The 57,513-nt window shown below is 45.4% G+C and carries 47 protein-coding genes and 1 pseudogene; 26 read left to right on the top strand and 22 right to left on the bottom strand.

All coding sequences use genetic code 11. The features are described 5' to 3' along the window. Both QUA34_RS21840 and QUA34_RS21835 read left to right on the top strand, forming a co-directional pair. The coding region (locus QUA34_RS21840; protein ID WP_333389216.1) for a GAF domain-containing sensor histidine kinase at positions 1-935 on the top strand (935 nt) is incomplete at its 5' end. Between the two features lie 170 nt (positions 936-1,105). Then, positions 1,106-2,638 carry an ATP-binding protein gene (locus tag QUA34_RS21835; RefSeq protein ID WP_333389215.1) on the top strand — a complete coding sequence of 511 codons (1,533 nt, stop codon included), beginning with the start codon at positions 1,106-1,108 and terminating at the stop codon, positions 2,636-2,638. A 270-nt stretch (positions 2,639-2,908) separates the two neighbouring features. On the opposite strand, the gene QUA34_RS30250 is transcribed toward QUA34_RS21835, so the two are convergent. The 3 genes from QUA34_RS30250 to QUA34_RS21820 form a co-directional block, all read right to left on the bottom strand. Next, positions 2,909-3,013, bottom strand: coding sequence for a transposase (locus QUA34_RS30250; protein WP_445242835.1), 105 nt, complete (start codon positions 3,011-3,013; stop codon positions 2,909-2,911). A gap of 354 nt (positions 3,014-3,367) precedes the next feature. Continuing rightward, positions 3,368-4,060 (bottom strand): hypothetical protein, encoded by a 693-nt coding sequence (locus QUA34_RS21825; RefSeq protein WP_333389214.1) that lies wholly within the window; start codon positions 4,058-4,060, stop codon positions 3,368-3,370. A 28-nt stretch (positions 4,061-4,088) separates the two neighbouring features. Further along, positions 4,089-5,477, bottom strand: a complete 1,389-nt coding sequence (locus QUA34_RS21820) for a GAF domain-containing sensor histidine kinase (protein WP_333323469.1) — start codon at positions 5,475-5,477, stop codon at positions 4,089-4,091. 121 nt (positions 5,478-5,598) lie between these two features. On the opposite strand from QUA34_RS21820, the gene QUA34_RS21815 reads away from it, so the two are divergent. Then, positions 5,599-5,766 carry a hypothetical protein gene (locus QUA34_RS21815; RefSeq protein ID WP_333323467.1) on the top strand — a complete coding sequence of 56 codons (168 nt, stop codon included), beginning with the start codon at positions 5,599-5,601 and terminating at the stop codon, positions 5,764-5,766. Between the two features lie 106 nt (positions 5,767-5,872). Continuing rightward, on the top strand, positions 5,873-6,196 hold the full coding sequence (locus QUA34_RS21810) for a DUF3155 domain-containing protein (RefSeq protein ID WP_006635576.1): 324 nt from the start codon (positions 5,873-5,875) through the stop codon (positions 6,194-6,196). Between the two features lie 364 nt (positions 6,197-6,560). Here the strand turns inward: QUA34_RS21810 and QUA34_RS21805 are convergent, their stop codons facing one another. From QUA34_RS21805 to QUA34_RS21795, 3 genes are all read right to left on the bottom strand, one after another. Next, on the bottom strand, positions 6,561-7,094 hold the full coding sequence (locus tag QUA34_RS21805; RefSeq protein WP_333083596.1) for a cofactor assembly of complex C subunit B: 534 nt from the start codon (positions 7,092-7,094) through the stop codon (positions 6,561-6,563). A gap of 319 nt (positions 7,095-7,413) precedes the next feature. After that, positions 7,414-7,806, bottom strand: coding sequence for a PadR family transcriptional regulator (locus QUA34_RS21800; RefSeq protein ID WP_333083597.1), 393 nt, complete (start codon positions 7,804-7,806; stop codon positions 7,414-7,416). A 343-nt stretch (positions 7,807-8,149) separates the two neighbouring features. After that, positions 8,150-8,353 carry a DUF751 family protein gene (locus tag QUA34_RS21795; RefSeq protein WP_333083642.1) on the bottom strand — a complete coding sequence of 68 codons (204 nt, stop codon included), beginning with the start codon at positions 8,351-8,353 and terminating at the stop codon, positions 8,150-8,152. 284 nt (positions 8,354-8,637) lie between these two features. Between QUA34_RS21795 and QUA34_RS21790 the strand changes: the two genes are divergently transcribed. Further along, complete coding sequence (locus QUA34_RS21790) at positions 8,638-9,513, top strand: DNA adenine methylase (protein ID WP_333389213.1); 876 nt, start codon at positions 8,638-8,640, stop codon at positions 9,511-9,513. A gap of 226 nt (positions 9,514-9,739) precedes the next feature. Here QUA34_RS21790 and QUA34_RS21785 read toward each other — a convergent pair whose 3' ends face one another. Next, the gene (locus tag QUA34_RS21785) at positions 9,740-10,222 is read right to left on the bottom strand and encodes a PD-(D/E)XK nuclease superfamily protein (protein ID WP_333083600.1); all 483 of its coding nucleotides are present in this window, start codon (positions 10,220-10,222) and stop codon (positions 9,740-9,742) included. A gap of 27 nt (positions 10,223-10,249) precedes the next feature. After that, positions 10,250-11,185 carry a metallophosphoesterase gene (locus QUA34_RS21780; RefSeq protein WP_333323461.1) on the bottom strand — a complete coding sequence of 312 codons (936 nt, stop codon included), beginning with the start codon at positions 11,183-11,185 and terminating at the stop codon, positions 10,250-10,252. A gap of 103 nt (positions 11,186-11,288) precedes the next feature. Between QUA34_RS21780 and QUA34_RS21775 the strand changes: the two genes are divergently transcribed. Together QUA34_RS21775 and QUA34_RS21770 are read left to right on the top strand one after the other, a co-directional pair. Continuing rightward, a complete protein-coding gene (locus tag QUA34_RS21775) occupies positions 11,289-12,320 on the top strand; it encodes a hypothetical protein (RefSeq protein ID WP_333323459.1) in 1,032 nt (343 codons plus the stop codon). Between the two features lie 183 nt (positions 12,321-12,503). Further along, positions 12,504-13,265 carry a Uma2 family endonuclease gene (locus tag QUA34_RS21770; RefSeq protein WP_333389212.1) on the top strand — a complete coding sequence of 254 codons (762 nt, stop codon included), beginning with the start codon at positions 12,504-12,506 and terminating at the stop codon, positions 13,263-13,265. 96 nt (positions 13,266-13,361) lie between these two features. Here QUA34_RS21770 and mrdA read toward each other — a convergent pair whose 3' ends face one another. After that, positions 13,362-15,176, bottom strand: coding sequence for a penicillin-binding protein 2 (gene mrdA / locus QUA34_RS21765; RefSeq protein ID WP_333389211.1), 1,815 nt, complete (start codon positions 15,174-15,176; stop codon positions 13,362-13,364). Between the two features lie 224 nt (positions 15,177-15,400). On the opposite strand from mrdA, the gene QUA34_RS21760 reads away from it, so the two are divergent. Beyond that, entirely contained in the window at positions 15,401-15,760 is a 360-nt protein-coding gene (locus QUA34_RS21760; RefSeq protein ID WP_333052282.1) for a phage holin family protein, read from the top strand. Positions 15,761-16,055: 295 nt separating this feature from the next. Here the strand turns inward: QUA34_RS21760 and QUA34_RS21755 are convergent, their stop codons facing one another. After that, positions 16,056-16,733, bottom strand: coding sequence for an N-acetylmannosamine-6-phosphate 2-epimerase (locus QUA34_RS21755; protein ID WP_333389210.1), 678 nt, complete (start codon positions 16,731-16,733; stop codon positions 16,056-16,058). Positions 16,734-16,879: 146 nt separating this feature from the next. Continuing rightward, positions 16,880-19,429 carry an ATP-binding protein gene (locus QUA34_RS21750; protein ID WP_333389209.1) on the bottom strand — a complete coding sequence of 850 codons (2,550 nt, stop codon included), beginning with the start codon at positions 19,427-19,429 and terminating at the stop codon, positions 16,880-16,882. 249 nt (positions 19,430-19,678) lie between these two features. Between QUA34_RS21750 and QUA34_RS21745 the strand changes: the two genes are divergently transcribed. The 6 genes from QUA34_RS21745 (at position 19,679) to QUA34_RS21720 (ending at position 29,284) form a co-directional block, all read left to right on the top strand. Beyond that, positions 19,679-20,965 (top strand): chemotaxis protein, encoded by a 1,287-nt coding sequence (locus QUA34_RS21745; RefSeq protein ID WP_333389208.1) that lies wholly within the window; start codon positions 19,679-19,681, stop codon positions 20,963-20,965. Positions 20,966-21,167: 202 nt separating this feature from the next. Beyond that, a complete protein-coding gene (locus QUA34_RS21740; protein WP_333323447.1) occupies positions 21,168-23,090 on the top strand; it encodes a response regulator in 1,923 nt (640 codons plus the stop codon). A gap of 263 nt (positions 23,091-23,353) precedes the next feature. Next, a complete protein-coding gene (locus QUA34_RS21735; RefSeq protein ID WP_333389207.1) occupies positions 23,354-26,824 on the top strand; it encodes a PAS domain S-box protein in 3,471 nt (1,156 codons plus the stop codon). A 275-nt stretch (positions 26,825-27,099) separates the two neighbouring features. Next, a complete protein-coding gene (locus QUA34_RS21730) occupies positions 27,100-27,486 on the top strand; it encodes a response regulator (RefSeq protein ID WP_333323443.1) in 387 nt (128 codons plus the stop codon). A gap of 1,064 nt (positions 27,487-28,550) precedes the next feature. Then, positions 28,551-28,859: a DUF1830 domain-containing protein gene (locus QUA34_RS21725; protein WP_333323441.1), complete on the top strand. Its 309-nt coding sequence runs from the start codon at positions 28,551-28,553 to the stop codon at positions 28,857-28,859. Positions 28,860-28,933: 74 nt separating this feature from the next. Continuing rightward, positions 28,934-29,284, top strand: coding sequence for a late competence development ComFB family protein (locus QUA34_RS21720; RefSeq protein WP_333323439.1), 351 nt, complete (start codon positions 28,934-28,936; stop codon positions 29,282-29,284). An 82-nt stretch (positions 29,285-29,366) separates the two neighbouring features. Here QUA34_RS21720 and QUA34_RS21715 read toward each other — a convergent pair whose 3' ends face one another. Both QUA34_RS21715 and QUA34_RS21710 read right to left on the bottom strand, forming a co-directional pair. Continuing rightward, on the bottom strand, positions 29,367-29,720 hold the full coding sequence (locus QUA34_RS21715) for a DUF6464 family protein (RefSeq protein WP_333323437.1): 354 nt from the start codon (positions 29,718-29,720) through the stop codon (positions 29,367-29,369). A gap of 430 nt (positions 29,721-30,150) precedes the next feature. Then, positions 30,151-30,882 (bottom strand): sucrose-phosphate phosphatase, encoded by a 732-nt coding sequence (locus QUA34_RS21710; protein WP_333389206.1) that lies wholly within the window; start codon positions 30,880-30,882, stop codon positions 30,151-30,153. 171 nt (positions 30,883-31,053) lie between these two features. Between QUA34_RS21710 and QUA34_RS21705 the strand changes: the two genes are divergently transcribed. Then, entirely contained in the window at positions 31,054-33,411 is a 2,358-nt protein-coding gene (locus QUA34_RS21705; RefSeq protein WP_333389205.1) for an iron uptake porin, read from the top strand. Positions 33,412-33,698: 287 nt separating this feature from the next. Here the strand turns inward: QUA34_RS21705 and QUA34_RS21700 are convergent, their stop codons facing one another. Continuing rightward, entirely contained in the window at positions 33,699-37,043 is a 3,345-nt protein-coding gene (locus tag QUA34_RS21700; protein WP_333389204.1) for a PAS domain S-box protein, read from the bottom strand. A gap of 407 nt (positions 37,044-37,450) precedes the next feature. Continuing rightward, on the bottom strand, positions 37,451-38,110 hold the full coding sequence (locus QUA34_RS21695) for an HAD family hydrolase (RefSeq protein ID WP_333323430.1): 660 nt from the start codon (positions 38,108-38,110) through the stop codon (positions 37,451-37,453). Between the two features lie 111 nt (positions 38,111-38,221). On the opposite strand from QUA34_RS21695, the pseudogene QUA34_RS21690 reads away from it, so the two are divergent. Both QUA34_RS21690 and QUA34_RS21685 read left to right on the top strand, forming a co-directional pair. Further along, positions 38,222-39,001 (top strand): annotated as a pseudogene (locus QUA34_RS21690) (Uma2 family endonuclease). A gap of 218 nt (positions 39,002-39,219) precedes the next feature. Continuing rightward, entirely contained in the window at positions 39,220-41,028 is a 1,809-nt protein-coding gene (locus QUA34_RS21685) for an aspartate kinase (protein ID WP_333389203.1), read from the top strand. Between the two features lie 118 nt (positions 41,029-41,146). On the opposite strand, the gene QUA34_RS21680 is transcribed toward QUA34_RS21685, so the two are convergent. Both QUA34_RS21680 and dcm read right to left on the bottom strand, forming a co-directional pair. After that, a complete protein-coding gene (locus tag QUA34_RS21680; protein WP_333323424.1) occupies positions 41,147-41,587 on the bottom strand; it encodes a DUF29 family protein in 441 nt (146 codons plus the stop codon). A gap of 88 nt (positions 41,588-41,675) precedes the next feature. Beyond that, a complete protein-coding gene (gene dcm, locus QUA34_RS21675) occupies positions 41,676-42,728 on the bottom strand; it encodes a DNA (cytosine-5-)-methyltransferase (protein WP_333389202.1) in 1,053 nt (350 codons plus the stop codon). 332 nt (positions 42,729-43,060) lie between these two features. Between dcm and QUA34_RS21670 the strand changes: the two genes are divergently transcribed. After that, positions 43,061-43,444 carry a DUF4346 domain-containing protein gene (locus tag QUA34_RS21670; RefSeq protein ID WP_333323420.1) on the top strand — a complete coding sequence of 128 codons (384 nt, stop codon included), beginning with the start codon at positions 43,061-43,063 and terminating at the stop codon, positions 43,442-43,444. 59 nt (positions 43,445-43,503) lie between these two features. Here QUA34_RS21670 and psb32 read toward each other — a convergent pair whose 3' ends face one another. After that, the gene (gene psb32 / locus QUA34_RS21665; RefSeq protein WP_333083628.1) at positions 43,504-44,226 is read right to left on the bottom strand and encodes a photosystem II repair protein Psb32; all 723 of its coding nucleotides are present in this window, start codon (positions 44,224-44,226) and stop codon (positions 43,504-43,506) included. Positions 44,227-44,358: 132 nt separating this feature from the next. On the opposite strand from psb32, the gene QUA34_RS21660 reads away from it, so the two are divergent. Next, entirely contained in the window at positions 44,359-44,589 is a 231-nt protein-coding gene (locus tag QUA34_RS21660) for a hypothetical protein (protein ID WP_333083630.1), read from the top strand. Between the two features lie 159 nt (positions 44,590-44,748). Here QUA34_RS21660 and QUA34_RS21655 read toward each other — a convergent pair whose 3' ends face one another. Continuing rightward, positions 44,749-45,294, bottom strand: coding sequence for an NADPH-dependent FMN reductase (locus QUA34_RS21655; RefSeq protein ID WP_333083645.1), 546 nt, complete (start codon positions 45,292-45,294; stop codon positions 44,749-44,751). Between the two features lie 510 nt (positions 45,295-45,804). Between QUA34_RS21655 and ftsH the strand changes: the two genes are divergently transcribed. Then, a complete protein-coding gene (gene ftsH / locus QUA34_RS21650; protein ID WP_333389201.1) occupies positions 45,805-47,739 on the top strand; it encodes an ATP-dependent zinc metalloprotease FtsH in 1,935 nt (644 codons plus the stop codon). Between the two features lie 292 nt (positions 47,740-48,031). Here ftsH and QUA34_RS21645 read toward each other — a convergent pair whose 3' ends face one another. Then, positions 48,032-48,586, bottom strand: coding sequence for a M23 family metallopeptidase (locus QUA34_RS21645; protein ID WP_333389217.1), 555 nt, complete (start codon positions 48,584-48,586; stop codon positions 48,032-48,034). Positions 48,587-48,852: 266 nt separating this feature from the next. Further along, on the bottom strand, positions 48,853-49,032 hold the full coding sequence (locus tag QUA34_RS21640; RefSeq protein ID WP_333389200.1) for a hypothetical protein: 180 nt from the start codon (positions 49,030-49,032) through the stop codon (positions 48,853-48,855). 31 nt (positions 49,033-49,063) lie between these two features. Between QUA34_RS21640 and QUA34_RS21635 the strand changes: the two genes are divergently transcribed. The 6 genes from QUA34_RS21635 (at position 49,064) to QUA34_RS21610 (ending at position 55,741) form a co-directional block, all read left to right on the top strand. Further along, positions 49,064-49,447, top strand: a complete 384-nt coding sequence (locus QUA34_RS21635; RefSeq protein WP_333389199.1) for a hypothetical protein — start codon at positions 49,064-49,066, stop codon at positions 49,445-49,447. Positions 49,448-49,589: 142 nt separating this feature from the next. Beyond that, on the top strand, positions 49,590-49,988 hold the full coding sequence (locus QUA34_RS21630) for a DUF4087 domain-containing protein (RefSeq protein ID WP_333389198.1): 399 nt from the start codon (positions 49,590-49,592) through the stop codon (positions 49,986-49,988). A 37-nt stretch (positions 49,989-50,025) separates the two neighbouring features. After that, on the top strand, positions 50,026-51,474 hold the full coding sequence (locus QUA34_RS21625; protein WP_333389197.1) for a RecQ family ATP-dependent DNA helicase: 1,449 nt from the start codon (positions 50,026-50,028) through the stop codon (positions 51,472-51,474). 195 nt (positions 51,475-51,669) lie between these two features. Further along, a complete protein-coding gene (locus tag QUA34_RS21620) occupies positions 51,670-52,635 on the top strand; it encodes an RluA family pseudouridine synthase (protein ID WP_333389196.1) in 966 nt (321 codons plus the stop codon). A gap of 179 nt (positions 52,636-52,814) precedes the next feature. After that, complete coding sequence (locus QUA34_RS21615; protein ID WP_333389195.1) at positions 52,815-53,993, top strand: hypothetical protein; 1,179 nt, start codon at positions 52,815-52,817, stop codon at positions 53,991-53,993. After that, positions 53,963-55,741 (top strand): formylglycine-generating enzyme family protein, encoded by a 1,779-nt coding sequence (locus tag QUA34_RS21610; RefSeq protein ID WP_333389194.1) that lies wholly within the window; start codon positions 53,963-53,965, stop codon positions 55,739-55,741. Before QUA34_RS21615 ends, QUA34_RS21610 begins: the two co-directional genes overlap by 31 nt. Before the next feature lie 62 nt (positions 55,742-55,803). On the opposite strand, the gene QUA34_RS21605 is transcribed toward QUA34_RS21610, so the two are convergent. Beyond that, positions 55,804-57,414 (bottom strand): AAA domain-containing protein, encoded by a 1,611-nt coding sequence (locus QUA34_RS21605; protein ID WP_333389193.1) that lies wholly within the window; start codon positions 57,412-57,414, stop codon positions 55,804-55,806. Positions 57,415-57,513 lie beyond the last annotated feature (99 nt).

Here is a 57,513-nt window from a genome sequence, read left to right as displayed (position 1 = left end):
TTACTACCGATCGCCTAGAATTGTTAAAACTTTTATCTGCCCAAATTGCTATTTCCATTGAGAATGCTCAACTTTACAAAACTTTACAGGAGTTTAATCAAAACTTAGAGCAATTAGTGAGCGATCGTACTCAACAATTATCGAACACCCTAGAGGCTTTAAAAGCCACCCAAACTCAGCTAGTCGAATCTGAAAAAATGGCATCTCTAGGAGGATTAGTTGCTGGTGTTGCCCATGAAATTAATACTCCCATCGGAGTGGGCGTCACTGTTGCTTCAGCTTTGGCAGAAAATACCACAGAATTTGCATCTATTTATAAAAGTGGCAAAATGAAGCGCTCGGATTTAGAAGAGTTTGTCGATATTGCTAGTCAAAGCAGTAAAGCACTTCTAATTAACCTAGATCGGGCGGCAGCCTTGATTCAAAGCTTTAAGCAAGTAGCAGTAGATCGCTCTAGCGAAGAACGACGTACTTTCCAGATCAGACCTTATCTTGATGAAATTTTATTACAATTAAAACCAAAGTTGAAAAATAGCCAACATTCGCTTAAAATTAAGGGAGATAGCAAAATAGCTATAGATTCTTATCCAGGAGCATTGTCCCAAGTTGTGACAAACTTGCTAATCAATTCTCTGATTCATGCCTACGAACCAGGGATTTCTGGGGAACTAATCTTTGATTGGGAGCAAGAAGGTAATCGGCTAAGGTTTGAATACGCCGATGAAGGTAAAGGTATTCCCCCAGAAAACTTAAGTAAAATTTTTGAGCCATTCTTTACCACTAAGCGTGGTCAAGGTGGCAGTGGGTTAGGGTTACATATTGTCTATAATTTAGTCACCCAAAAACTAAAAGGTGAAATTGAATGTATCAGTGAGGTGGGAAGAGGAACCAAGTTTATTATTAAATTACCCATGCAAATTGATTCACCAATGTAGATTTCCAATTCCGATTTCCTGGCCAAGATAACTAAGTAAGTTTACCTCCTTAAAAGTAAAATAAGGATGACTGAAAAGGTTGCTGTGTAACTCTTCTCCCTTCTGCCTTTTTCTTAACAGGTTTTCTAACTTCAAACCTAAACATTAGTAAAAAATAAAGGTGTACAGCAATGAAAAGTGATTTTGACGATTTGTTAACTCAACCATCTCCAGAAACAGTATACTTTGCCGAAGTAATCGACTCGGATGACGAGATATTGTTTGCAGATGAAACCACAGAAGAAAAACTGAGTGAAAGCTGGAAAATTTTAGTTGTAGATGATGAGTCTCAAGTTCACACCGCTACCGAAATTTCACTAAGGAAGTTTGTCTTTGAAAATAAATCTTTAACCTTCATTAATGCTTACTCCGCTCGTGAAGCTAAACAGCTAATCCAAGAAAATCCTGATGTTGCCATCATCTTACTTGATGTAATTATGGAAACAGATGATGCTGGCTTAAACTTTGTTAAATATGTCCGCGAAGTCTTAGGCAACCAGTTAGTGCGAATTATTTTACGCACGGGTCAACCCGGACAAGTACCTGAAAAAAGCATTATTATCAATTACGATATTAATGACTATAAAACTAAAACTGAATTAACGACATCAAAGCTATACACTACGATGCTAACAGCTTTGAGAAGTTTTTCTCTAAGTCATAAATTGCAGTCTGAAATAGAGCGACGCGAACAAGTAGAGAAAGCACTCCGTCTCAGTGAAGAAAAAGAGCACCAAAAATCTGTTGCCTTAGAGCATTTTGTCAAAGAACTCCAAGAAACACAACTCCAGCTAGTTCAAAGTGAAAAAATGTCTAGTCTCGGTCAATTAGTTGCAGGTGTCGCTCATGAAATCAACAATCCGGTTAACTTTATTTACGGCAATCTATCCCACGCGAACGACTATATTAAAGAACTCATTAATATGTTGAATCTTTACCAAAAGTATTACCCGCAACCAGAAGCAGAAATTATCCATGAAATAGAAGATGCAGAGTTGCCATTTATCATAGATGATTTACCAAAATTGCTTTCTTCCATGCAGTTAGGGATCGAACGCATTCGCAATATTGTTCACTCTCTACGCAATTTTTCGCGGTTGGATGAAACTGAAATTAAATCAGTAGATATCCACGAAGGCATTAATAGCACTTTGCTGATCTTACAGCACCGACTAAAGGCTAAGTCTGATCGGCCTGCTATTAATGTGATAAAAGACTATGGTGCATTGCCACTTGTGAACTGTTATGCCGGTCAGCTCAATCAGGTGTTTATGAACCTTTTAGCGAATGCTATAGATGCTTTAGAAGAGCGGCTAAGTAGAGAAGATGGTGCAGTTTTTCACCCCCAGATTTTGATTCGGACTGAAGTTGTACCCGGCAATTCGCATGACAATATTAGCTCGGCTTCCCACATCCTGGTAACAATTTCTGATAATGGTGTGGGCATGACAGAAACAGTTCGTGCTAAACTTTTCACTCCCTTTTTTACTACTAAACCCATAGGAAAAGGTACAGGCATGGGATTGTCCATCAGCCGAAAAATTCTGATAGAAAAACACTGCGGTCAATTGGAGTGTATTTCTACGCCAGAGCAGGGAACGCAATTTATTATTGATCTGCCGACTATCTGTAGAGCCACTAAGATCGCTGTAGCGAATGCCTAGAAAACTTATCTGGCTGAATTGATTGATCATATAGCAATCCTTGCAGGAGTCGTAAACTTTTTACCCCACCCCAACCCTCCCCTTATCAAGGGGAGGGAGTAAGAAATTCACAAATGATTTAGGATTGCTATATATCGGTTTTCAGTTGCATGAGAATAGGGTAATTGCTAATTCCTCATTCATCGGAATTCTGACAGAATTTTTTCCTGCAGCAAGTCCCCCCTTTGCTGGGGTGGGGACTTGCTGCGGCTTTAGCCACATTCTTCTAACTTAATTGTGTTGGTTTGCAATATATTTTTTAACAATCTCTTCCGAGGCGTTACCAACTGTGCCGTAAAAATACAGTATATTCCATGTATATTTAGTACGCTGCATTCCGTAGAGAAGCAGAAAAAATGAAAATTTATGGGATCGAGTTTCGTAAAAAAATAGTCAAAGCTGATGAAACCGGTGATACATCAATTAGGGCGGTGTTGAATTGTTGAGCGCGTAAATACAAGATTAACACATCCTGATAGCTCGTTTGACAGGAAAAACTTTTTGTTATTCTACATCAGGTAACAAGTTGCTCAGACATTCCCTTCGATTATTAATTCACTATCTAAAATTGGCTAATCTTCCGATGCCATATCAAAATCAAATAAATTATTTTGGTTCTATGCGCTCGCCGGCGTTGCTTAGTTATACCCTAATTTATAAACGCCTTTTTTTGTAAAATAATCTGGGCGCTCAACGTTCTTCCCTATGCCGTAAATGCCGCCCGATTTCTTGATGACATACGTGCCAAAAATACAGTGCTAAATTCAGAAGAGCTAATAATTTAGTGCCATCTTCTAACATCGCGTGTACTCCTAGACTTTGAGACTCAAAAATATCCTCAAACCGTGAGATAGCAAACAAGACGAATGCTACGACTAATGGCAGGTAAGGAGTGGTTTTGATGTCTCTCCAAAACTTAACTCCGTAAAAAAAAACAGCACTACCATAACAGAAATAAATTAATTTGCTAGATATTCCCAACCCAGAAAGCATCAAAGTCATCCGAAACCTGTCATCTAGGAAAAAGACTCCGAGTAGTAAAGCACTAAAAAATAAGAACATCCCCGATCTACTCCGCGGCTCTTTTTGGCGCAGCACTCCGAAAGTAAATGCACAAATTGCGACTGGGGTGCACCAGAGGACTTCGGAAACTCCGGTGAGAATTCCTTCGTAAGGGAACCAGAAATTAAAAGGGTCGCTAAACAGGCGTTCAACTCCGTCTCCCTGGTTGTTGAGTTTTGCGTATACGCTCAGCCCGCCCAAAATCAGAACAGTCAGAATGTTAAAAGCAGCTAAAAACCGTACACGAAAAAAGTGTTTTTTGAAAATTTCTAAAGAATTTGAAAACTTGGGAATTTTATCGAATAAAGGTAGATGCTTCATAAAAAATGTCTCTAAGCAATAGAGTTCGTTACTTATCCACTGGTAGCCAAACCACAAATGTAGTGCCGCGATCGGTTGGATATAATAAATTAGTTTCTGCAGAGGGCAGCCATTCTGGATTGAGTGGGGAAAATACTTCTATTTCTCCTTGCATTTGGCGGACTAAATCGCGGGCGATCGCCAAACCCAATCCTGTACCCGGAATTTCTGTCTGCGCTTTTTCTCCCCGGTAGTGCCGCTCAAATAAATGCTCTAAATCCTGGGGAGGAATGCCGGAACCTGTGTCGCTGACGGCAACTGCTATGGCAGGCAATTGGCTGTATCCTGCCCGATCGCCATCCGCTGCTTTGTACCGGACTTTAATATAAATTTGGCGGCCGGCAGGGGTATATTTCAAAGCATTGTCAATTAAATTGCTCAAAACTTCGCGCAAAGCTCGATCGTTCGCTGAGACTGGTGGCAAATTCGCCTCCAGGTCGGCGACCAATTTCAGATTCCTTTCAGATGCGATCGCCTCGGCGGAATTTAACAGCGGTTTTAAGACTTCTGTAACAAAACAGGATTCCTCCAAATTGGCCACAGGTGACAGCGACAGAGGAGAATGCCGGATTGATTCCACATTGGACATGGCTTTTTCTGAAGTGCCCGATCGCAGTTTTAGATGTGCTTCGCCGGTGTCAACAGTTCGATCGAACTGGCCCAGCAACTCTTGTAGCCGATCGCTCTCTCGGACAATACTAAAAGCCACATTGCGGTTTTTGTCTTCCGGTACCAGCCGCCGCGCTAACAGCTTGCCAAAAGTTCGCAACGCTGTCAGCGGACTTTTGAACTGGTGCAGCAAATTGTGCATCGTGTCGTAAACCTGAGCCTGGATTTGTCGGGCAGAACCCAATTCCTGCTGCATCCACTGCGATCGCTGGTCTAAAATGCAGGCTAGGGCTAAGGTGCGAGCAATTTGTTGTATTTGAGCCTCTTCTCGCTCGTTCCAAGGCCTGTCTTGCCGACCGCTGACTAGGAGTCCCATTACAGCTCCCTCGTGTATCAGAGGCGTCACAATTTGCATCCGCTGCTGCCACAAATTCTCCGGGCCTTGGCACTGATGGGAACTCCGCTCCTTACCCGGAAGTCGATCGGGTGCGATCGCCTCTACCGTTGATTCTTCCACAGGCCGAACAGGCGGCGCCAGCAGTCGCGGTACCGGTTTCACTGTCGAGCTTTCGGAAGATTGCAACCTCAACCCCTGATTTTCTTCCAATTCGGCTGAGGTTTCTGGGTAAACTGCGATCGGCACCAACTTTGCTTCGCTGCCTTCTACCAACTCTTGTGTCAGGTATACTGCGCTGAATTTCGCTCCCAAACTAACGGCGATAGCCACCTGCGAACGGCAAAGTTTGACAAATTCTGAACTGGCTGGCATTAACATGAGCGCCACATTAAGATATCTAACGGAATTTTAAGTAAATTACAAATGATCGGCGGCCGATTACTGATGAGATACTTCTCGATTTCAGATTTATTCCCTTTGATAGAAGGCAGCTATGTTGAAGGCATGGGGCTTTCATGAACCAACATTGCCCCGCATCGCCCTCCGCGCAGCTTCCACAGATCCCCAAGCTGGGCTTTTGGCGGAACTTGCGGCCCACCATAGCACAACCGCTACACTTTTGTCGATCGGCACGAATGTTAAGATTATGTCGATATATTAAAAACAGTTGAAATTTTGAGCTAGAACGGATATACTGGCCTCGGATTTGGTAGCTATCATTACAACCTGTCTGCTCATACTGTCTGCTCACAGAGGAGGTAAAGAAATTGGCCAGGAGACGCAAACGCAAGAGTCGCCGCCGACAAGAAGGACGCAGAATTTTAGAGTGTGTGCCTCAATATAGCATCGAGAGCGGCGAAGATAAACCCGTAACAGCGGCTCGCAAGTTCATCCATGCAGAAGGCATTGCTCCCCCAGCTTTGCTGTTAGTCAAGCGTAACGAGCATACCACTGACAGATACTTCTGGGCTGAAAAAGGTTTATTTGGAGCCCAATACGTAGAAGAGAACCATTTCTTGTTTCCCAGCTTAAAGGTGATGTTGGAAGCTACCACAGAAAAAATTCCTGTGGTGTCAGCCAGCCGCGCATAGCTCAAAATGTTTAGCTCAAAACATTGACAGCAATGTTTTTCTAAGTTTTTTAACAAAAGCGCGAGAGTTCTCATTGTCTGGAGAGTGCCAACTGAAATTTCTGCGAAAAGTCCTTAGAAATTAGGGTATAAGGAGCCATCGCAACAGGCGTGATCGCAGCCCAAGGGCGATCGCCACAATTGGCACTTTCACGATAATGGTTTTTTTTTGACTGTTTTGTCGATCAACTTTGTCGATCGAACAAGTGGCTCAAAAAAACAGCCACGGGTTGATCAACTAGAGAGCCGCTTTTGAGTCATGGGTTTGTCAGCTCGAAGTCTAACTACGGCATCTAGCATATCAAAAAACGTTCCGCGTCAAACTTTTAATCGATCGGTTTCAAATCTAAAGCTTTTTGCATGGCTGCTAGTTCATCGCGGTGAGCTCTGACAGTAACAAAGCTCTTGGTTGGGCTTCCCGACTCAGCAACTGATTCGAGTTTGAGGGAGACTTGCTCAGAGCGTCCAGCTTTTTTCCAGTAAAATACCCCCGCCAGCGGGGACAGCAGTACCAAAGCTAGGAAAATTTGACCCTGCTGAGGAACTAGCATTCCCAAAACCAGTCCCAAGCACAGAGTGCCACCTGCACTCAGCAGAGTTAGAAAAATAGCTAGAAACCAACTCGGCCGCACAAAACCCTCAAACGTGACTTTATAGTTGGGGGCATCGACGGCTGCAACTCGGTAAGCTCTATCGGCAAAATACTGTTGTAAGTCGGTTAACAGTGACTCTTGGGCGCTCTCGGAAGCCAGCTTGACTTGTTCGATGCGATCTTTGACTGAAGCCTTGATGAAGAAAAACAAGCCTACGGCCAACAGCAGCGTCAGCACAAAGGTAGAGGGAAGAACAGCAGTATCCATTGGTAGAAGTTTGTGTAATTGAAATTATCTACTATTACTTTACAGAACTTTACATAAGAAAGCGATCGAGGACTTACGCGGACACTTTGTTATCAAAATTCGCAGAAAGCTTCTTCTGCAAGGCGTTTTGCTCTCCATCACCCAATAATTCCCATATCTCCCCATCATCCCTAATTCTCAAGTGACAATGCGTAAGTCCTGACGTAGTGTAGCTGCTTTAATCGCTGTGTGGCGATCGAGCAAAGCGAAGGCAATCCGGCAAATCGCTTTGCAAGTAGCGCCAGCATCTCCAGGGTTTAGGCATCCGATTCCAACTCGGCTAACCTGTGTGACCAGTTTCTAAGGCGCGGGAACGACGCTCTGACGAGCCGTTTCCCTGACCAATGTACTCATGCCAGAGACGAGCGAGGTCTTGAGCTTGGTGACGCCACTCAGGAAGGATTTGATACATCCGGCGGGGGCGGCCGCGTCCTTCTACTTTTTTCCAGTAACCGGTGATTACGGCTTCATCTTCGAGGAATTTCAGAGCGCTGTAGAGAACGGTATCAGATAGTCGGTAGATGGGGAATTCCCTCTCTAGTTGGCCAATCAGTTCTGTACCGTAGGAATCTCCGCGCAATAACACGGAGAGAATGTAACACACAGCTAATTCCTTGTTTAGATAAACAGGAGGGGGGTCTTGAAAAAATTGATAGATATGTTCAAACTTCATCTGTCTTGTCCGCTGGAAACTCTCGTGATACCGTCAGGTTAACGGGAGAGGAAAGCGGGGCGGGGTGTGCCGCTTCCTAATGATTAAGTGGGACACCGGGGAAACAGAGGTGCAGTATTTCCCCAGTGAATGTTGATAGCCCCAAACGCTTGTCCTGCACTTCGGTAATGTGGGCCTGCGGCTTGGTTGAGCAGCGCTGACGTAACGCCGCTTACTAACTTCCTCTTCCAATCTATCGCAGCGACTATTGTCAAGTGTGCGATCGCCTGCAAGAATTGGCAGTTACTTTGGGAGTTAGTGTTTTAACTGAATTTGCCGTTGATGTTTGCGTTCTAGCTTGGCTTTAAACCGAACTCAGGCCTAACATAGCCCGCAGTGTAAAAGTTAGAAAGACAAAAGTCGCTACAATCGAACTAATCAGGGCGATTGCACTTGTCGGTCGATCGAGCAGGGGTTTGAGTCGCTCGAACAGGAAAAAGAAAATTCCCAGACATATCGTAATGAAAAAGCGCGGGTAGCGAGAGACGTTATTAATAAAATCTTGCATGGGCTTGGTGGGGTAAAGTGTCACAGTACAATCTTTGACTGGTAACACTTGTGAGCGAGTTAGACAATTTTGGCACAGCCGGAGCTAAATCTGCCGATCTGGCGATCGGGCATTTTTGCCGGCGAGGCTGACATATATAATTCTAACGAAAACTTTTCGCCGATCGCTCCGGCACTGTCTTTTTAATGCCACTTAATGCCACGCGACCTCCGGTAACAACTTCAGAAGTATGTCTATTGAGTTCTAGTTGTGATAAATATTATAGGGCCGTTATTTCTAGATAAATGTCTGCTGCCGCACCTTCTTTCGTCTTGCCACGTCCCTTTCTGAAATGGGCAGGAGGCAAAACTCGGTTGATTGGACAATATCAACCTTATTTTCCTGAAAAGTTCACAACTTACTACGAGCCTTTTTTGGGTGGCGGAGCTGTATTTTTTTACTTAGCACAGCAGCACCCTGGTTTGCAAGCTGTTTTAACAGATATTAATCCTGAGTTGATTAATGCTTATCGCTGTGTCAGGGATAAAGTTGAGGAGCTGATTCTACTTTTAGAGGATCATCAGTTAGAACATACCAAGAACAATAAAGATTATTATTACTGGGTGCGATCGCGCTCCTACAAAACAGATACAGAAAAAGCAGCACGCCTGATTTACCTAAATAAAACTTGTTACAACGGCCTCTATAGAGAAAACTCAAAAGGTGAATTTAATGTTCCCATAGGTCGATACAAAAATCCTAACATTTGTCAAGCAGATTTACTGCGATCGGTCTCATCTTTACTCGCGCCCGCTCAAATTGAAGTCAGAAAATTCGGTGAAATTTTGGATTTTGCTACCAGCAACGAAGACTTTGTTTATTTTGACCCGCCTTATTATCCAATCAGTGCCACCAGTAACTTCACGACTTACAGCCGGGATAATTTCAAAGAATCGGAACAGATTAAACTGAGAGATATTTTTGCAGAACTTGCAGAACGGGGCGTGAAAGTTATGCTGTCTAATTCTAACTGCGATTTTATCGAAAAAATCTACAGCGATACTCAACTTTTCCCAAATAAATCTCTGCCAAAAATCATTGAAATTTCAGCATCTAGGGGAATTAATTCTAATACTTCTAAGCGCGGCCAAATCAAGGAATTATTAATACGTTTATTTTAAATCTTATTTAAGCCAAGTCTCTAATTAAGGAAGGAGAATTAAATAACTTACAATGCGTGATGGTTCTTGTGGGATGGGCGTCCCGCCCGTCCAGAAATGGCGGGCTTTCTGGCCCAACCCCTACACCCCACAAACTTGTGTAAATTATTTAATTCGCGATCCTAAGCATATTTTGTAGGAGCAATACGTAGTTTCCCCACACGCGGTGCAAGTTCCGTAAGTTCTGTTACAGATATTTGTTAGCCCAGGTAATAAAACCTTCGAGCTTGTGAACTGCCAACAGATTTTGATTGTCAGGAATTTGTTTTTTAAACCAGTCGATCGAACCTTGCCTCATACCGTCACCGCCCACTATAACAATAGTTGGCACTTGATAACAATTTTTAATATTTAAATTGAGGTAAGGATACTTCTCGTCTACTGAACCTTTGTCTTCTTGCCACTTGCACTCAACAATTAGACCCCGAGAAAACCCACCGGAATTAACAATGTAAAAATCGACATTTATTTCAGTTTCATAAATGCTAGACCCGATATAAACCTGTTTAGCATATCGCTTGGGATTTTCAGTAGAGATTAAGAGCCACTCTAGCTTGCGCTTTTTCGGCAACTGGGGACATATTTCGAGATATCCGTGGCCTCTCAACGTACCTTCTACAGTTGTTTCTAAAACAAAACCAGTTTTATTGGCTCTACAACCCCTATTCATTTTGTTGGCTCCTGAATATAATCTGAATTAAGCCGATCGCACTTGAATCACCCCTCGGTCAAAAACCCGCTTGTCAGTACCAATAGAACTGACAAACATCCGGTCATCATAGACATCAAACGTCGCAAAACTCAGGCGGCTAGCAGAATACTCCGTCCACTCAGAACGCCCCACCGGACGAGTGCCCCCGCCGGCACCGCAAATTAAATAAGTCGTACCGTTAATCGAGCGAGTGCGTTCGTAACTGTGCTCGTGTCCGTTGATATAAAGCTGCACGCCGTACTTTTGAAACAAAGGCGCCAAAGTCTTAATAAAAGGTTGATTCGATCCGTAGACGCCAGAGGAATAAATCGGGTGGTGACCGAACACAACTTTCCAAGATGCCGTGCTCTGACTCAACTCTTTTTCCAGCCAAACAAGCTGATTTTTCCAATCCGCATTGTGATTGGTATCTAAAGCAAAAAACTGTACCGGATCGCGCCGAAAAGTATAGTAGCGACCTTGCATATTAAAACCCGCATATTTAACTTGCGGATCGCCGTTAGCAGTGCGGATGTCGTGATTTCCCAGACAAGCATAAAATTTTACGCCTTGCTGCAATAAGGGCTGATAAGGCCGCTCGAAAACAGCATTAATTTTTTCAATTTCGCCGTTGTTGTAGATATTGTCGCCGGCGAGAACAGTAACATTAAAAGGGTTTTCCCGGTGATATTGCGCCATCGCCTCAGCTACAGCATACTGACCTTCAGCGCCGGTACCGGTGTCGGCCACCGAAATAAAGCGTAAAATAGGCTGTGAGGCCGGCAAAGGGACGATCGCCCTTTCTGCCTCAACGTTAGAAGCCACAGCAGCATCGGTGTCTGTACCCCAGGAAGTCCGAAGCTGAAACATTTTCCAGACTCCGGCAAAACCTAAGCTGCTGAGACTGCCTAAAATTAGAAAGTGACGGCGTTTGATGCTCATTTTGATTCAGTTACAACTAAGTTAAATGATAAATTAAGGTTGAGATGGCTCAATTAAAATTTATCGCGTTTAGATATATTTGCAACGCCCCAAAGCAGAGAAAATGTCAGAAGAACAACTAAACCAGTCAACTCCAGAACCCTCTCAATCTCCGACACCGCAGGTTGATTCGGCTGCAAAGTCTGCCCCCACTGGCAGCAAAACTCAAAATGCCAGCAGCGCTGTTCCCAAAAATCAGACAATCAAAGCTTTGATGGCCTCGATTGGGAATTTGGGAAAAAAAGGCAAAAAATTAGCAGCAGAACCCCCGTTGCAGGCCCAAAAGCCGATCGCGCCCACCGCTTCTGACTCAGCAACAGTAACTCCTCCCGCTGTTGCTGTGGAAGTTAACAGCGTGCCGCCAAAAGTTGCTGTAAAAGTTGATAAAAAGCCTGTATCCCAACGCAGGGAAGGGAGTTTTTTAGAGAACATTGGTGTACTTTGGCAAAGTATTGTACGGCTAGTGCGATCGCTACTGCCACCATCTGCCAACGAGAAGCTGTCCGATCCAATTTTAAACGCCGCCATAGCAGCAACTCTTATCGTTGTAGTCGGTGTAACTTTCAACAGTTTCTCAGCAAAACCGCCGGAGAAAGTAGCAAAAGTGCCTTTGCCAGCAGCGCAGCAGTCGCCGCCAACGTTTGGTGATTTTATGGCATCGGGAACGCCAAAATCGCCAGAGGCGATCGTACCATCTGAGCCAATCTCTACTAAATTCAAAAGCAAGTTGCCCGATTTAGTGGCTCCAGAAAAACCCCAACAAGTAGAACTTATCCCACCGCCACCGCTGACGCCCGAACAGTCTCTGATTGCTGCGATTCAAAATCAAGTTACTGACATTAAGAATCGACTGGGCGGCGGTTTAGTTGAGTCTGTTCAAGCTAATTTTTCCAGCAGCATTTTGACAGTAAAAGTCGCTGAAGATTGGTACAAACTCAGCGAAGTTGAGCAAAATCAACTAGCAAAGAAGATGTGGAAGGAGGCTAACTCACTCGATTTCAGCAAGTTAGAAATTGCCAACATGGAAGGAAAGTTAATAGCTAGAAGTCCGGTTGTTGGTTCGGAAATGATTATTTTAGACAGAGGGATTAATTAGAATTTAAATAGTCTGTATCTGTACACCATCTTACCAGCCTTACAGTCCAGGACGCAGAACCTAATTATGTAGGGTGTTGCCTGCATACCTTATGGCTGTTGATTTGTTTGAGAAATATCGAACTTTTCCAAACTCCGACAGAATGCTACCATTCAATTAATAACGTTTGAGGAAAATTGAAAAATGACAATTTTAACTCAAGTCGAACAACTAGAAATTGAATATCCCAGCAGCGACGGAGAGCCGATGGCTGAAAGCGACATCACGCGCGATTACATTACTTACAGCATTGAAGCGGTCAAGCTTTACTTTCAAGAACGTTCTGATGTTTATGTGTCAGCCAATTCTTTCATATATTATGAAGAAGGGAACAATCAGGCAGTTGTGGTCCCGGATGTTTATGTGGTGTTTGGAGTAGCCAACCGCAAAAGGGATAATTATAAAGTTTGGGAAGAAGGGGGAATTACTCCAGATTTTGTCCTAGAAATTACTTCGGAAACAACTCAGACGAAAGACCAAGAAATTAAACCGGAAATTTATCGGGCTTTGGGAGTTAGGGAATATTTTCAGTACGATCCGTCGGGAGATTATCTGAATCCGATTTTACAGGGAGTACGTTTGATAAATAATCAGTACGAGCCGATTGCAGCCAACAATATCGCTTTCGATACGCTGTGGTTGTTCAGTGAAGTGCTGGGACTGGAATTGCATATAATTTCAGGAGAATTGAGGTTTAGAGTTCCTGAAACGGGTGAGTTTTTGAAGACTCACAAGGAAGAGAACCTGGGACGACTGGGGGAGCAACAAGCACGACTGGCAGCGGAGTCAGCTTTGCGATCGCTCGTAACTCAACTCTTAAATTCTGGGAGGAATCTGGAACAGGTGGCGCCAATGATGAATTTATCGACTTTGGAAGTGAGACGGTTGGTAGGGGAAAATTTTTGATCGATCGCACTTTTCCCAGATATCAAGAATAGTGCGATCGAACTATGGGACAAAATGAGAACAGTCAACAGTCAACAGTTAATAATTAACTAATGACTATAGAGGCTTATTAGTAGGTTTAAAACCCTGCTTTTGAAAATAGGTTCTAAATACCTCTTGAGCAATTGGTGCCGCCGATACAGAACCAAATCCGCCGCCTTCAACTATAACTGCGATCGCAACTTCCGGTTTGTCAGCAGGAGCAAAACCCACATACATAGAATTGTCAGGATGACCGGGCATTTCCACCGTCCCAGTCTTACCAGCACTTAAAGGAATAGTACCATCATTCATGCGTTTGCCGGTACCTTTTTTCACCACGTCAATCAATCCCTGGCGAACAACATTCAAAGTTGCAGGCTTAATACCTGTGGGAACTTTTTGGGTAATAGGAGTGTTGGTTTGAGAAGCCAATAAATGCGGCTGAACTCGATAACCGCCATTAGCAACAGTTGACACCATCACAGCCAATTCTAGGGGAGTACAAAGTACCAAACCTTGACCGATCGACATCGTTACTGTATCGCCAACGTACCAATCTTCCCCATACATTTTCTGTTTCTCTGCGGGTATCGGAACTTGACCGTGATTGGCGGATTCTAACCCCAAAAGATCTAAATTAATAGTACCGCCAATACCCATTTTTTTAGCTGCTTTCGCCATTTCTTCGGGGCCTGCAGCCATACCTACTTGATAGAAAAACGTATTGCTGCTGTAGGCTAAAGCATCGCGGAAACCGATAACGCCGTAACCGCCGCTGTGTTCGTTAAAAGAAATTCCGCCGATGTTAATTGACGAAGAAGTTCCTAAAGTCGAGTCAGGAGAAAACTTGCCAGACTCCATCCCGGCTATAGCAGTGACAATTTTAAAAGTGCTACCGACTGGATAACCTTGAACTGCTCGATTTAAAAACGGTTTTTCTGGCCCTTGCAGTCGATCCCATTCTGTTTGAGTCACCTTGCGGGTGAAAATATTGGGGTCAAATGTCGGCCAACTAGCCATTGTTAAAAGAGCTCCGGTTTTTACGTCGATCGCCACAACTGCACCCAGGCGATCGCCCAAAGCTTTTTCCGCAGTTTTCTGCATATCTAAATCTAAAGTTAGCTGCACCGGTTTGCCGGGAATAGGGTCTTTTACACCTAAATCTTGGATTTCTTCGCCCTTAGCATTCACCTCGATTAAACGGTTTCCCCAAACGCCCTCTAAAGTTGAATTGGCTAATTTTTCAACTCCCATTTGACCGACGAGCATCCCCATCGGATATGCAGGATTAGCTTTTAATTGCTCTAAACTAGCTTCGCCGACGTATCCCAAAAGGTGAGCTGCTAATTGCTGGTGGGGATTGTCTCGGCTCGATTCTACGCGAATTTCAACTCCCCGCAAAGTATTAGCTTGTTCTCCCAAAGCGACGAAAGTACCGACATCAATATCCTTACTAATTCGCACTGGCAGGGCTGATCGGTAGCCAGCTACATCGATTTTTTTGATAATTTCGGCTGGCGGAAGTTTGACGATCGGGCCCAGTGTAGCAGCGATCTCTTGCCACTCCTTAGCCGATCGCTCTTTTGGCCACACATAGACCGATCGAGATACGCGGCTGGCGGCAAAAATTTTGCCGTTGCGGTCTAAAATTTGACCGCGAGTCGCTGGGACTGAAACAGGGCGAATGCGGTTATTTTCCGCCCGCTGTCGGTTGTAGGCTCCCTGTACCAGTTGCAATTCGGCTAGACGAAATATTGGTAGCGCCATCAAGGAAGTGACGATCAGCATAAAAATCATAACTTGGAGCGATCGGCTGCGTTGCCGTGAAGCATTGTCCAAGCCATTTTTGTCGAATCGGATTTTAGAGTTAAAAGAAAAATCGCCAGCCATATTAATTAATCTGCTCTTTTTATTCAACTAACAGGTTGATACGGTTCCCATCCGGATGATTGGGCAGATGATTACAGGGATTATAACTCCTAACTCTTTAGTAACAGACATAAATTCTGTCGATTGGCAGACGAATCAGCCGGATTGTTTAATTAAGATATATAAGATGTATGTTAAATATCAAGTTTTTTTGACAATTCAACTGTTAAGGAGGTAGGGGCGCTGTGGAACCGATCGATTTTTTGATTGCTTGGCTCGTGACGGGTAGCAGCTTACTGCTAATTTCTCAACTGCCGATCGGCGTAGAAATTGACAGCACACCGAAAGCAGTAATTTCCGCTGCGGTTTTGGGAATGTTGAATGTTTTAATTTTGCCAATTCTGAAAGCAGTTTTTTTCGTGCCGAACCTACTGACGCTGGGATTGCTTTCCGGCGCGTTTGCTTTTGTCATGAACGTGATTGTTTTTGCCTCGGCTGCGAAGTTAGTGGAAGGATTTAGTTTGCGGATGGGCCTTTGGAGCGCGGTACTGGGGGCGATCGCCTTGGCTGTAGTTAGCAGCTTTATCAACGGCGCACTGATTTAGTAACTTCCCCTGATAAAGGGCGATAGAAATCGCCCGATATTTCCCACCCTTAGCAGGCGCGTTTCCTGTGCCTACAAGCCATTTCTATCGCCCAATATTTCTTCTCCCTTCTTCCTTCAATCCGTTACATCCGTTAAACAATCCGTTGCCGAACTTCCTTCAATCCGTTACATCCGTTACATCCGTTGCCGAACTTCCTTCAATCCGTTACATCCGTTACATCCGTTAAACAATCCGTTGCCGAACTTCCTTCAATCCGTTACATCCGTTACATCCGTTACATCCGTTGCCGAACTTACTTCCCCATCAGCGACTTATAGGCTGTCACCTTAAGATCAATCCCAGTAATATCTGTCCCCACAACAACAGCCATCGCTCCTAAATCCAAGGCTTTTTTAGCCATTTCCGGCCCCGATATCCCGCCTTCGCAGATAACGGGAACCTTAAGCTTTTCTACCATTTCCGCAAGCAAATCAAATCCCGGCGGCGAAAAATTTTCCGTCTGAGCAGTGTAGCCAAAAAGAGTAGTTGCTACAGTATCTGCACCAGCTTCGGCTGCCGCGATCGCAGCTTCTATTGTATCTACATCCGCCATCACTAATTTACCCAATTCACTGTGAATTCGCCCGATTAATGTCTTTAAATCTTCCCCGCCAGCAGGACGGTTTCTCAGAGTAGCATCAACCGCGATAATATCGGCTCCAGAATCGGCGATCGCCCGCGCGTCTTCAAACCGAGGAGTAATGTAAATCTCGCATCCCGGCAATTGCTGCTTCCAAATCCCAATTATGGGAGCGGATATCTGTTTTCGCACCGCTGCAATGTGAGCCGGAGTGTCAATCCGCACGCCCGATGCACCTCGATTGATGGCGGCTTGAGCCATTGCCGCAATTACGATCGGATCGTGCAGCGGCGAATCAGCAGGTGCTTGACAAGAAACAATTAATCCTGTAGGAATTTGACAATTAATCATAGCGAATTGGGGATGGGGAATTGGTAATTGGGAATTACAAATTATACCAGTTCAAAAAAAAGAATGTAACTGTAGACCAGATCCCAACCCATATCCAATGAGTCATTCCAAAATCTAAAATCTAAAATCTAAAATCTAAAATTGTATTACCCATTACCCGTACCGGCCATTAAAGAAATAATTTTGTCAAGCAATTGCTCAGGATGAATCGGTTTAGTCAAACAATCGTTAGCTCCCGCCGTCACGAAAGATATCCGATCTGGCGGAATTTCATTAGCGCTTAAAGCTAGAATCTTGATATTTTCAGTAGCGGGTTTTTGGCGCAGTTGGTGAATTATTTCGCAGCCATTCATACCGGGCAAACGCATATCGACAATCACAGCATTCGGCTGCAAAAGTTCAATTTGCTCCACCGCCGCAGAACCTTCAATCATCCACACCACTTGCAGTCCTGCGGCTGTCAGGATATCGCAAATCAGCATAGCAGTTTCTTCATCTTCTTCCACGAGTACGAGGCTGCCCCGCGAGGAATAATGCAGCGGTAAAGATGAATTAGATTTTTCATATGTGAATTTGGTGGATTCATCTTTGGTTATACTTTGGATGGGTATAAAAACGGTAAAAGTAGAACCGACATCAACTTTAGAGTTGACTTCGATCGCACCGCCGTGAAGCTCTACTAACTGTTTAGTTAAAGCCAATCCCAGACCGGTGCCGCCGTATTCGCGGCGGTAGGGAGAATCCAACTGCTGGAATTTTTGAAACAACAGCGATCGCTGATTTTCGGGAATTCCAATGCCAGTATCTTTGATTTGAAAAACAGCGGTACTGCCAGCAGGTGCAGTACCGGCCTGCCGGAATGCCGGCGTTCGATTTTGATCTTCTGTCACCCAAACTCGTAGGATGACTCGCCCGCCTTTGGGAGTAAACTTAATCGCATTTCCTATAAGATTGAAGAGAATTTGTCTCAAGCGGCGCGGGTCAGCGATGAAGCGATCGCACTCTTGTTTTATCCGCTGTTCTTGCAGCAGTTCCACGCCTTTAGCAACCGCTTTTTCTTTGAGGGCGTGCAGGCTCTGAGAAGCTAATTTAGAAAGTGAAAATTCACTAATTTTTAATATTGCTTTTCCCGCTTCTACTTGCGATAAATCTAAAATATCGTTAATCAATTCTAATAAGTGGTCGCCGCTGTCTCGGATAGTTTGCAGGTACTGCCGCTGCTTTTGTATCGGCACTTCTTTGCTGCCAACTTTGCCGTAAGACCACCGCAGTAGCGTGTCGGAAATGCCGATGACGCAAGTGAGAGGAGTCCGCAATTCGTGGCTCATAGCTGCCAAAAATTCGCTCTTGGCGAGGCTGGCAGACTGGGCGGCGACCAGTGCATCGCGCAGTTCTCGCGTGCGCTCTATTACGCGCTGTTCTGAGGTGCGCTTTTGCTGCTGGACTTGTGCATAAAGTTCGGCTTGGTAAATGGCGATCGCCAAATGTTCTGCTATTTGTCGCAAAAAAGTTTTTTTGCTTTCTTCCCACTCCCGAAAAGTACACTGGTGGGCAATTAGCAGCCCCCACAAGTCATCTTGAACTACGATCGGCACTAGCAACTTTGCCCGCACCTTGGCCCGCCGCATCAACTCTAAAAAACAAGGCTGCGAAGAGTAAGTTGTTTCCACATCCGCGACGCACAAAGCCAAACCTTTGCGATATTTCTCTCGGTCAATGACTCCATTGGTAAAACATTGCGCGCCATCACTAAAATTCAGTACAGACGAGATAGCGTCATTGGCTAAAGCTTCGTAGGTAACGCGACCTAAATACAAGTAAGACCCGGAATTTTCTGGGATTTCGCCAGACCCAGAAACCGCCGTAGGTCTTTCTTTCGCTAACTGGATCTTGTGCGGTGCTGGCACTTTTTCAAATTGATAAATTAACAGGCGATCGACCTCCAAAAACTCTCGCACTTGCTCGACTGCTTTTGACAAAATTACAGGCAATTCCAAACTCTGGCGGATTTGAGTTGTGACCTGATTCAAAAGTCGCTCTTGTTCGAGCTGCTGCTGCAAAGCATCTTCTACTGGCTGACAAAATGAAATACAGGGACTGGCAATTTGTAATTGATTGACGGCTTCAGCAATCTGGCTTTGTAGCGTTTCGGGATCTATAACTTTGGGCGCGGATTTTCCCTCTATTTCTGTTTGGCTGTGTAGGGGCGGGCGATTATTTGGGCTGGCATTGGCAGCGAGAATATCCAGCAAATTTAGGGTGAATTCGCTTTGAAGAACGGCCGAGTTAGTCTGTATATTTTTAATTGCTTGTTTGAGGGCGCGAATGTCAATTTGCCACGAGGGTGCGGGCGTTATTTCTGCGAGTTTGTCTGCGAGGGGAGACAGGAAATCGGCGATCGCCCCGGGGTCGAAAGTCAACTGCACATTCAATTGCGAATGGAAATTTTTTTCGCTGTGCTTGTGTCCGTTTGTTGCGAACTCATCTAATAGATTGCCCCGCAGCAGTGCGCTAAAATGCTCTGATACCACTGCTGCAAACCTTTCCGACGAATTTTCCAGATTGTGAGAATCAGCGATCATCGCATCGTCGGTCAGCCAAATCGCCCCTGGGAGTTCAGCCATTTGCTGTAACAAGTGGTAAGCAGCCTCAAAGGTTGCTAGGGGCAAAGTCCGATGTAAGGTTTTTGGTTTCAATCTAGATATTTTCCCGGTTGTTTTAAAGAACAAAATATGAATGCCCTTGTTGTGAGGACGGAACCCGTGGCACAACAGGTGCGGCCGATCCAACAGACTTGAGATGACAGTAGTCAGAAAGTAGGTAATAGAAGGCCCCGGAGCCAGAGAGCTTATTTCTCCCTATCATTGTTATTACTTGAAACAATCTTATTCCAGTATAATATTAATATATAATTTGTTAACTTGTACTTAACACTATCCGGGTAAATGAGCAATCCAACTCAACTCACCCCCGATTTCACGATCGGACATCTGCCGTGTCACGACTTCCAAGTGAGCGCTGCAACTCTAGGACAGGTAGTGGCTGAAAGATTTGAGCAAGAACCAGACCTGCCGGGAGTCATTATTACTCATGAATCACAGGTATTGGGCATGATTTCTCGCGTCAAATTTCGAGAGCAAATGAGTTTTCCCGATCGCGCAGAACTTTACGGGTCACACCCGATTCGAGCCTTGTTAGATTTTATTAGAATTCCGCCTTTGCTGCTTTCGGAAAACTGGAAAATTGACGATGCCGTCCAAGCGTCTTTCCACAGGCACAAAGACTTAATTTATGAACCGATTATTGTGGTAATGGAAGACCATAGCCACCGCCTTTTGAACATTCATACTCTGGTAATTGCCCAGTCAAAACTTTTAGCACAAGCCAACAAAGCTATTCAAAAATACCGAGTGGAAAGACACAAGTATTTGGCGCTAATTCAACAAGAACAGGCTAAGCTTCACGAATGTAATGAACTTTTAAAAATCCACCAACGTCAAACAGAAAATTCCCATGCCAATCCTAGTTCCCAGCAAGTGGCACTGGTCAAGCAAGCTGAAGAAATCGCTCAAATGAATCAGCGATTTGTAAGGATTGCGAAACTGATTTCTTCGGAAGGTCGCCAAGCATTTCAAGCTACTTTTCAAGGTGCTAATTCTATTTGCAACAATACAGATAAAATTTTGGGCGTGGGCAAAGCAATAGCTAATGATTTAGAAACGGTTAACCGCACTTCCCGAACCATCCGGGAGGCGATCGAACAAGTCAGGCATTTAGCAGTACAGGTGGCTGTAGTTACCAATCAAATGGGAAGTCAGCCTAGTGGTCTGAGCAAAGTGAGTCTAGAAATTGGCAGACTGGCAAGTAAAACTTTTGAATTGGGGACTCAAATGGAGCAAATTGCTAGCCGATTTAAACTTCGAGTTCACGAACTCACGGAGGCAGCAAGAGCGGGTGCTAATGTGGCTAAATCCGTGACTATCAAGATCGATCGCGCCGAAATGGCACTATTAGAGTTGGAAGAATTAATAGCGGAAAAGAATTTCAATTCGTTGACCGCTATCCAAGAACCTTTGGGAGTCATAAAAAGTGTTACCGCTGATTCTTTAGTTCGAGATATAGAACACACCGAAGTCGCGGTCTCCGAGTTGGAAGACTTAGTTAACAATCAAGATTCCTCGCAATATTTGATTCAAAAGATTCAGCAGGCGCTGAAGTACAAAAAACCATAAAATATCAGCCCCAATCTAATGAAACATTTCGAGAGGAAAACAAATAAAATCAAAATAATAATTGACAATTATTCTATTTCAAGAATGGTATTTGTTATACTGAAGGTGGGGATTTTTTGAATTCAGTTGTAAAAAGGCTATTTAATTAGCCCCAAAAACCGATAAAAAGTTCCAAGAATAGTTGGAAGGACAGGTGACGTTTATGAAAATCCTGCTGGTAGAAGATGACACAGTTACAGTCAGTTTGCTGACTCAAGCGCTGAACTCTCACAATTACAATGTGAATGCGGCAGCAGACGGTGAAACAGCGTTGCATTTGGTGCAGGCATACGATTACGACCTGATTGTTTTGGATGTGCTGATTCCTAAACTCGACGGCATTAGTTTGTGTCGAAAATTGCGATCGTCCGGCTGCCAAATGCCGATTTTACTGCTGACAGCGCTAGATAGCAGCAACGATCGAGTCCAAGGTTTAGAGGCGGGTGCAGACGATTATGTGGTCAAACCCTTTAATCTCGAAGAATTAATCGCTCGAATTCGGGCTTTGCTGCGCCGGGGTAAGGCAACTTTGTCAAGTACAAATTTGACCTGGGAAAAACTGCAAGTCAACCCAGACACTACGGAAGTAACTTATGCCGAAAAAGTGCTGCACTTGACTCCCAAAGAGTACAATTTGCTCGAACTTTTCCTGAGAAATCCTCGGCGCATTTTCAGTCGCAGCGCTATCCTCGATCGCATTTGGTCGGCCGGCGAATTTCCTCAAGAAGAAGCCGTTACCGCTCACATCAAGGGGCTGCGGCAGAAGCTGAAAGCAGCCGGGATGACTGTAGATTTAGTGGAAACCGTGTACGGATTGGGCTATCGGCTCAAAAGTCTGCCGGAGGAGATTGAGAGCCAACAAGTTGGGCAGGAAACGGCAGAAACTGCTAAAACTCAAGAGACTTTATCTACTGCATCCAGCGGGTCTAGCCAGGAATTAAACAAAGACGAGCGCCGTCTCAAAGTCTTGAATGCGATTGCCCAAATGCGGGAAAATTTAAAAGCTAATTTTATAGAAAAGGTGGCGATATTCGATCGCGCGATCGCTCAACTGAAAAAGGGAAGCTTGGAGGGCGAACTGCGCGAGGAAGCCCAGGCTCAAGCTCACAAATTAGTCGGTTCTTTGGGAACGTTAGGGCTGCCGAAAGGTTCGGAAGTGGCGCGCCAGATCGAACATTTGTTTAAGGGTGAAAACATCTGGAAACCGGGGACTGCTCAGCAGATTGAGGGATTTCTGCATCAGCTAAAACAGATATTCGATCGCCCGTCGCCCGAACCCGAAGGCGATTTGGTTCCTGCGGTTTCCCAAAAGCGCCGAATGCTGATTGTTGATGATGATACTTTTGGGAGCGATCGACTGAAAACAGTAGCATCCGGTTCCGGCTTCCAGATAGAAGTCGCCAACTCTCCGCAAGCGGCAAGAAATGCGATTTCTCAACAGCCTCCCGACGCGATTTTGCTGGATTTGACATTTTCCAGATCTCAGGAAAACGGACTTTCTCTCTTAGCCGAACTCCGCAGTGAAAAGCCCGAAATTCCGGTGATGGTTTTTAGCGAGTACAATCAATTGAGCGATCGAATAGAAGTTGCTCGTTTGGGAGCTTCGGGCTTTTTACACAAATCTATACCCCCAGCAGATATACTCAAAGCAGTCGCCCAATTAATCGACCAGACTGGCCCTGCTGAAGCTAAAGTTATGGTGGTAGACGATGACGTGCATCTATTGGCTGCACTGCAAGTTATTCTACAACCTTGGGGATTTCAAGTAACAACATTGGACGATCCCGAAAAGTTCTGGGAGGTACTCGAAACAACTTGTCCGGATTTGCTAATTTTAGATGTGGAGATGCCCGGTTACAGCGGTATCGAGCTGTGTTTGGCAGTTCGCAACGATTTGCGCTGGAGCAAGCTCCCCGTGCTATTTTTGACAGCTCATTCCGAATCGGAAATAGTGCGCCAAATGTTTGTCGCAGGTGCTGACGACTACGTGAACAAGCCGATCGTGAAACCGGAATTAATTGCTCGCCTCCTGAATCGTTTGGAGCGGACTCAACTCAGAAACAGACTGGCTCAGGCACAGCGCTAATCCCATTTTAGATTTAAAGAATTTAAGAATTGAAGAACAGGGAATGACTGATGAGATAAGGGTTTCGAGCACGTACCTACAGTTGTATTCTTTTTTTTAAAATGGGATAACTAGAAGCAAATATGCAGTGCGTGGCCGAAACAAATCAGGAAACCTTAGCCAAGACTTGGGATTATTAGATTGTGTGATTCCGACGCGGTGCTGTTAATTGATGCTTGCCCGCTGATCAAGAACACAGGCTAATTTAGAGAAGTATTAATCAGATGAAAGCAATGGCATTGCCCTCAGACACAAACACTCTAAATAACAGCGACTGCGAACTAATTTACGCCCCCGGTTCGATTCAACCTCACGGCATCCTTTTGGTGCTGGAATCTCCGGCGTTGAAAATTTTGCAAGTTAGCAACAATACTTTTGAGGCGATGGGGCTTTACCCCGAACAACTTTTGGAGCAATTTTTAGAGGAATTTGTCGAGACTGAGGAAATTGAGGCTATTGAAAAAGCTTTATTTGAAAACAACCAACAACATAACGGTATCAGATTATCATTCACAAGTCAAGACCGCAAGTCTTTTTTTGAGGGGACGCTACATCAATCAAATTCAGCATTAATTGTTGAACTAGAGTCGGTTGTTTCCCCAAAAACGAGCGATTGTTTCAATTGTTATAATTTAGTCCAAGAGCCGATCGACAAAATCCACAGAACACAAAACCTGCAAGTGCTGTGTCAGACAGCAGTTGAAGAAGTGCGGAGGATGATCGGTTTCGATCGAGCGATCGTCTATAAATTTGATGCCACCGGTGCGGGGGAAGTTGTCGCCGAAGACAAAGTAGAAAGTTTGGCTCCTTTATTGGGACTGCACTATCCGGCTGGCGATATTCCCCCCCAGGCCAGAAACCTGTTCAGCATGAATTTAATTCGGTTTATTCCCGATATTAACTGTCAGCCTGTAGAACTAATTCCTCACTGCAATCCTCTAACCGATCGCCCCCTCGATCTGGGCTGCTCTTTGTTGAGAACAGTTGCGCCTTGCCATGCTCAATATCTCAAAAATATGAACGTTGGTGCTAGCATGACATTGACATTAATCAAAGATCGAAAACTTTGGGGATTGATCGCCTGTCACCACCCAACAGGAAAGTATGTCAACTACAAAACAAGAACTGCTTGCGAACTGCTCGCCAAGTTTGTGAATCTAGAAATTACCTACAAACAAGATAGCGAAGACCGGGAATATGCAGTTTATTTAAAAGAGATTTGCCATAAACTTGTCGCCAATATCTCTCAATCACACAGCTTTGTCGAAGGTTTACTGAAATCCCAAGATCAATTGCTAGCATTAGTGGGCGCTACCGGTGGAGTTGTGTGTGCCAATGAAGATTTAACAACCATCGGCCAAACGCCGGACTTGGTAGAAAGTAAAGACTTAATTGCTTGGCTCAAAACTCAAATAAATAATGATGTTTACCATACAGATTCTCTCTCGAAACTCTATCCACCCTCCGAGAAATACAAAGAAGTTGCTAGCGGTTTGCTGGTACTCGCCCTGTCCGAAATGCACAATTATTACATTTTGTGGTTCCGTTCCGAAGCAATTCAAACTGTCAACTGGGCTGGTAAACCCGACGGGCAAATAGAATTTAAACCGGATGACAGCCGAGGGATTTCTCCTCGCAATTCCTTTGAGTTGTGGCAAGAAACTGTGAGGTCAAAATCTTTGCCTTGGCAGCTATGCGAAATCGAAATAGCCCGAGAACTTCGAGTGGCGATTACTAGCATGGAGTTGCGGAAAACCAATCAGCAGCTCAGCTTAGCTTTGTCCGCTACCAAAATCGGATTTTGGGACTGGGACTTGCAGAAAAATCGCATTGTTTGGTCGAGGGAACACGAAGAGTTATTTGGGGTGGCCCCGGGGACTTTTGCCGGAACTTATCAAATATTTGTAGCTTGCGTTCACCCAGAAGATTTAAAAGGTGTGGAGAATGCTATAAATCAGGTGCTCGCCCAGCGATCAGATTACTATCACGAATACCGCGTGGTTTGGCCCGACGGCAGCATTCACTGGATTGAGGGGAAAGGTAAGTTTTTTTACAACGAAGCAGGCGATGCAGTGCGGATGGTGGGGACAGTTACAGAAATTACCGATCGCAAAGCTAGAGAATTAGAGTTGCGCCTGTTGGAATCAGCAGTCACCACTACTAACGACGCCGTGTTAATTACCGAAGCTGAACCGATTCACGAACCGGGCCCGCGAATTATTTATGTCAACCCAGCTTTCACGCGGATGACCGGCTATACGCTAGAAGAAGTTGTGGGCAAAACCCCGCGCATCTTGCAAGGAGAAAAAACAGACCGCGCCAGTCTCGATCAAATCCGGACAGCTTTGGAAACCTGCCAGCCGCTGCGAGTTGACACGATCAATTACCGCAAAGACGGGACGGAATTTTGGGTAGAAATGAGCATTGTACCCATAGCGGACGAAAATGGTGAGTTTACCCACTGGGTATCAGTGCACCGCGATATTAGCGATCGCAAACTTGCTGAAGCAGCCCTCCAACAGCTCAACGAACGGTTAGAAATGCGAGTTTTGCAGCGAACCAGAGAACTAGAAAGCTCTCAAGCAGAACTCCGGGAAAGCGAAGCTTTATTTCGCTCTCTGAGCGAGAGTTCCCCCGTGGGCATTTTCAAAATCGATACTGAGGGGAAATGTACCTATACAAATCCTCGCTGTCAAGCAATTGGTGGCTTCACACCGGCAGCAGCTTTAGGAAACGGCTGGATGCGCTTTGTTCACCGCAAAGACCTCAAACTAATTCTGTCTAAGTGGTCAGAATCGCAATCGCTAGATGGGGAATTTTCCTGCGAATTCCGCCACATCCAGCGAGACGGAACCATTCGGTTTTGTCGGCTTACAACAGCTCCGATTTTTTCCGACAGATCTCAACTAATTGGTCACGTCGGCACAGTCACAGATATCACAGAAAGTCGGGCCATTGAAAAAATGAAAAATGAGTTTATTTCGATTGTCAGCCACGAACTGCGAACGCCACTTGCCTCCATTCGCGGTTCTTTAGGTTTGCTGGCGGCGGGGGTACTGAAAAGTAAACCGGAAACTGCCAAACAGATGTTAGAAATCGCTTCGAGCGATACCGAACGGTTAGTGCGTTTGGTAAACGATATTCTCGACTTAGAACGGCTCGATTCGAGTCAAGTTATCCTCGTCAAGCAGTGGTGCGATGCCCAGGTTTTGATGCGGAAGTCCGCAGAAGCTGTACTTTCTTTGGCTGCTGAAAATAACATTGATTTGTCGATTTTGCCCGATGCAGCAAAAATTTGGGCTGACCCGGACAGAATCGTTCAACTGCTGGTAAATTTGTTGAGCAATGCGATTAAATTCTCCGCTCCAGGGAGTACAGTAACTGTCAGGGTTGAAGATTTAGGCGATTCCCTACGGGATAGCTACGCTTCACGGGTTTTATTTGAAGTCAAAGATCGAGGGCGGGGGATTCCAGCAGATAAACTAGAAACTATCTTTGGACGGTTTCAACAAGTCGATGCTTCTGACTCCCGCCAAAAAGGAGGTACGGGTTTGGGTTTGGCTATCTGTCGCAGTATCGTACAGCAGCACGGCGGCAGAATTTGGGCCGAAAGTGTTGTCTCAGAAGGAAGCAGTTTCTATTTCACAGTGCCTGCACCGTTGGAAGGCGAGGGGGGAAAAAGTTTGGAGGTTTGAGATTGCTTTGATCGGAACTCGCGAAAGCTAAAGTTTCTGGAAACGCACGCGGTTAGGATGATTTTGGGAGGCTGATATGTCGATTTTTATGTTCAGGGTTTCACTAGGTGAGTGGCAACATACCAACCGCTTGATTAGAACGTTCTTAACTGCTGAAACTCTTAATTTTATTGCTTCTTTCTTCTGCTCTATCTGTGAAGAAGCCGAGTTGATGAGGCAGGGTGCTTAAGTTTTTTTCAGTTTACCATAATTAATTTAAAATTTGAGTTTTAATTATGTCAGCAAAGCGCATTCTGGTCATCGATGATGAAAAAAACCTCTGCAGCGTGATTCAGGCCTGTCTGGAACATTTAGGCGGCTGGATTGTACTAAGCGCGCCCGACGGCAGCCAAGGATTGCTGTTAGCTGAAACTCAACTTCCTGACGCTATTCTGCTAGATGTGATGATGCCGGATATGGACGGACTTACTCTGTTTGGTTTGCTGCAAAACAATGTAGCTACTCGGGGGATTCCGGTGATTTTCCTGACGGCTAAGGTGCAGGCGATGGATTTGAGCGAATTTGCTGATTTGGGGGTAGCGGGGGTGATTGCCAAGCCTTTCGATCCTTTGAGTTTGGCACAGCAAGTGGCGAAAATTCTGGGTTGGGAACCGTTGCTGTAAACAGGGGTAAAAGGCGATCGCAGATACCATATCAAACTCGGCATTTGAAACCGCTACTAGACAAACAAAGTCGGCCCAGCCCGACGGAAGAATCAAGGGGGCATTAAAGCCGGATGACGATCGAAAATCCGCTTTCTCGTTCTCTTGATTGTTGCGAAAGTTACGCAATTAGGTTATGAAACCCCGTTTATGCGTCCAGGAAATTCCTAGTTTTTCCGGCTATGTTCATAATTTCCTCATTTTTTTGATTTAGCTTTGAGATCGATCGGTGATTGGTTAATTTAAACTCTGATTCCCTAGAAGTTCTAGAGATGATCCCAGGGAGTCGGGGTTTTTTGTTACCCGCAAAGCCGATCGGCGATCACCGTATTTACAGGCAGAATAACTCCTCCAGAAGTTACAAACACTTGCCTCAAGAACGGTTTTTCTTAACCCGGAATCACAGATGCAGCCAAGTTTTTTGCTAAAAAACTCCGTTTCAACCTGCTAATCCAAGATTTATGCAGATTTCCCTCAGAAACCTGGTTTTTTAACCCAGGATCACAGATGCAGCCAAGTTTTTGGCTCAAAAACCAGGTTTTTGCCTAACTCTTGTAATCTCTGCTTCGGCAAAAGTATATTTATCAAAAAAAATGATGGTCTTCATAATTTCCTCATATTTTCTAGATAAAGTTTACCCCAAGCTCTGGATCAGAAGGTCGATCGCGCTCTCAGCACCATTCCGCTGCTAAAGAGTGAATCTGTTGTCAGGAGAGTTCGGGAAAGTGACGGTATTTTCGATTAACGGGTGCAACAGAACAACAACCTTAATAAGTCAGGATATAGGCCCTGCATACCAAACAAACCGGGTTTTTCACCGGGAAAATGGAGTTTCTGTGCCCGACCTCTAAGTGTTGGCAGGATAACTCAATGCTACAAAAATTAATAACTGAAGATGTGATTCGTGCTCTCGAATAACACCCCAAAAATAAGTTGGTCGTTTGATCAAGAGCAAAACTCGCAATTGCCACTAACAGGCAAAGCCAAGTCTCAGTAAGTTTTGAAAGAGTGTGGAGATTTTGTAAATGTCTGATCAGCTATCTTATAAAGGTAACAACCAGATTCTGTGCTATTACGCAAATGTTACCAACCTAGTGCAGGTGCTTCGGATTGGTAACATTCCTAATTGGTACTTTGAAAGAGTGATGTTTCCGGGACAGCGACTGATGTTTGAAGCTGCTGCAGAAGCAGTCTTAGAAATTCACACTGGTACGGTGGCAAGTGCTATTTTATCGGACAAGATTCCCTGCTACGTGCTGCGGGTTATAGAAGAGGTAAGTTCCGAGTTTGAGCTGGTGATGACCGAAAAACAATTGGTGGTATTAGCCGGTTAAAATTCATGAGAAATCAGACCAGATCGAGAACGGGCACAAAAATATTAGTTAACGAGTCTTTGGGGACAGGGAAAATGCAGAAAAATCTTGTCAATATTACCTTAGCTGTAGTAACAGAGGAAGTAGAAATTATCTTGGAGTCTTATCCGAAGCACCCCTACCAACAAGCTTTTTCGCCTTCGGGATTGCGACAGGATTTAATTGCTTATGTGCTCAGCCGAGTTCCTAATAGATATACTGCGATCGACTCCGGCGAGTCTGTGTCAAACCAAACAGTTCAGGTTCGCTGTTCTTCTGAGCAGTTGCTGCACATAGAAAATTTGATTCATACTGGCATTCGCGACGTGCTGCACAGCTATCAGAAGATAGATTACCCCCTGCCTGAAGAAGTTAAATTCGCTTCGAGGGTTGCTAGTGGGTTTTGATAGTTTTTTGTAAATGAGGGAGACGCCGAGATTCTCGGCACTCTCGGTTGGGCGAGGTGGAATTGTGTACTGACTCCATGATTCAAGACTTTTGGTAATCGCCGCAGCAGTTGCACGGGCCATTGGGATTGACAGCACAGCGCAGAATTTCCGATCGAGCATTAAAGCGACAGCTAGCATCTCCGATAACCCAGATGCCACTTACAAAAGTTCTTTCCGTCGGCGGTGTGGCCGACTGCACGTACAGGGCAATTTTTTGCAGTCGGTAGCGGCCGGATTTGAGTTGATAGCGGTGGTGGCGTTCCAATACAGCGTAGGTTTGTCCCTCTAAATCTAGATAGTTCCCCGGTTGTGGCGTCCAATCCAGCCGAATGCTACCTAAATATTGGCGGGGGTGAGAGAGAATCACCTCTACGGGTAAAGTATTTTGTTCCATGTGGCGGTGCGTTCGCGAACTGAACTAAAGGGGCAAATAGTTGACTAAACCTATATCTTCTTGATCTAGAAAAATAACTTCTTCTAGAGAGAGTAATTTAGGTTGAGGCGCTAAACTTAACTATAGAACCTTTGGCGATCGGGGGATCGCCGACTTATCTTGGGATAGCCGAGTATCCAACAGGGATAGGAAATAAACTTCAACTCGCTTGAGCTAACTAAAGTTAAGTTCGATTAGCTTTGATAAAGCAGTACACGCTGATGCTATCGCAACTCGCAGGTTCGATCGATACGCGGTTGAGATTGCTGAACAGATTTTAACGGTTTACAGGACTTGGGGTGCTTCGGGTGCGTTTGTACTGAGGACTTCAGTTTTCTGATTTGTATGAGGACTTCAGTGATCACTACAAACTAAACCGAATTTTTGGCAATCAAAATTCCCAAAAATATGCCATTCCTTCCATGATTCCCCAAGCGCAAACAGAACCTGCTAAATAATGATTTTCAGTGCCGCATTCGCGATGCCATTCTAAGAGTTCTGACAGAGCATTAGCGACGATTACTCCCCGGACATCCTGGTCAAACATACTGATATCATTGCCAGAATTACCGCAAACTAATGTTGCCTCAGATGCAATTTGTAGACGCTTTTGTAAATAAGCAAGGGCATTGCCTTTATTGCTAGTTTGTGGTAAAATATCTACATTACTATTGCTGCTAAAAATGATTTGAGCTGGCAGTCCCGATTCAGTTAACTTTTGCTGCAAAGCCTGGACAGTCGAGCTATTTTCTGCTCCTGGTTCCAAACAATAACTGATTTTCCAAGGATTTTGTTCTTTTAGGGATTGGGGTTTGAGCTGGGAAAACTGCTGCGCTAAAGAGGCGATCGCCATTTTATCCCAGTCTTGAGAAAGATATTCCGCCCAATCTAAATCGAGGATTCCGTCTTGGTAAATTTCGCTACCTACACCTGCGATCAAATAGTCGGGTGATAGCAGTTGCTTTTGGGCAATTAATTCGCAAGTTGAAGCATAAGAACGCCCGGTAGCGTAAACCAAACAAATTTGCGATCGCTGTGATTGCAAGCGCTGGTTTAAAACTTGAGTTGCTTCGTCATCTCCGACTAGCGTGTTGTCTAAATCTGTAACTAATAAAAACTTCATTGGGGGAATTAGTCAGGAGTCAGTAGTCTTCAGTCATTAGTGATTGGGAATCGCTCGCTTCCTAAAATAAATTTAACTATTTATAAGAATTTGTTAAACCAAACACATTTATAAGCAAGCTTATCGTTTAAGATTGGCCAAATTTAATTTTCAACAAATGGTGTGAGTGGTATGGTGAATAATTCAACCTCCGTTAAAGCTTTTTGGCTGTCTTTCTTGATTTCTGGTGCGGCAGTGCCTTTGGGGCCGATCGCAGCAACAGCTCAAATTCAGGATACCTCAACTCCAGAAGTTGCGCTAGAAGCGAGTGCCGTCCCTAGGGCTACCCCAGACGCAGCGCTGGCAGCAGGTAAGATTGAGATACCGCAGTTAGCGAGGATCACCGCAGAGGCTAACTCAGGAGTCGATCGCGCTTTACCCGACACAGATGCAGCATGGGTGAATAGCGCTTTACCCGAAACAGATGCAACAGTCGATCGCGCTTCACCCGAAACAGATATAGCAAAAGTTGATCGCGCTTTACCCCAAACAGATGCAGATTGGGTAAATAGCGCTTTACCCGAAACAGATATAGCAACAGTCGATCGCGCTTTACCCGACACAGATGCAGCAAAAGTCGATCGTGCTTTACCCGAAACAGATGCAGCAAAAGTCGATCGTGCTTTACCCGAAACAGATGCAGCTTGGGTAAATAGCGCTTTACCCGAAACAGATATAGCAACAGTTGATCGCGGTTTACCCGACACAGATGCAGCAAAAGTCGATCGCGCAACAACAACCCCAGAAATAACGGAGGCAATTGGCGAATTGCCCCCACAGAAGTTAGAAATTGCAAACTCTCCTCAGTCTCAACAAGTTGCTGAAGCCAGCAAAGTTGACGACATCAGCAGCGAGACGGGCAGCGCTGATGACCTCAGCATACAAGAAGACGCAGCACAAGTCACCTCTGTTTCCCAACTCTCCGACGTGCGGCCGACAGATTGGGCTTTTCAAGCCTTGCAATCCCTAGTAGAAAGATACGGCTGCATTGCGGGATATCCAGACGGCACATTCCGAGGCAATCGAGCCATGACTCGCTACGAATTTGCTGCCGGATTAAACGCTTGCTTGGATCAAATCACCAAACAAATTGGCGGTTCTACTGGTAATTTAGTCAAGCGAGAAGATTTACTTGCTTTGCAAAGATTGCAAGAAGAATTTGCAGCAGAATTAGCTACATTGCGCGGTAGAGTAGATGCTTTAGAAGCCCGCACTGCCGAATTGGAGGCCAACCAATTTTCCACGACAACTAAACTAAACGGATTTGCTTGGTTTAACCTGACTGGAGCTTTTGCGGGCGATCGAGTCCGAGTTGAAGCAACAAATGGAAATGCTGCTCCGCTCGATCGAGTAGCCGGACGCGATCCTGTCACCAACAGACCAATTGTGCAGAGAGTGGACGATGATCCAGAAATCACTTTCAGTCAGTTAGTTTGGTTGACTCTCACTACTTCCTTTACAGGGAAAGACGAATTGATTACACAGCTAGCTGTAGGTAACGGCAATTCCCCAGCCAACCAGTATACTTCAACGGGTTTTTTCAATACATTCGGCACTCCTTTTCTCGATCAAACTGCCGGAGCAAATCCCAATGAAGTTATCCTGCGGGAACTTTCCTATCGGTTCCCTGTTAGCAACAGCTTGCAAGTAGTAGTGGGGCCGCGGATTAATTTTTACCGCTACTTTGACAACAATAAATTTAACTTTTTCGTAGACGGTGCGAGCAGCTTTAATTCTAACAACAGCCCTTTGTTAAGCGCTACCCGACGCGGTGCCGGTGCTGTGGTTTTGTGGGATATCGGTCGCGCATTGAAACTGCGTTTTGGCTACTTGGGCGAGAGTACGGAATTTTTGCCCACTTCCGTATTTAATTCCGCTTCCAATCCGTCTCAAGGATTGTTTGATGGGACAAATACGACTACAGCAGAATTAACATTCAGTCCGAGCAATCGGACTAATTTGCGCTTTTTGTACAGCCGTTCCAACATCCAGCAAATCGGCGGCTTAATTGGATCTCCTAACAGCAAGCCGTTAAACGGTGTGGCAGATGACGGTTTTGGTGGCCGCCTGGGGAATGCGACTGCGAATACTTATAGTTTCAATTTCGATTGGTCAGTCACTGGCGGTTTTGGTCTTTTCGGCCGTTACGGCTACGCCGAAACCAATATATTTCCCAAGACTAACCGACCCGACGGCACGATCAAAAATCAATCTTATCAGTTAGGACTTGCATTTCCCGATTTGTTCAAAGAAGGAGCTTTGCTTACGGTGTCATATTTAGTACCTTTTGACTTTACTGGCGGTCGGAGATTTCTGATTTCTGGCGGGGGTAACGGTGGCACGCAGTACGAAATTGAGGCAACTTATTATTTCCCTCTGACCGATCATGTTTCGATCGTGCCGGCATTTTATGCGATCGGCAATCCCAACAATTTCGATAACAACCCGACAATTTTTGTGGGCAATTTGCGGACGCAGTTTAGTTTTTAAGTAAGTTAGGGCTGATATCATTTCCGGTTACACTCATACATGATGTTGAATGTTGACTGTTGACGGTTGACGCCGTGAACAGTCAACCGTCAACAGTCAACATTCAACTCGAATTTACTATTCCGATGCTAACGGATTTGATATGAGTTGAACATAATTATATAGCAATCCTCAATGAGTCGTAAATTTTTTACCCCACCCTAACCCTCCCCGAACCCGCGGAGAGGAAGTAAGAAATTCACAAATGATGCGAGGATTGCTATATCCTGATTAGCCTCGTCCTGATGTCAACGAATTGGAATTTCGATGATAAATTCAGTGCCTTTACCGGGTTCCGAGTGACACTGCAATTTCCCGTTGTGTTTTTCAACGACAATTTGGTGTGAAATTGATAAACCTAAACCTGTGCCTTTACCTACGGGTTTTGTGGTAAAAAATGGGTCAAATAAACGCACGATATGATCTTCGGGAATGCCCTGACCGTTGTCTTTAATCCGAATTAAAATGCTCGTGTCATCAATCGTTTTAGTTTGAATGGTAATAGTAGGAAAGATAGGAGAATTTGCGATGTCTTTTGCTTGGTTGCAGCTTTCTTCCAAGGCGTCGATCGCATTTGCAAATACATTCATAAAAACCTGATTTAACAGTCCGGGATGACAGTTTATTTGCGGCAGTTCTCCGTATTCTTTAATCACTTTAATGCCCTGCCAGTTGGGTTTGGCTTTCAGTCGGCTGTTCAACATTAACAAGGTACTTTCTAAACCTTCATGAATGTCGGCAGTTTTGATTTTTGCTTCGTCCGCCCGCGAGAAATTTCGGAGAGTTTGAATAATTTCTACAATTCGCTCGCATCCGGTCTGCATCGAATTGAGCAATTTTGGCAGGTCTTTTGCTAGAAATTCTAAGTCTATATCTTCGGCTTGTTGCTGAATTTTTGCTGGGGGATTTGGGTACTCTTCTTGATACACCTGTACGATTTCTAATAAGTCTAGAACGTAGCCTCGAACGTGGCAGAGGTTGCCGGCGACAAAGCCAACTGGGTTGTTAATTTCGTGGGCAATTCCTGCTAGCACTTGTCCGAGGGAAGACATTTTTTCGGTTTGTACTAACTGCATTTGAGTTTGCTGTAATTCGCGCAAAGCTGTTTGCAATTCTTGGGATTTTTGCCGATCGCGCGAGGCGGCGGCGGCACGTTCTTCCTCAACTCCGATCGCCCCAGCAATAATTCCGATCAACTTGCAGTCGGCTTCTGTGGGCGCGATCGACTCAGTGTAGAGAACGCACATCGCACCCACATAATTGTCGCCCAGCCGCACTGCTTGTCCCAGATAGCTTCGCAGTTGGTAGCGGATGACAGCGGGATCGATTTTGCCGTAGATCGTGTTCTGCAAGTCGAGAATGGCAACAGCCCGATCGCTTCCTTTGCTGCATACGTCGGTGCAGATGTGGCCCTCGGCGCGATCGACCAGCGGGTAGTCCGGCGGCGCTTGCCAAGTCGCGATCGCTTGCAGCAGTCCGCCACCGACGTGGCTGTAGATGGCGCAGCTTCCGCCCAAAAGCTCGCCGGCTAAGGATGTCAGGCGCTGGATGTTGTCAGCGGCGTCGGTGCTGAATCCCAAAAAGCACTCGTTGATTTTGCTGAGGCGGTACTCTGCTTGCCTGCGCGCCGTCATGTCGCGGGAGTTGATCACAATTCCGTTCACAGCGGGGTCTGCTAGCAAGTTGATGCCGACACCTTCAAGAAAACACCAAGAACCGTCCGCGCGCCGGAACCGACCTTCTAGGGCGATCGGATCGCCTGGATTTGCGATCATTTTTTCGCCGTCGGACATCAGCGAGGGAAGGTCGTCAGGGTGGATTAAATCGAGAGCAATTTGACCGGCGAGTTCCTCTGGTTCGTAGCCCAAAACTCTTACTACAGAAGGGCTTTCGTAAACAATGCTACCGCTGGCGTCGAGAATAGTAATGATGTCGGAACTGTTGAGAATTAGCGATCGCCACTTAGCCTCATTTTGGAACAAAGCTGACTCGGCTTGTTTGCGATCGGTAATATCCTCTACCATTTGCAAAAGAAACTGTGGCGTTCCCTGACTGCTGTCGATGACAGAGGCGCTGAGGCGTCCCCACCTGATGCTGCCATCTTGGCGGAGGTAGCGCTTCTCGATTTGGTAAGCTTCGCGGGAGCCCGCGGCCAACTGTTGGCACAACTCCCGCGAAGCTTGTACGTCTTCCGGGTGCGTGCATTCGTCCAGGCCCACACCCCGCAGTTGAGCTTCCGAGCTTCCCAGCATAGCTTGAAATGCCGGATTAGTGGCGATCGCAACACCTTCGAGGGTAGCCACTACCATGCCGATCGCAGCGCGTTCAAAAATTGCCCGAAACCGCTGTTCGCTGTCTCGCAAAGCTGCATCCGCTGCCACTTCCTGGGTGATGTCCCGCCCCGCCACTGCCAAACCTTTGCGCGAACCGTCGGGGTTGAACAGCGGCACTTTCCGCACTTCAAACAAATTGCTGCCGCCTGTGGGCAAGGGGACAATTTGGCGGCTGGAGGTGAGAGTGCCTGCTTGCCAGGTGGTTTCGTCGGTTTCCTGCCAAGTTAGCAGGATGTCTCTGACTCTGGGATCGGCGGCGGCAGCGAGTTCGGCAGTAGTTTTGCCCTGGTAGTCTGCGGTTTCCCAGCCCAAAAGTTGGAGGGCGCAGTCGTTGGCAATCAGCCAGCGCCCCTCGCTGTCTGTGAGGTTGATCGCGTCGGGGACGGCGTTAATTGCGGTTTTCAACCAGTATTCTTGATTTCGCAGGGCTGCTTCGGCGCGCTTGCGATCGGCGATTTCGGCCACGGTTCCTTCGTAGTAAAGGATTTCTCCGCCTGCGTCGCGGACTTCGCGCACGTTTTCCGAGATCCAGGTAGTGCTGCCGTCTTGGCGGCGGACGCAGGACTCAAACTCTTTCAGGGAGCCGTTTTTGCTGATTTCTGCCATGAATGAAGCGCGGCGGGTGCGATCGGCGTAAATGTTTTTTGCCGAACATTTTGCGATCAATTCTGACGGGGAATCGTAGCCGTACATTCGGGCTAGTGCGGGGTTGGCGCTGAGGTAGCGCCCGTCTGGGGCGGTTTGAAATATGCCTTCGGTGGCGTTTTCAAAGATGCTGCGGTATTTTGCCTCGGCTTCTTTGAGGGCTTCTTCTGCTTGGAAGCGATCGGTGATATCAGATTGAACGCCGATGAAGTGGGTAACGAGTCCGCTGCTGTCGCGCACCGGCGAGATAGTGAGTTCGTTCCAGAAGGGGGTCCCGTCTTTGCGGTAGTTTTTCAGAACTACTTTGCAGTCGTATTGTTCTTTCAGGGCCGCGCGGATTTGATCGACGGCAGCGCGATCGGTATCCGGGCCTTGCAGGAAGCGGCAGTTCTGCCCGATTATTTCGCTGCGATTGTAGCCTGTAATCCGCTCGAAAGCCCCGTTGCAGTAGACTATAGGCCTGTCCGGCCGGGTAGCGTCCGCGATCGCGATGCCGTTGCTGGTAGCTGCCAGGGCGCGATCGTACAGCCTCCATACTTCTTCTATTAAATTCGGTGTGCCGCCAGTACGAGTCGGCGATAGCGTTTCAGAAGGAATGCTTATATCTATCTGCATGAGTTTCTATAAATTGAGTTTATTGTAGATACCGACTGCCAGCACACCCTAGATTTTAACAGAATTGACTGTTTTCCGAAGGCAGAAGTTAAAAGGCTATCCTGCAGAATTTTGGCGGTCAATCCTACCTATAAAAAATCTGGCTTCCCTCGTTTTTTTCCTATTTGCTTCTGCCTTGTGCCTTCTACCTTCAAAGGAATCATAATTGTTAATTTATAATAGCTGTTCCAGGGATCACTCTATCTTTGGTATGGTTTGCTTGGCAGAGTTTGGGCGGATTACAAGTTCGGAAATTTATTTTTTCAATTAAATAAAAACTTACTCATCCGGCTGTAGTAAAAAAAAATTAATTAAATACTTTATAGTTAAATTATTCAGACTCTTCTCTCAAAAAAACCGAGGAAAAATTAATTTTGAACGAACCCAGCAACTTGTGAAATATCGTCGATCGCGAAAGTTGGTTCTAGGGCGAGACACTGAGCGCGATCGCCATATCCGTAAGCCGCCCAACAAACATCTATCCCAGCATTTTTAGCAAACAGCAAATCAATCGCTGTATCGCCAACCATTAAAATTTGACTGTTATCCAACTCCGGGAACAGCGGTTTAATAATCGAGTGAAAAACAGTCGGATTGGGTTTCGGAATTATTTGTCCGTTATCACCTAATATCAAATCAAAAAAACTGTAAATTCTCAAACTCTTTAGTAATACATTAACAAAAGTAACCTGTTTGTTGCTGAAAACTCCCAGGCTCAATCCAGACTGACGCGCCAACTGCAAGACTTGCTTTGTCCCGGTAAATAACTCTACCTGCTTTTCACCTTCCGTCCGATAATAAGAGCGGTAAGTTTCAACCCATTCAGGAATTGCGCTTTCTTCGATCGCCGGATGGAGGATTTTAAAAGAATTTGGTAAATTGATGCCGATCGTACCTATAATAGTATCAGCAGCGGGCGGGGTAATATTGAAAGTTTCAAAAGTTTTGGTAAAGCAAAATACAATAGCTTTGTGAGTAATTGCCAAAGTGCCGTCGAAGTCAAAAATAATTAACTTGTACTGACTCATATTCTTTAAAATTTTCTATAGAGCAATCTGAGGTTAGCCACGAAATAATAGCATGATTAATCTCTCATTCACCAATTATAAGTATAATTTTTCAACATTCAAGAGGTCAACATGAGTGTCACCGAAAAACCCGAAGCTCTAGCCACAGATTTCCCAGACCACACTCAATTACCAGACTCCGACGGTACTTTTGTGAACAACTTTCAAGAACATCCTCAAAGCATCCTGTTAACAACATCAATCCGACCGATTTGAGACCAAATTCATCCCGACGGACAATACTGCATCGGTCAAGATTCCGGTATTTACTGGCGAGTGGCCCGGCCCCCGGAACCGCCCGAAAGAGGAGCCGAAGCACCTGATTGGTTTTACGTGCTCGACGTGCCGCCAACTCTCGACGGAAATATGCGGCGTTCCTATGTGATGTGGAAAGAATTAATGCCGCCGTTAATCATACTATAATTTGTCTCTGGAGATGGCCGCGAAGAAAGAGATCAAACTCCCAAACAAGGCAAATTTTGGATTTACAAGCGGATTATTAGACCTGTTTTTTACGGAATTTATGAAGTCAAAAAAGCCCAAATAGAATGCTATCATTTGGTGGAAGATAGATTTTAGTTAATGTCAGAAAATCAGCGCGGACATTACCAAATCGAGCCAATGGGATTGGAATTAGGCATTTGGCAAGGAAGTTATCAGGGCGTAGAACGGCCTTGGATGCGCTGGTGGGATGCTGAGGGGAATTTGCTGCTGGCTGCCGATGAAAGAGCCGAACAAGCGGAATTGGCAGTCGAACAAGCGCAGTCAGAAGCAGAACAAGAACGGCAAAAGCGAATAGAAGCCGAGCAGCGAATTCAAGCTTTAGAAGCGCGTTTGCAAGAGCTAGAATGAGGCTACAATCCGAATCAAGAGGGCGGGTTTATTAAAATATTGGTGTGAGACAATTAAATGGCTGGTAAAACCCGCCCCTACCACATATTTTTTGTCGTTTACGCAGATATTTTTTTCTTTTCTCCGGTTTGTCGTATGGGAATTTTAAAAATTACCACTTCTAATCCAGAAGCTGCTTGTATTATTTGATAAGTATTTTGTAGCTTTGTGTAAGTCCTATGGCACTAATTGTTCAGAAATATGGCGGAACCTCGGTTGGCACAGTCGATCGCATTTTGGAAGTAGCCAGACGAGTAGTAAAAACAGCACAGCTCGGCAACTCTCTCGTTGTCGTACTTTCAGCGATGGGCAAAACCACCGACGGTTTAGTTAAACTCGCCAAGGAAATTTCCCCAAATCCCAACAAGCGGGAAATGGATATGTTGCTTTCCACTGGGGAACAAGTCTCGATCGCACTTTTGAGCATGGCATTGCAGGAAATGGGACAGCCCGCAATTTCCCTCACCGGCGCCCAAGTCGGCATTGTCACCGAAGCCGCCCACACCCGCGCCCGGATTTTGCGAATTGACCCGAATCGGCTTCAAAGCCAGTTAAAAAGCGGTAAAGTCGTTGTGGTTGCTGGGTTCCAAGGTATCGCCGATGCCGGAGAATTGGAAATTACCACCTTGGGCCGTGGCGGTTCCGACACAACCGCAGTAGCCCTCGCAGCAGCGCTGCGGGCCGACAGGTGCGAAATTTATACCGACGTTCCCGGAATTCTGACTACAGATCCGCGCTTGGTTGCCGACGCCCAATTAATGGACGAAATCACTTGCGACGAAATGCTGGAATTGGCGAGTTTGGGCGCAAAAGTCCTGCACCCGCGCGCGGTAGAAATTGCCAAGAATTACGGCGTGCCGCTGGTAGTGCTTTCTAGCTGGAGTGACGCCCCCGGTACGCGGGTAGTGTCCCCACCCCCGCAACCCCGTCCTTTGGAGGGTTTGGAGCTCGCAAAAGCGGTAGATGCGGTGGAATTTGACTTAGATCAGGCGGGGGTGTCGCTGCTGCGTTTGCCCGATCGCCCCGGAGTAGCAGCGCGGTTGTTTGGTGCGATCGCGCAGCAAAACCTCGATGTAGACTTAATTATTCAGTCAATTCATGAAGGAAATACTAACGATATTGCCTTCACAGTGACGCGAAAATCTCTGCAACAAGCCACTGCGGTTGCAGATGCAATTATCCCCACCCTCGGCAAGAATTCTCGCCCAGAATTGGGAGAACCGGAAGTGAAAGCAGAAGAGCGGCCCATAGCTAAAGTTAGCATTGCGGGTGCGGGAATGATCGGTCGTCCGAGGGTAGCGGCGCAGATGTTTAAGACTTTAGCGGATGCGGGAATTAACATTCAAATGATTTCTACATCCGAGGTGAAAGTTAGTTGTGCCATCGATGCCGAAGATTGCGATCGGGCAGTTGCCGAACTCTGCAAAACATTTGATGTTGCCAACTCCCCTATTGGGCTGCATTCATCATCCCACAAACCGCCCGCAGTCCGCGCCGTTGCGTTGGATCTCAATCAAGCGCGTCTAGCAATTCGCCAATTGCCCGATCGACCCGGAGTAGCAGCAAAATTGTTCGGACTTTTAGCCGAGGAAAATATCAGCGTAGATACAATCATTCAGTCGCAGCGCTGTCACAATATCGACGGCATATTAACTCGCGACATTGCATTTACCGTAGCACAAATTGACGCCGAAGCTGCTAAAAACGCCCTCGAAAAAGCCGCCCCCGAATTTGGATGGGGCGAAGTAGCAGTCGATACACACATCGCCAAAGTTAGCGTTGTCGGTTCCGGGATGGTAGCGCATCCAGGAGTAGCGGCAAGGATGTTTGAAGCGCTTTCCCGCCAGCAAATCAACATTCAAATGATTGCTACTTCTGAGATTAAAATTAGCTGCGTTGTGGATGAGGAACAAGGCGTAACGGCTTTGAAGGCAATTCACGCAGCCTTTGAACTTGCCGGCACCGAAAAAATCCAAGTTCCCGCCTAATCAAGTAGGGAAACGGCACTGCCGTGTCCTTACAAAAATCGAGGACACGGCAATGCCGTTTCCCTACAATTAAGTGAGGTAGGGAAACGGCATTGCCGTGTCCTAACTTTGGGTAACTTTAGTCATTCTCTTCAGCTTCTTGTGAAATTAAAGTCATTGCTTGATTAATAAGTGCCTCTTGATTCACTAACTGCGACAATTCTCTTGGTTCATAACGCCCTTCTTCCACTTCTAGGGAAGCTTTATTAATAGCTTGTCGATACGCCATTTCTAAAACAATGAGTAACTCTTCTATAGGTAAGTAAAATCCCGCGCCTCTCGGTCGCTTATTTTCCTCCTGAATTTCTAGAACCGAGTTCCGAATCGAGATATCCCAAGAGCGAGTTGTGCGATTTTCAGCTTGCTGTTTAATCAGATGCAATAGTAAAATCACTGCATAGCTGCGAATAGTTTTAATGATGTCTTTTTTGCTCATTTCTTCTAGTTCTTCAACTATAGCTAATGACCCAGGTATATCCCCTTTTAACAGTAAGCTTTTTAAGGTGAGTAATTCTTCCATGACGACTATATCTATCTTGGGTGACTTATATTATAGCTCAAAGCTAGCGCTTGGTTAATGCTAAAATTGTTTAATAACAAAATTAATCTCAAGTAATAGTGTTAACTAGAGTCCCAACTGATTGCAGAAGTCGGGAGTCGCGACATCTTTGTAGTTCCTTATTTTCATCATCCAACAAATTTTGACTTAAGATTTCTTTCGCAATTGCTTCCACAACCGGTACACAAACCGAATTCCCAATTTGCTTGTAACTTTCCCCCGCAGTCGGATAACTCTTAAACTCTTCAGGAAAACCCATAAGACGGTAACATTCCTTCAGCGTCAACTTTCTCACGATATCTTGCTCAGGAATGTAGATAAAAAACCTGCCCGACATTTCTTGCGAAGGAATTGTGGGATGCACTCCATCTACCGAATAAATGCGATTAGGCTGTCTGTGAACTCTCGATAAATGTTCTGTATTTGGCCTCACGCCAGTTTTCCAAGTACCTTTATTTCTGTAACCTACAAACAAAAGTCCCGAATCTTGCTTTCTCGGAGACTCAATTAAAGTATACTCTGATTTGTCCAATATTTCAAAATCTCCTGTCTTGTCTAGAAATTCCCTGAGTTTTGGAGTCACCTGGGTTTTAAGCCGAGAAAAATTGAAGGGTTTACCTTTAGTTGCAATAATAAATATTCTTTCACGATGTTGAGGAATTCCAAAGTCTTTAGCATTCAGCATTTTGTAATTCACGCTGTATCCCAAATCTTCAAGACTGGCAATAATTACTTTTAAGGTATTTCCCTTGTCGTGATGGATTAAGTGCTTGACATTTTCGAGAACGATAACTTTAGGCTGCTTGATTTTGATAATTTTACAAATATCAAAAAACAGCGTGCCTCTAGTATCTTCAAAACCGAGCTTTTTGCCGCAGATGCTAAAAGGTTGGCACGGAAAACCGGCGACTAAAATATCAAAGTCTTCTAACTCGACGGGATTAATTTTACTGAGATCTTCAAAAGGAACGTCACCGAAATTATCCGTGTAAACTTGTCGGCATTGGCTGTTAATCTCGCAGGAAAAAACACATTTAAAGCCAATTTTTTCAAACCCTTGTCTGAAACCTCCTATTCCCGAAAACAAATCTATAAATCTCATCTATAACTTAATCCCAAATATTCCTCAACCCATGATAACATATTTTCTTTATCTCTCTTCTTTCACTCTGCGTTCTCTGCGTTCTCTGCGGTTCATTCTCTCAATTTCAACAAGTCTTGCTACAGTCCTCAATCTTATACCAATCATTAAAAGTCGCAGAAGCCCGGGTCGGACTTAGCCTGGGCCGTCTCCCCACAGATATCGGATAGAATGTCGATCGCCGAAACTTTCCCCCGCATTCAACCCACCAATGCCTCAAACTTGTCCCACAGCCGACTAAACTAGAAATAGCAGCAAAAATTACAGCTATTGTTTACTTCCTTTCACAAACCATGAGTCAAACCTTGGAAAACCTCACCGCTATCGATGACAACCTATCCAAACGCCACCTCGACCTCGATCCAGGCGGCTACTTCATCATCTATCTCGATCGCGAAACCAGCTTAATTTGTGCCAAACATTTCACCAACATCATCGACGATCGAGGCCTCGCCGTCGATCCCGAAACTGGTAAACCCATCCCCGCCCGTGGCAAAGTAGAACGCACCCAATCCACACTTTTTACCGGGCGAACCGCCAAAGAACTTTGCGTCAAAATCCTAGAAGAAACCCGCCCCTGTCCTGTGACAATGTTAGATCACGCGGCTTATCTGGGACGGGAATTTGTACGGGCAGAAATTGCATTGTTGAGCGATCGAGAATACGTTCAAGATTAATCCAGCCCTGCCAGAATTTCTTGACAAAACGGCAACCGATCGGATTTATCAGCACCCGATCACGAAAAACCTTGATACCAGAAATAAGTCACCATCGGAATCACTGTCGCCAACACCAACAGCACAACCACAACAACTGTGGCATTGCCTTGATCTGTTTCTTCAGCTTTTTTAAACGTGCCTTCAACTTGAATGTTGTCAACAACTTCAGGAGGACCCGGATCAGGTTCGCCCGACAAAACAGTTGCAATGCGCGTACTTGCAGCCGTAAATGCCTCGTTGTATTTATTGGCTTCCCGCAGCGGCACTTGCACGGTTTCCCCAGCCACACTCTGGGCAATTTCATCGGTTAGCAGGGATTTCACCCCTTCGCCGGTACGAATTGCCGCGCTGTTGGTAACAGTGTCGAGAACGAGTAAAATTTGATTAGTCTGGTCTTCTTTTGCGGGAAACCACTGTTCAAACAGTTGGTCGGTGAAAGTGGCAGCCGTTTCGCCGTAGTCTAAGCGGTGGATGGTGACAAACCTGACTTGTTTCCCTGTTTTGTTTTCCAGGTTGTCGAGCACGCTGCTGATATTGCTTTCGCTGCTGCGGCTGAGCACGTCGCCTTTGTCGAACACCCAAGTTCGATCGCCCGCCGACAACACCGGTATTTCGTAAACGCCAGTCGCCAATGCTGGCAATACCGCCATCTGGGATGCGATTAGGACGATCGCGATCGCCGCGGCCAAAGGTTGGAGATATTTTCTCCAATTAAATAATTGCTTCAGGAGTCTAGTCATGAGGTTAACCGTAAAACTGACTTTTTTCCAAAAATACTATAGAAACCCCCGTAAAATTCATTTTATGCAGGGCAATATTTACAATTAGCTAGCCAGTGGAACTCCCCGCCCGATTATTTTAGGATTCTAACTATGGAACCAGCAGACACTTATAAAGGTTGGATTATTCAATCCCAGAAAGTCTTCTACGTCGAGGTTTGGGATAGCCACGGCAACCGCCACGTCGCCGTCCAAAATGCCAAGACTGAGGAGGAAGCTTTGGAATTGGCCAAAAAGTGGATAGACAAATATGAGTCAAAACCCGGAAGAATGCCGATCGACGTACCCCATCCTTTCGGAGACATGATCGATATGCCATTTTAAGTCAGTTGACTGTTGACTGTTGACTGTTCACAGTTAACATTACAGCTTGTAGGGTACTCTGCTAGAGACAAAACCTCTTCTAATCGAGAAATTATTGGAACTGACGCAGCCAAAGACTATGCCAGTTGCGTCCCGGACTGCATTTGTCATGAGATAAAATTACGAAATTCCTCGCAATTTCCGCGTATTTTCTACCAAACTCCGAGCAAATTCGTCGAACCTTTCAGACAGTTTTTCATCCAACAATTTACCATCCGCACTAAAAGCTTTCCAAGCTTGTCCGATCGCAATTTGTTCGGGAATTACCCAAGCGTGCACCCATCTCAAAATTACGCGCAAATCGTTGAGTGCGTTGTTGTTAACTTGCCCTCCCAAAACGCTAATCCCACCCGCAACTTTCCCGTCCAAATGCTCAAAACTCATCAAATCCAGGGCATTCTTGAGAGCACCGCTGATGCTACCGTGATACTCCGGCGTTGCCAAAATCAAGGCGTCGGCTTGCTTAACCGCATTCTGCAGCTTTTCCACATCCGGGTAATCGAGATAATCATTCTCACCGTTGCAGAATGGCAGATTGAGCGATCGCAAATCCAATATTTCAACTTCCGCGCCCAGGGTCTGCGCCCGTTCTGCTGCCACCTTCAACGCTAACTGGCTGTAGGAGCCAGCCCGCAAACTTCCACCAATGCCGACAATTTTTACCATAAAACTTAAAAACAATAACTGCTTGACTAAAACGTACTCATTACGAGTATGATTAACATAGCAAGTTCGATCGGCAACTGTCAATCGATTTTAGATTTTAGATTTTAGATTTTAGATTTACGGAGGGGGCCCAGAAACCGGGTTTTTTGAGCAAAATACTTCGTTGCAGCCCGCAGATTAGGTAAAAAACCCGGTTTCTTGAGGAGCAGTGGATTCAAAACCCCCCTCTTGAGGCAGGGCGGTTTCATTCTCAGGGAAATCATCGCTTTGTAGGGGTAGTGCCCCCGTGCCTACCCCCTCCACGGACGATGAAATCGATGTTTCAAATATCGGGGCTCTTCACGAGGGTTTGCCCCTAGGGAGAATGAAACAGCCCTGCCCTCTTGAGGGGCATCTTAAGATGCCCGCGAGAGATAAACCCATCCAACACCCGCCATCTTGTTAAAATAAATGAACGTAGCAAACCACAAGCGGTCAATCTTGGCAGTCTTCAACCTTGGGCAAAGCAATATGAAAAATTCTTGGAAACACGCATGGCTGGGGCATCTAGCTGTAAACAAAGACAAGTCGAGCCAGAATCCTAAAAAATCAATTCCAGGACGGAATCTTTGGCGCATCCTGGGCAGTTTGGTGATTTCTCAAGGAATATTGCTCTCGACCCCGGTGTTTGCCGACAGCGCGCCAAACACCATGAGTTACAGCCAACTGATCGACAACATAGAAAAAGGGCAAGTCAGTAAAATCGAAGTAGACGAAACTCAAAAAACTGCCAAGGTTAGGCTAAAAAATCAAAAAAGCGATCAAACCCAATCAGTTAGTCTGTTCGACTACAACAACCGAGAACTGTACTCGCAAATCCGCGCCAAAAAGATTGACTTTGAAGTCAAACAAACAGCCGACAACGCCGCCGCAGTCAGTTTAGTAGTAAACTTGCTAGTGATTTTTGCAGTGTTGGCAGTATTGATGGCAATCCTGCGCCGATCAACCCAATCTCAAGGAAATGCCATGAACTTCGGCAAATCCAGAGCCCGTTTCCAAATGGAAGCTAAAACCGGCGTGATGTTCGACGACGTAGCAGGCATCGAAGAAGCTAAAGAAGAACTGCAAGAAGTGGTAACCTTCCTCAAAAAACCCGAACGCTTCAACGCCATCGGCGCAAAAATTCCCAGAGGAGTTCTGTTAATCGGGCCTCCAGGAACTGGCAAAACAATGCTGGCAAAAGCGATCGCAGGTGAAGCAGGCGTCCCGTTTTTCAGCATTTCTGGCTCCGAATTTGTCGAAATGTTCGTCGGAGTCGGCGCATCCCGCGTCCGCGACTTGTTCCGCAAAGCTAAAGAAAATTCCCCCTGCATTGTCTTCATCGATGAAATAGACGCCGTAGGAAGGCAGCGCGGCGCTGGTATCGGCGGCGGAAATGACGAACGCGAACAAACTCTCAACCAGTTGCTGACAGAAATGGACGGGTTTGAGGGCAACAGCGGGGTGATTATTGTTGCAGCTACCAACCGCCCCGACGTGCTCGATACCGCCCTGCTGCGGCCAGGCAGGTTCGATCGGCAAGTAACGGTAGATTTACCCAGCTACAAAGGGCGTTTGGGGATTTTGCAAGTGCACGCGCGCAACAAAAAACTCGACCCAGAAGTTGCCCTAGACACGATCGCCCGCCGCACTCCCGGCTTTTCCGGCGCCGACTTGGCAAACTTGCTCAACGAAGCAGCTATTCTCACCGCGCGGCGTCGCAAAGACACGATCACTAACTTAGAAGTTCACGACGCGATCGACCGGATCACGATCGGGCTTACGCTCAACCCGCTGCTGGACAGCAAGAAAAAGTGGATGACAGCATACCACGAAGTCGGACACGCCCTAGTCGCGACCATGCTCAAAAATGCCGACCCGGTGGAAAAAGTAACGATTATTCCGCGTTCCGGCGGCATCGAAGGCTTTACTAGCTTTGTGCTTGACGACGAAATGCTCGACAGCGAAGGTTTGAGGAGTCGGGCTTTGCTGTTAAACCGAATTAAAGTAGCTTTGGGGGGACGGGCGGCGGAGGCCGAAATTTATGGCGATGCTGAAATCGACACCGGTGCCGGTAGTGATCTCAGAAAAGTTAGCAGTCTCGCGAGGGAGATGGTAACGCTTTATGGAATGTCGGATTTGGGGCCTGTGGCTTTGGAAAGTCCGAACAATGAGGTGTTTTTGGGTCAAAGCTGGAATTCGCGATCGGAGTATTCCGAAGAAATGGCAATCAAGATTGATCGGCAAGTCCGGGAAATTGCCTTTGACTGCTACGAAGAAGCTCGCCGGATTATCCGCGAAAACCGCGCCTTGGTAGACAAACTTGTCGAAGCGCTGTTGGATGAAGAAACGATCGACGGCGACGAATTCCGCCAAATTGTCGATCGGTACACCGAGTTGACAAAAAAAGAGTTGGCCCCAACGTAAAGAGTCATTAGTTATTAGTCATTAGTCATTAGTTATTCAAGTTTGTAGTGATGACTTTATTCCTCATTCTCGAAAAAATCAGGACTTTAGTCATTACTACAAACCCCAAAAATGACTCATGACTACTAACTAATGACTACTAATATCGTTTCCGGTAGCATCGGAATTATTAGCCAAAATTAGGACACGGCAGTGCCGTGTCCCTACAATATTATTTTCGGTAGGGACACGGCAATGCCGTGTCCTCGCTTATCATTCCGGTGCAACCGGAATTGATATGACTAATGACAAATTAAGATTGTTGCGCGTACATTTCCCGGAGTACCAAAGCCGGGTCTACCCAGCGGCCGCCGTACTTCAATCCCCAGTGCAAGTGAGGCCCACTCGTGCGGCCTGTCATCCCAACTCTGGCAATTCTCGCACCCGCAGGCACTGTTTGACCCTGCCAAATTTGCACCGTACCTTCGCGATCGGTATAATAACGCCCGCCGTTAGCGGTTTCCACCCGACCTCTGAGGTGACAGTAGATGTGTTCCCAATTTCCCGATCGCACCACCATACCAGTGCCGCACCGGCCATCTTCCCAAACTTCCACAATTTGGCCGCCCCACCAATTGCGGATATAGCTGCCTTCCGGGGCGGCCAAGTCCAAACCGTAATGAAAATCCCCGCCACGGGGGCCGAAGGCGGAAGTGTATGTTTCAAAGTTTTCGACTGGAAAAGAAGCTTCTTGCCACAAATTACCCGTCGCTACTCTGCTTGGTAAGCCTGACTGAGCTTTGACCACCTGCTGCTGCAAATAAGGGCTGATCAACACAATGCCGATCGAAAGTGCCAGCAGCAGCATCTGTCTGAGACGAAAAAAGCGTTTTGCCGTCAGCGGGCCTCTAGAGTCTTGCAGGATTTTTTTCACGGCTCAAAGTTAAATGTGTGTGAGTTTGCGTTGTCTGTTAGGCTCACATCTTGCACCCTTGTCAATAAAGCTTTCAGGGGCGGGCTTTCCGGCCCACCCCACAAAAAAATCATTCTTTGTGGAACGGGCCGGAAAGCCCGTTTCTCAGAAGGGTGCAAGATGTAAGTGATGCCAATTCGCTGCAAGATTGGCTTTGAGCTCTACCCGCGATCGCGAATCAGTTTATCAACAACGTGTATCTTACTCCATCCAAAACCCGTGTCAAGGCTTCCGGGTAAATGCCCAGGGGTGATAAAAAAAAATGGAAATTCGTGCTGCGGTTGAATTCGATCGAGCTTTTGCTTGACACTATAGTTAAGTTCGGGGATTTTGGATGTCATCCAAAATCTCAAATTCATAACACATCAAGCAATGCTTACTGAAATTTTTCCCTTTAGTTTTGCCATAGACGCAACTGCGATCGCCGGTGCGTCCTTGTGGTCTTTGGCCCTATACTGGGGCCTGTCGCCCCTCACAGAATGGGTAATCCTGCAACTCAACCGCTGGATGAATTTTGCCGAGAGATCCCTCTACACCTCGGAAGCCGAGTTTGAAAAAACCCGCCAAGCCAGAGAAGCCCAAAATGCGTTTTACGCTTCGCTGTTGAGCATTGTACCCTTTTTGATTGTGGGGGGATTGTGCAATTGGGGCGTAGAATTTTCTCTGGGTACTGGTTGGGCGGTATCTATGGGTACGATCGCCTGTATTGGTGGCGGCGTGTACGAGCTCGGCCGCCGAGACGGCGAGGAGTCTTAGGGGATTTGGGATTTGGGATTTTGGACAGGACTTACGCGCAGGTAGTTAGAAACCTGGTTTTTGCGACAATATTTCATTGTCACCCGCAGATTCGCTAAAAAACCAGGTTTCTGTTTCTTTTCTCGCAGCGCGTAATTCCTGTATGATTGTCGCTCAAAAATTAGGATATAAAGCTATGAAAATAAAGTGGTTGATACCTGCAATTATCTCATCTTTTTCGATGGTTATTATTCCTGCAAAAGCGGCTGAAACCAGGTGCGGATGGTTAATAAATCCCACGCCTGCTAATTGGTATCTCAAAGACAAAGATGCTCAGTGGACAATCTCGGCGCAAGGGGGATATCAAGCCGGAGGAATGAACACTATTCCTCCTTTTAACGACGATGAATATGTTAAAACTAATGTTAATTATGGATATGGCTGTGCTTGTTTAAATGTGGTGACAGATAGAAATCGAATGAGAATTACCACGATACAAGGTGGTGAACAATTACCACTCTCGACTTGTCGAAAAGATCCGAATTTGCCAAAAATTAGTTAGTTGTGGCGAAACCATACAAGTTTTTTAACTGAGTCAAATGAACTTTAAACCAGAAATAACATCATTAAATCAAGCCCGCGCCGCCTTCCATAAAATTTGGGGATACGACGACTTCCGACCGCCGCAAGGAGAAATCGTCGGTAGTTTATTAGCAGGAAAAGATACAATTATAATTATGCCGACAGGTGGCGGCAAATCCATCTGCTTTCAACTGCCAGCTTTGTTACAAACAGGTTTAACTCTCGTAGTTTCGCCGTTAGTCGCACTGATGGAAAATCAAGTGCAAGAATTGCGCGATCGCAATCTTCCCGCTTCCCTCCTCCACAGCCAATTGCCAACAGCGCAGCGCCGACAAACTATGCAGTCGCTGCAACAAAACAAATTAAGATTGCTGTACCTGTCTCCCGAAACATTACTCAGCAAACCTGTTTGGGAAATTATCAGTCAGCCACACATCCAAATCAACGGTTTAATATTAGATGAAGCTCACTGTTTAGTACAATGGGGTGATACTTTTCGACCAGCTTACCGCCGTTTAGGAACAGTGCGGCCGGCTTTGTTGAAAGCTAAACCAGCAAACAGTAAAATTGCGATCGCAGCTTTCACCGCTACCGCCAACCCGGAAGCACAGCAAACAATCAAAAATGTCTTGCAACTGCAAAAGCCCGAAGCATTTTTGCTAAGTCCCTACCGTTCTAATCTGCACCTGCAAGTGCAAACAGTCTGGACGCCGAGAGGACGCAAGCAGCAGTTATTAACTTTTATTAAAGCTCGACCAAAACAAGCAGGTTTAGTGTATGTCCGCACGAGAAAAGATAGCGAAAGCTTGGCGGATTTGTTGGAAGCAGCAGGTTATGAAACAGCAGCATATCATGCAGGTTTAAGTCCCGAATCACGACGACAAATCGAAACAGCTTGGCTGAACAATGACCTTAAATTCGTGACTTGTACCTCAGCATTCGGTATGGGAATTAATAAGCCTGATGTCCGATGGGTTGTTCATTATCAAGCACCTTTGCTATTATCGGAATACATTCAGGAAATTGGTAGAGGCGGACGCGACGGCAAATCGGCGATCGCCCTGACATTGATGAGCGAACCGACGGGTTTGCTTTATCCCGAAGATAAACAAAGAGGGCAATTTTTTCAAGATAAATTACGATCGCAATACCGAGAAGCTCAGCAATTAGCTAAAAAACTGCCTGTTAAAGGCGATATAGAAGCAGTTTCCCGCGAATTTCCCGAAAGTGCGATCGCCCTTTCAATCTTGCACAGCAGCGGACAATTAACATGGCAAGATCCTTTTAATTATGCGATCAATAAATCTCCACAGCAAAAAGCGGAAAAATTAAATTTTGCCGCAGCAGAAGAAATGGCAAAATATCTCAAACATCGCCAGTGTAGGTGGCAATTTTTGCTGCAAGCTTTTGGGTTTGCCAAGGAAGCTACATCAATGCGCTGCGGCCACTGCGATAATTGTCGATAGAATAGACGATTATACTCGAACGACTTAACCACTCCGACCAAAGAAACCGGGTTTTTTACCCAGTCTGTGGGCAGAAACGAAGTATTGCTGTGAAAAAACCAGGTTTCTCGCTACCCGTGCGATCGCGAACTAACTCACAGATGTTATGATCAGGATATTTGCTTTACACACTTGGCAAAAAATAGTAAAAAGTAAATGATAGAAACAGACACTGCGGCACAGATTTACACAGTAGAAAATACAGAGGAATTCGATCGCAGTAATGTCAATCAGCGATTAGATATTTGGCTGTCAAACCAGATACCGGACTTATCCCGATCGCGAATCCAAAGCCTCATATCACAAGGCAACGTCAAAGTCAACGACGAAACCTGCACCTCGAAAAAAATATCAGTAAAAACGGGCGATCGCATCCACCTCACTTTACCCGAAACCCAGCCCACTTCATTGCAGCCGGAATCAATTCCCCTCGACATTCTCTACGAAGATGACAGCCTAATTATCATCAACAAACCAGCCGGATTAGTTGTCCACCCAGCCGCCGGACACCAAGACGGTACATTAGTCAACGCCCTGCTAGCGCACTGTCCTCTAGCAGAAATAGGCGGAGTTCAGCGGCCGGGAATCGTACACAGATTAGACAAAGATACAACAGGTGCGATCGCGATCGCCAAAACCGACATAGCCCACCAACACCTGCAAGCCCAACTCAAAACCAAAACCGCCCGCCGCGAGTATTTAGGCATAGTTTACGGGGCTCCCAACACCGAAACAGGCACAATAGACCTACCCATCGGCCGGCATCCCACAGACCGCAAAAAAATGGCAGTAGTACCAGTAGAAAAAGGCGGTCGCCCCGCAGTTACTCACTGGACAATCAAAGAAAGAATCGGCAACTATTGCTTAATGCACTATCAATTAGAAACCGGCCGCACCCATCAAATTCGCGTGCATACAGCGGAAATAAAACATCCGATTGTCGGCGACCCGATGTACAGTTCCAACCGTTCCATCGGCGTCAATTTAACCGGACAAGCCCTCCACGCATGGCGGCTGACATTGCAGCATCCCGTAACAGGAGAATTAATAGAGGCGATCGCACCTTTGCCCGATCAATTCAACACCCTGTTAAAAATATTGCGGTTGCGGGCTAATCTTTGATAATTGGTATAGCAGTCGCCAAAGCTGTTATGACAAGTCGCCATCAGACGCTTGCAGAGCCTTGCTCCAATTTTTGTCCTCATCTGCCTCTGTCTGCTGCTATAACGGGAGCAGAATCTTTACTTTTTTGATAAGCAACCCTAAAGTGGTATAGAATCCCTTTGAGTATCTGTAAAACAATGACAACTCTTGTATTTGTACATGGCACACGGGTACGACCAACTCAATACGAGGAAAATTTTGCGCTAATTCAAAAAAAGCTTGGTATCCAACGTCCCGATATCAAAGTCGTCCCTTGTTTGTGGGGCGAAATGTTGGGAACCAAGTTAAATGCTCAAGGGGCATCTATACCTTTGTATGATGCGACACTAGCGCTGTCGGAAGAGGAGGAAGATAAGGAGATTTTACTGTGGGAACAGCTATACCGTGACCCCCTCTATGAATTACAGTTATTGTCACTGAAACCGAGTGAGGAAGGTCCTGCTAATCCTTTTGCAGAACAACCCAGTGATGAATTAGACTCTACGTTGCAAAGATTTGAGCCTTCACCCGAACTGCAAGCGCTTTTGGTTGAGGCGGGAATTGCTTTGGTATTTGATGAAGCACTACAAGCAGTTATTCGCAGTGAAGCCTATCATGAAGCTTTGCAAAAAGCATCGGACTCCTTAAGTGAGTATTGTGATGCTATAGCAAGAGCGATTGTCGCTCAGGCAATGTTTTACTGTGAACAACAGCAGAAATATCCGTCAATTCTTACCAATGCTGACTTGCGGGATAAAGTGGTAGAAACGCTCAGTTGTGCTTTGGGAGAAGCGGAGTTGGGATTGGGAGGTTGGGTGTGGAACGCTCTTTCTTTGCTAGCGCATCCAACAACGTTGGCTATAAAGCGCAAGCGCGGCAGCATTACAGACGCAATTTCACCCTTTCCTTGCGATATCTTGCTTTATCAGAGTCGAGGAGAAAAGATTCGCCTATTTATCCGAGAAATTATTGAGCAAGCTGAACCACCAGTAGTTTTGCTAGCTCATAGCTTGGGAGGAATTGCTTGCGTTGATTTGCTCGTCAAAGAACACTTGGAAAAAGTGGCGCTATTAGTGACAGTTGGTTCCCAAGCACCATTTTTATATGAGATTAATGCCCTACACAGTTTAGAATTTGGTGAACCGCTACCAGAGCATTTACCAGCTTGGTTGAATATATACGATTTACGGGATTTTCTCAGTTACGTTGGTGCTAATGTCTTCCCGAATAAAGTGCAGGATGTTTTGGTAGATAGCAAACAACCGTTTCCCCGATCGCACAGCGCTTACTGGGAAAATCCTGCAACATGGAAAGCGATTATTCCCAGACTGCCATGAGGGAAATAATTGCTAAACCAGGGCGGACTTATGGGTTAGTTGTGGGTATCGAGAAATACAGTAATACTTCTTGGAATGTGGGTGGCCCTGCTAATGACGCTCTCAAGTTCGCCGACTGGCTGTGTAAGCGAGATGTACCGAAAGAGAATATCCGGCTTTGCTTGTCATTGCTAGAAGAAAATAATCACCTACTTGAGCAATCTGATTTCACCGTAGAGGAAGCAACCGAGCAAAATCTATCCAATATAATAGAAAATAAATTTTCTAAACAAAAAGGAGATTTGCTCTATATTTTTTGGGCGGGACATGGTTTGCTTTCCTCCGAACGAGAACGCAGGCTACTATGTGCTGATGCCACCTCGCAAAATTGGCGGAACTTGGATTTAGATTCTTTGCTTCTTTTATTAAAGTCAAATTTGTTTGTAATTAAAAATCATATTTGCATTCTTGATGCGTGTGCTAATTATTTGTTGGAGTCGGACGGACGACCAACTAATTTAAAAGGGAAAGAATTCTCTAGTGGTCAGCCTATGCGAGATTATAAACAGTTTGTGTTACTTGCCACTAGAGAAGGAGAAAAAGCAATAGTTAACACTAAATGTCAAACAGGATACTTCTCTCAAGCAGTCAGGGAGGCACTAGAACAGGAACCTTTAGAAACTTGGCCCCCAAATATGAAGGTAATTTCTGAGAAAGTTAAACAGCAAGTTACCAGCTTGAATAATAAACAACTGCCAATTTTTTTTGAAAGTTGTAGTTGGGATGGCGATAGACAGAGTTATCGTCTAAACGAGTTAAATCTGCCCGATAAAACTCCTCATTTAAACGATGGATCTGGAAAAAATATCTCGGCGAAGCCGCTAACATCATTAATTCCAGACACCACAACTTTTGAGTTTGAAGTGGTAACTGTGGATGCTCAAGGGCGAGAAACTAAACCTTGCCACAAACAGGCACAATACTTTATAGAAATTTTGGGCGGTGCTGTTGAGCTGGAAATGGTTTCCATCCCAGGTGGTAAATTTACAATGGGAGCACCCCAAGAAGAACTTGAATCCCGCGAGGATGAACGTCCCCGACATCTAGTTACTGTAAAACCCTTCTTTATGGGTAAGTATCCCATTACTCAGGCACAGTGGAGAGCGATCGCATCCCTTCCAAAAATCAAGCATGACCTCGATCCCAATCCATCTTGCTTTAAAGGAGATCATCGACCCGTTGAACGGGTTTCTTGGTATGATGCTGAGGAGTTTTGCGATCGACTATCGGAGAAAAAACGACGTTTATATCGCTTACCCAGCGAAGCTGAATGGGAATACGCCTGTCGTGCCAGAGAAACAACCCCGTTTCATTTTGGTGCAACCATTACAACGAACTTAGCAAACTATTGTGGACAGAATCAGAAAATAAAATGTCGTTTGTACAAAGGAACTTATGGGAATGAACCCAATGGAATTTATCGCCAAGAAACAAGCGAAGTTGACATTTTCTCAGCTAATGCCTTTGGAATACACGATATGCACGGGTTAGTCTGGGAGTGGTGTGCTGACTATTATCACAAAAACTATCAGGACGCACCATCAGATGGCAGTGTATGGCTGATTAATGGAAATGAGGAAGGTCGAATATTGCGGGGTGGTTCGTGGACTTCGCCTCCCAACATATGCCGTTCTGCATCTCGTTTTTTTGGTAATCCGAGTAGCAGTAATAAAAATGTTGGCTTTCGAGTTGTCTGCTCTTTTGTATAAAGTCTAAAATCTATCGTTATTTTGGTCAATAATTTTGTTGCGATCGCCTAATCGCTAAAAGGTTACGACTCTTCTTGAATGAGTCCATCTATATTTCCCTTCAATAATGCAAGGCTTAAGGAATCAGAAACCAAAACACTTGTCTCTCCACGTATTTGAGCATCTGGATTCATTGGTGATAAATCACACTTATCTCGATATCGGTGAGAAAGCCAGTCCCAACTGCCTACTACTGCAAAGTTATTATCCCAGAACAAAATTCTTTGATTTGTTCCTTCACGACGCGAACGAATGAGGCGCGACTTGGGATAGGAAGTAAATAAATCCCTCAGAAGTTTCTCAGCTTCAGCATCATTATTATCATTGTTTGCATAACTTTCACGAGTCGGATTGACATATCCGTAAACTACTTTCACCTGAACACCTCTTTCCAAGGCTGAAACAATATTATCAGCAAATTGTTTGGGTTCGTCTCCTCGAATCCAAGGAGTTACTACTATCAGTTCTTGTTCTACTTCCTGAATAGCTCTAGTAAAATAATCCAAATGCTTGCAATTAGAAACTATATCAATGGCAGAGTCTTTATAAGGATTTTCTAATTCAGATTTAGATTTATAATCGAAAACCAATCCATTTGTTTGAATATGTTTGACAAGCCGCTCGGTATAGCCTCCCGCTTTCTCTAGTCGATAAAGGTTGCCGACCAAAATAAAAAGTTCTTCGGCTCTAGATACAGCGACATTAAGAAGATTGGTTTTTCTGTTAATAAAGCTAAAATTATCCTGCGATCTACATACTTTTGTGGATAATATAATTACTCGCTTCTGCGAACCTTGAAAAGTATGAATAGTCCCAATATCATTTTTATGAAATTCAGGAAAATTCCTTCTACTACGTAAATCATCCCTCAAAGCATCAGCATGAACTTTAAAGGGTGAAATTATACCAATGTCTGCAAGGGAATAACCTTGATTCAAAAGGCGCGGGATTAACTCACGTATCGCAGTAACTTCTTGCTGATTTACATTCCCCTCAATATTTCCCTCAACATGGTGAGCAATTAAGTTTGTTTTCAATGGTGAGACTCTTGGTTGTGTCTTTACCTCTAATCCATATCCAGCAATATTATTGCAATATTCAATAATACTAGGTTGGCAGCGGTAATGCTCCATCAAACGAATCCCATGACCTGTGTTGCCATTTGCTCCAGTTGCTCCAGCGGCGCGATGATAGGTAGTGGCGCTATACTCTTCTTCAGGGCTGTAACGATTGTAATCAATTTCAGTTAATCCTTTGTCAAGAAACGCTGTTTTGCCGTAGTCATCGCGTCTTTGGTCACTTAAAGTAATTATAGGCTCAATTTGTAGAGGATCTCCGACAATAATGGCCTTGCGCGATCGCACCAGCAACGGAAAGCTCTGATGCAGTGGAATCATTCCAGCTTCATCTATAATTGTGCGATCGACACACTCAGAGATGCGCGGTAGCATATTTCGTACTGAGAACAACCCACAGCTAATGACAGGAAATATCAAACTTATGGCTTTAAAATACTCATCTTGGTTTGTTTTAAACTTGTTAGGGGCCTTAGAATATCTCGAAATACAATCTAAATATAACTTCAAAGCTTTTTCTACATTGTCCTTATCTTGTAGTGCTTGCTGAGTCAGCAATTCCCGCGATAGCTTAAATAGCGTAGAAGTTCACGGGGTTAGCGTGGCAGAAGAGAAGGAGGAATCCGACAAGAACGAGTACTCAAGACAGATTCAGTC

Source organism: Microcoleus sp. POL10_C6, from assembly GCF_036701585.1.
Lineage (GTDB): Bacteria > Cyanobacteriota > Cyanobacteriia > Cyanobacteriales > Microcoleaceae > Microcoleus.
Note: the sequence above shows the minus strand (reverse complement) of the source record. Positions and strands in the feature narration are given on the sequence as shown.

Coding starts and splice junctions, on each gene's coding strand:
- QUA34_RS21835 (WP_333389215.1), top strand. CDS start 1,106: ATGAAAAGTGATTTTGACGATTTGTTAACTCAACCATCTCCAGAAACA.
- QUA34_RS30250 (WP_445242835.1), bottom strand. CDS start 3,013: ATGCAGCGTACTAAATATACATGGAATATACTGTATTTTTACGGCACA.
- QUA34_RS21825 (WP_333389214.1), bottom strand. CDS start 4,060: ATGAAGCATCTACCTTTATTCGATAAAATTCCCAAGTTTTCAAATTCT.
- QUA34_RS21820 (WP_333323469.1), bottom strand. CDS start 5,477: ATGCCAGCCAGTTCAGAATTTGTCAAACTTTGCCGTTCGCAGGTGGCT.
- QUA34_RS21815 (WP_333323467.1), top strand. CDS start 5,599: ATGTTGAAGGCATGGGGCTTTCATGAACCAACATTGCCCCGCATCGCC.
- QUA34_RS21805 (WP_333083596.1), bottom strand. CDS start 7,094: ATGGATACTGCTGTTCTTCCCTCTACCTTTGTGCTGACGCTGCTGTTG.
- QUA34_RS21800 (WP_333083597.1), bottom strand. CDS start 7,806: ATGAAGTTTGAACATATCTATCAATTTTTTCAAGACCCCCCTCCTGTT.
- QUA34_RS21795 (WP_333083642.1), bottom strand. CDS start 8,353: ATGCAAGATTTTATTAATAACGTCTCTCGCTACCCGCGCTTTTTCATT.
- QUA34_RS21790 (WP_333389213.1), top strand. CDS start 8,638: ATGTCTGCTGCCGCACCTTCTTTCGTCTTGCCACGTCCCTTTCTGAAA.
- QUA34_RS21785 (WP_333083600.1), bottom strand. CDS start 10,222: ATGAATAGGGGTTGTAGAGCCAATAAAACTGGTTTTGTTTTAGAAACA.
- QUA34_RS21780 (WP_333323461.1), bottom strand. CDS start 11,185: ATGAGCATCAAACGCCGTCACTTTCTAATTTTAGGCAGTCTCAGCAGC.
- QUA34_RS21775 (WP_333323459.1), top strand. CDS start 11,289: ATGTCAGAAGAACAACTAAACCAGTCAACTCCAGAACCCTCTCAATCT.
- QUA34_RS21770 (WP_333389212.1), top strand. CDS start 12,504: ATGACAATTTTAACTCAAGTCGAACAACTAGAAATTGAATATCCCAGC.
- mrdA (WP_333389211.1), bottom strand. CDS start 15,176: ATGGCTGGCGATTTTTCTTTTAACTCTAAAATCCGATTCGACAAAAAT.
- QUA34_RS21755 (WP_333389210.1), bottom strand. CDS start 16,733: ATGATTAATTGTCAAATTCCTACAGGATTAATTGTTTCTTGTCAAGCA.
- QUA34_RS21745 (WP_333389208.1), top strand. CDS start 19,679: ATGAGCAATCCAACTCAACTCACCCCCGATTTCACGATCGGACATCTG.
- QUA34_RS21740 (WP_333323447.1), top strand. CDS start 21,168: ATGAAAATCCTGCTGGTAGAAGATGACACAGTTACAGTCAGTTTGCTG.
- QUA34_RS21735 (WP_333389207.1), top strand. CDS start 23,354: ATGAAAGCAATGGCATTGCCCTCAGACACAAACACTCTAAATAACAGC.
- QUA34_RS21730 (WP_333323443.1), top strand. CDS start 27,100: ATGTCAGCAAAGCGCATTCTGGTCATCGATGATGAAAAAAACCTCTGC.
- QUA34_RS21725 (WP_333323441.1), top strand. CDS start 28,551: ATGTCTGATCAGCTATCTTATAAAGGTAACAACCAGATTCTGTGCTAT.
- QUA34_RS21720 (WP_333323439.1), top strand. CDS start 28,934: ATGCAGAAAAATCTTGTCAATATTACCTTAGCTGTAGTAACAGAGGAA.
- QUA34_RS21715 (WP_333323437.1), bottom strand. CDS start 29,720: ATGGAACAAAATACTTTACCCGTAGAGGTGATTCTCTCTCACCCCCGC.
- QUA34_RS21710 (WP_333389206.1), bottom strand. CDS start 30,882: ATGAAGTTTTTATTAGTTACAGATTTAGACAACACGCTAGTCGGAGAT.
- QUA34_RS21705 (WP_333389205.1), top strand. CDS start 31,054: ATGGTGAATAATTCAACCTCCGTTAAAGCTTTTTGGCTGTCTTTCTTG.
- QUA34_RS21700 (WP_333389204.1), bottom strand. CDS start 37,043: ATGCAGATAGATATAAGCATTCCTTCTGAAACGCTATCGCCGACTCGT.
- QUA34_RS21695 (WP_333323430.1), bottom strand. CDS start 38,110: ATGAGTCAGTACAAGTTAATTATTTTTGACTTCGACGGCACTTTGGCA.
- QUA34_RS21685 (WP_333389203.1), top strand. CDS start 39,220: ATGGCACTAATTGTTCAGAAATATGGCGGAACCTCGGTTGGCACAGTC.
- QUA34_RS21680 (WP_333323424.1), bottom strand. CDS start 41,587: ATGGAAGAATTACTCACCTTAAAAAGCTTACTGTTAAAAGGGGATATA.
- dcm (WP_333389202.1), bottom strand. CDS start 42,728: ATGAGATTTATAGATTTGTTTTCGGGAATAGGAGGTTTCAGACAAGGG.
- QUA34_RS21670 (WP_333323420.1), top strand. CDS start 43,061: ATGAGTCAAACCTTGGAAAACCTCACCGCTATCGATGACAACCTATCC.
- psb32 (WP_333083628.1), bottom strand. CDS start 44,226: ATGACTAGACTCCTGAAGCAATTATTTAATTGGAGAAAATATCTCCAA.
- QUA34_RS21660 (WP_333083630.1), top strand. CDS start 44,359: ATGGAACCAGCAGACACTTATAAAGGTTGGATTATTCAATCCCAGAAA.
- QUA34_RS21655 (WP_333083645.1), bottom strand. CDS start 45,294: ATGGTAAAAATTGTCGGCATTGGTGGAAGTTTGCGGGCTGGCTCCTAC.
- ftsH (WP_333389201.1), top strand. CDS start 45,805: ATGAAAAATTCTTGGAAACACGCATGGCTGGGGCATCTAGCTGTAAAC.
- QUA34_RS21645 (WP_333389217.1), bottom strand. CDS start 48,586: ATGCTGCTGCTGGCACTTTCGATCGGCATTGTGTTGATCAGCCCTTAT.
- QUA34_RS21640 (WP_333389200.1), bottom strand. CDS start 49,032: ATGACATCCAAAATCCCCGAACTTAACTATAGTGTCAAGCAAAAGCTC.
- QUA34_RS21635 (WP_333389199.1), top strand. CDS start 49,064: ATGCTTACTGAAATTTTTCCCTTTAGTTTTGCCATAGACGCAACTGCG.
- QUA34_RS21630 (WP_333389198.1), top strand. CDS start 49,590: ATGATTGTCGCTCAAAAATTAGGATATAAAGCTATGAAAATAAAGTGG.
- QUA34_RS21625 (WP_333389197.1), top strand. CDS start 50,026: ATGAACTTTAAACCAGAAATAACATCATTAAATCAAGCCCGCGCCGCC.
- QUA34_RS21620 (WP_333389196.1), top strand. CDS start 51,670: ATGATAGAAACAGACACTGCGGCACAGATTTACACAGTAGAAAATACA.
- QUA34_RS21615 (WP_333389195.1), top strand. CDS start 52,815: ATGACAACTCTTGTATTTGTACATGGCACACGGGTACGACCAACTCAA.
- QUA34_RS21610 (WP_333389194.1), top strand. CDS start 53,963: ATGGAAAGCGATTATTCCCAGACTGCCATGAGGGAAATAATTGCTAAA.